Origin of the sequence: Saliphagus infecundisoli (assembly GCF_020177375.1) — an archaeon.
GTDB lineage: Archaea > Halobacteriota > Halobacteria > Halobacteriales > Natrialbaceae > Saliphagus > Saliphagus infecundisoli.
The window spans coordinates 54,164-99,243 of the sequence record NZ_JAIWHV010000010.1; the positions used below are offsets into that span (position 1 = coordinate 54,164).

Annotated in this window: 45 protein-coding genes, 1 tRNA gene and 2 pseudogenes; 29 read left to right on the plus strand and 19 right to left on the minus strand. The window is 62.3% G+C overall.

What is annotated here, in order from left to right; genetic code table 11:
• Positions 1 to 112: 112 nt before the first annotated feature.
• Complete coding sequence (locus tag LCF40_RS13125) at positions 113 to 2,761, plus strand: valine--tRNA ligase (protein ID WP_380684026.1); 2,649 nt, start codon at positions 113 to 115, stop codon at positions 2,759 to 2,761.
• Here LCF40_RS13125 and LCF40_RS13130 read toward each other — a convergent pair whose 3' ends face one another.
• A complete protein-coding gene (locus tag LCF40_RS13130) occupies positions 2,762 to 3,697 on the minus strand; it encodes a metallophosphoesterase family protein (RefSeq protein WP_224828775.1) in 936 nt (311 codons plus the stop codon). It abuts the gene before it with no gap.
• Positions 3,698 to 3,839: 142 nt separating this feature from the next.
• On the opposite strand from LCF40_RS13130, the gene LCF40_RS13135 reads away from it, so the two are divergent.
• From LCF40_RS13135 to LCF40_RS13160, 6 genes are all read left to right on the plus strand, one after another.
• Positions 3,840 to 4,841, plus strand: a complete 1,002-nt coding sequence (locus LCF40_RS13135) for a 5-methyltetrahydropteroyltriglutamate--homocysteine methyltransferase (protein WP_224828776.1) — start codon at positions 3,840 to 3,842, stop codon at positions 4,839 to 4,841.
• Positions 4,838 to 5,908, plus strand: coding sequence for a methionine synthase (locus LCF40_RS13140; protein ID WP_114577644.1), 1,071 nt, complete (start codon positions 4,838 to 4,840; stop codon positions 5,906 to 5,908). Before LCF40_RS13135 ends, LCF40_RS13140 begins: the two co-directional genes overlap by 4 nt.
• Before the next feature lie 88 nt (positions 5,909 to 5,996).
• Positions 5,997 to 6,683 (plus strand): PHP domain-containing protein, encoded by a 687-nt coding sequence (locus LCF40_RS13145; protein WP_224828777.1) that lies wholly within the window; start codon positions 5,997 to 5,999, stop codon positions 6,681 to 6,683.
• Positions 6,680 to 7,822 carry an asparagine synthase C-terminal domain-containing protein gene (locus tag LCF40_RS13150; protein WP_224828778.1) on the plus strand — a complete coding sequence of 381 codons (1,143 nt, stop codon included), beginning with the start codon at positions 6,680 to 6,682 and terminating at the stop codon, positions 7,820 to 7,822. Before LCF40_RS13145 ends, LCF40_RS13150 begins: the two co-directional genes overlap by 4 nt.
• Before the next feature lie 124 nt (positions 7,823 to 7,946).
• A complete protein-coding gene (locus tag LCF40_RS13155) occupies positions 7,947 to 8,240 on the plus strand; it encodes a hypothetical protein (protein ID WP_114577647.1) in 294 nt (97 codons plus the stop codon).
• A gap of 58 nt (positions 8,241 to 8,298) precedes the next feature.
• On the plus strand, positions 8,299 to 8,517 hold the full coding sequence (locus LCF40_RS13160; protein WP_092903388.1) for a ribbon-helix-helix domain-containing protein: 219 nt from the start codon (positions 8,299 to 8,301) through the stop codon (positions 8,515 to 8,517).
• 19 nt (positions 8,518 to 8,536) lie between these two features.
• On the opposite strand, the gene LCF40_RS13165 is transcribed toward LCF40_RS13160, so the two are convergent.
• From LCF40_RS13165 to LCF40_RS13175, 3 genes are all read right to left on the minus strand, one after another.
• The gene (locus LCF40_RS13165; RefSeq protein WP_224828779.1) at positions 8,537 to 10,060 is read right to left on the minus strand and encodes a stage II sporulation protein M; all 1,524 of its coding nucleotides are present in this window, start codon (positions 10,058 to 10,060) and stop codon (positions 8,537 to 8,539) included.
• 127 nt (positions 10,061 to 10,187) lie between these two features.
• The gene (locus tag LCF40_RS13170) at positions 10,188 to 10,661 is read right to left on the minus strand and encodes a VOC family protein (protein WP_224828780.1); all 474 of its coding nucleotides are present in this window, start codon (positions 10,659 to 10,661) and stop codon (positions 10,188 to 10,190) included.
• 30 nt (positions 10,662 to 10,691) lie between these two features.
• Complete coding sequence (locus LCF40_RS13175) at positions 10,692 to 10,862, minus strand: hypothetical protein (protein WP_198667917.1); 171 nt, start codon at positions 10,860 to 10,862, stop codon at positions 10,692 to 10,694.
• Between the two features lie 214 nt (positions 10,863 to 11,076).
• On the opposite strand from LCF40_RS13175, the gene LCF40_RS13180 reads away from it, so the two are divergent.
• Both LCF40_RS13180 and LCF40_RS13185 read left to right on the plus strand, forming a co-directional pair.
• Positions 11,077 to 11,385, plus strand: coding sequence for a transcription initiation factor IIB family protein (locus tag LCF40_RS13180; RefSeq protein WP_114577650.1), 309 nt, complete (start codon positions 11,077 to 11,079; stop codon positions 11,383 to 11,385).
• A 71-nt stretch (positions 11,386 to 11,456) separates the two neighbouring features.
• A complete protein-coding gene (locus LCF40_RS13185) occupies positions 11,457 to 11,729 on the plus strand; it encodes a hypothetical protein (RefSeq protein ID WP_114577651.1) in 273 nt (90 codons plus the stop codon).
• Positions 11,730 to 11,787: 58 nt separating this feature from the next.
• Here LCF40_RS13185 and LCF40_RS13190 read toward each other — a convergent pair whose 3' ends face one another.
• Positions 11,788 to 12,255, minus strand: a complete 468-nt coding sequence (locus tag LCF40_RS13190) for a phosphopantetheine adenylyltransferase (RefSeq protein WP_224828781.1) — start codon at positions 12,253 to 12,255, stop codon at positions 11,788 to 11,790.
• Positions 12,256 to 12,365: 110 nt separating this feature from the next.
• Between LCF40_RS13190 and LCF40_RS13195 the strand changes: the two genes are divergently transcribed.
• The 6 genes from LCF40_RS13195 (at position 12,366) to gcvPB (ending at position 20,482) form a co-directional block, all read left to right on the plus strand.
• Positions 12,366 to 14,615: an NADP-dependent malic enzyme gene (locus tag LCF40_RS13195; RefSeq protein WP_224828782.1), complete on the plus strand. Its 2,250-nt coding sequence runs from the start codon at positions 12,366 to 12,368 to the stop codon at positions 14,613 to 14,615.
• A gap of 63 nt (positions 14,616 to 14,678) precedes the next feature.
• Positions 14,679 to 15,326: a ferredoxin Fer gene (gene fer, locus LCF40_RS23440; protein ID WP_114577654.1), complete on the plus strand. Its 648-nt coding sequence runs from the start codon at positions 14,679 to 14,681 to the stop codon at positions 15,324 to 15,326.
• Positions 15,327 to 15,487: 161 nt separating this feature from the next.
• Positions 15,488 to 16,069, plus strand: a complete 582-nt coding sequence (locus tag LCF40_RS13205; protein WP_114577655.1) for a DUF2150 family protein — start codon at positions 15,488 to 15,490, stop codon at positions 16,067 to 16,069.
• Between the two features lie 108 nt (positions 16,070 to 16,177).
• Positions 16,178 to 17,515, plus strand: a complete 1,338-nt coding sequence (hmgB, locus tag LCF40_RS13210; protein WP_224828783.1) for a hydroxymethylglutaryl-CoA synthase — start codon at positions 16,178 to 16,180, stop codon at positions 17,513 to 17,515.
• Positions 17,516 to 17,648: 133 nt separating this feature from the next.
• Positions 17,649 to 18,986 (plus strand): aminomethyl-transferring glycine dehydrogenase subunit GcvPA, encoded by a 1,338-nt coding sequence (gcvPA, locus tag LCF40_RS13215; protein ID WP_224828784.1) that lies wholly within the window; start codon positions 17,649 to 17,651, stop codon positions 18,984 to 18,986.
• A complete protein-coding gene (gene gcvPB / locus LCF40_RS13220; protein WP_224828785.1) occupies positions 18,983 to 20,482 on the plus strand; it encodes an aminomethyl-transferring glycine dehydrogenase subunit GcvPB in 1,500 nt (499 codons plus the stop codon). The genes gcvPA and gcvPB overlap by 4 nt, the downstream gene beginning before the upstream one ends.
• Position 20,483: 1 nt before the next feature.
• Here gcvPB and LCF40_RS13225 read toward each other — a convergent pair whose 3' ends face one another.
• From LCF40_RS13225 to LCF40_RS13235, 3 genes are all read right to left on the minus strand, one after another.
• On the minus strand, positions 20,484 to 21,551 hold the full coding sequence (locus LCF40_RS13225; protein WP_224828786.1) for an Ldh family oxidoreductase: 1,068 nt from the start codon (positions 21,549 to 21,551) through the stop codon (positions 20,484 to 20,486).
• 60 nt (positions 21,552 to 21,611) lie between these two features.
• A complete protein-coding gene (locus tag LCF40_RS13230; RefSeq protein WP_224828787.1) occupies positions 21,612 to 21,776 on the minus strand; it encodes a DUF7838 family putative zinc beta-ribbon protein in 165 nt (54 codons plus the stop codon).
• A gap of 118 nt (positions 21,777 to 21,894) precedes the next feature.
• Positions 21,895 to 23,217, minus strand: a complete 1,323-nt coding sequence (locus tag LCF40_RS13235) for an RNA-guided endonuclease InsQ/TnpB family protein (RefSeq protein WP_224828803.1) — start codon at positions 23,215 to 23,217, stop codon at positions 21,895 to 21,897.
• Between the two features lie 183 nt (positions 23,218 to 23,400).
• Between LCF40_RS13235 and LCF40_RS13240 the strand changes: the two genes are divergently transcribed.
• On the plus strand, positions 23,401 to 23,934 hold the full coding sequence (locus LCF40_RS13240) for a cob(I)yrinic acid a,c-diamide adenosyltransferase (protein WP_114577658.1): 534 nt from the start codon (positions 23,401 to 23,403) through the stop codon (positions 23,932 to 23,934).
• Here the strand turns inward: LCF40_RS13240 and LCF40_RS13245 are convergent.
• Positions 23,926 to 25,404, minus strand: coding sequence for a flippase (locus LCF40_RS13245; RefSeq protein ID WP_224828788.1), 1,479 nt, complete (start codon positions 25,402 to 25,404; stop codon positions 23,926 to 23,928). The genes LCF40_RS13240 and LCF40_RS13245 overlap by 9 nt on opposite strands.
• A 242-nt stretch (positions 25,405 to 25,646) precedes the next feature.
• Entirely contained in the window at positions 25,647 to 26,402 is a 756-nt protein-coding gene (locus tag LCF40_RS13250; RefSeq protein WP_114577660.1) for a GNAT family N-acetyltransferase, read from the minus strand.
• 111 nt (positions 26,403 to 26,513) lie between these two features.
• Between LCF40_RS13250 and LCF40_RS13255 the strand changes: the two genes are divergently transcribed.
• The 6 genes from LCF40_RS13255 (at position 26,514) to LCF40_RS13280 (ending at position 31,699) form a co-directional block, all read left to right on the plus strand.
• Positions 26,514 to 27,596, plus strand: coding sequence for a succinylglutamate desuccinylase/aspartoacylase family protein (locus LCF40_RS13255; RefSeq protein WP_224828789.1), 1,083 nt, complete (start codon positions 26,514 to 26,516; stop codon positions 27,594 to 27,596).
• 92 nt (positions 27,597 to 27,688) lie between these two features.
• Complete coding sequence (sdhC, locus tag LCF40_RS13260) at positions 27,689 to 28,084, plus strand: succinate dehydrogenase, cytochrome b556 subunit (protein WP_114577662.1); 396 nt, start codon at positions 27,689 to 27,691, stop codon at positions 28,082 to 28,084.
• Positions 28,084 to 28,449 carry a succinate dehydrogenase hydrophobic membrane anchor subunit gene (locus tag LCF40_RS13265; RefSeq protein ID WP_224828790.1) on the plus strand — a complete coding sequence of 122 codons (366 nt, stop codon included), beginning with the start codon at positions 28,084 to 28,086 and terminating at the stop codon, positions 28,447 to 28,449. The genes sdhC and LCF40_RS13265 overlap by 1 nt, the downstream gene beginning before the upstream one ends.
• A gap of 1 nt (position 28,450) precedes the next feature.
• Positions 28,451 to 29,353 carry a succinate dehydrogenase/fumarate reductase iron-sulfur subunit gene (locus LCF40_RS13270; RefSeq protein WP_114577664.1) on the plus strand — a complete coding sequence of 301 codons (903 nt, stop codon included), beginning with the start codon at positions 28,451 to 28,453 and terminating at the stop codon, positions 29,351 to 29,353.
• Between the two features lie 15 nt (positions 29,354 to 29,368).
• On the plus strand, positions 29,369 to 31,213 hold the full coding sequence (locus tag LCF40_RS13275) for an FAD-binding protein (RefSeq protein WP_224828791.1): 1,845 nt from the start codon (positions 29,369 to 29,371) through the stop codon (positions 31,211 to 31,213).
• A gap of 267 nt (positions 31,214 to 31,480) precedes the next feature.
• Complete coding sequence (locus LCF40_RS13280) at positions 31,481 to 31,699, plus strand: helix-turn-helix domain-containing protein (RefSeq protein ID WP_114577666.1); 219 nt, start codon at positions 31,481 to 31,483, stop codon at positions 31,697 to 31,699.
• On the opposite strand, the gene LCF40_RS13285 is transcribed toward LCF40_RS13280, so the two are convergent.
• Genes LCF40_RS13285 through LCF40_RS13295 form a run of 3 tightly spaced genes read right to left on the minus strand, consistent with a single transcriptional unit; the run spans position 31,687 to position 33,349 of the window.
• On the minus strand, positions 31,687 to 32,007 hold the full coding sequence (locus LCF40_RS13285) for a hypothetical protein (protein ID WP_224828792.1): 321 nt from the start codon (positions 32,005 to 32,007) through the stop codon (positions 31,687 to 31,689). The genes LCF40_RS13280 and LCF40_RS13285 overlap by 13 nt on opposite strands.
• A 5-nt stretch (positions 32,008 to 32,012) precedes the next feature.
• Positions 32,013 to 32,828: an HD domain-containing protein gene (locus tag LCF40_RS13290; protein ID WP_114577668.1), complete on the minus strand. Its 816-nt coding sequence runs from the start codon at positions 32,826 to 32,828 to the stop codon at positions 32,013 to 32,015.
• A 44-nt stretch (positions 32,829 to 32,872) separates the two neighbouring features.
• On the minus strand, positions 32,873 to 33,349 hold the full coding sequence (locus LCF40_RS13295) for a redoxin domain-containing protein (RefSeq protein WP_114577669.1): 477 nt from the start codon (positions 33,347 to 33,349) through the stop codon (positions 32,873 to 32,875).
• 190 nt (positions 33,350 to 33,539) lie between these two features.
• Here LCF40_RS13295 and LCF40_RS13300 point away from each other — a divergent pair.
• The 5 genes and pseudogenes from LCF40_RS13300 to LCF40_RS13320 all read left to right on the plus strand — a co-directional run.
• Positions 33,540 to 33,836 (plus strand): annotated as a pseudogene (locus tag LCF40_RS13300) (Sec-independent protein translocase subunit TatA/TatB); the annotation flags it as partial.
• 131 nt (positions 33,837 to 33,967) lie between these two features.
• Positions 33,968 to 34,040: transfer RNA gene (locus LCF40_RS13305), tRNA-Arg, on the plus strand.
• Between the two features lie 662 nt (positions 34,041 to 34,702).
• A pseudogene (locus LCF40_RS13310) lies at positions 34,703 to 34,909 on the plus strand (hypothetical protein); the annotation flags it as partial.
• 51 nt (positions 34,910 to 34,960) lie between these two features.
• Complete coding sequence (locus LCF40_RS13315) at positions 34,961 to 35,527, plus strand: hypothetical protein (RefSeq protein ID WP_224828793.1); 567 nt, start codon at positions 34,961 to 34,963, stop codon at positions 35,525 to 35,527.
• Positions 35,524 to 36,609, plus strand: coding sequence for a tyrosine-type recombinase/integrase (locus LCF40_RS13320; protein WP_224828794.1), 1,086 nt, complete (start codon positions 35,524 to 35,526; stop codon positions 36,607 to 36,609). The genes LCF40_RS13315 and LCF40_RS13320 overlap by 4 nt, the downstream gene beginning before the upstream one ends.
• A gap of 625 nt (positions 36,610 to 37,234) precedes the next feature.
• On the opposite strand, the gene LCF40_RS13325 is transcribed toward LCF40_RS13320, so the two are convergent.
• From LCF40_RS13325 to LCF40_RS13335, 3 genes are all read right to left on the minus strand, one after another.
• Complete coding sequence (locus LCF40_RS13325; RefSeq protein ID WP_224828795.1) at positions 37,235 to 37,990, minus strand: hypothetical protein; 756 nt, start codon at positions 37,988 to 37,990, stop codon at positions 37,235 to 37,237.
• A gap of 181 nt (positions 37,991 to 38,171) precedes the next feature.
• Complete coding sequence (locus LCF40_RS13330; protein ID WP_224828796.1) at positions 38,172 to 39,281, minus strand: DNA-methyltransferase; 1,110 nt, start codon at positions 39,279 to 39,281, stop codon at positions 38,172 to 38,174.
• Positions 39,282 to 39,336: 55 nt separating this feature from the next.
• Entirely contained in the window at positions 39,337 to 39,990 is a 654-nt protein-coding gene (locus LCF40_RS13335) for an MjaI family restriction endonuclease (RefSeq protein WP_224828797.1), read from the minus strand.
• A 314-nt stretch (positions 39,991 to 40,304) separates the two neighbouring features.
• On the opposite strand from LCF40_RS13335, the gene LCF40_RS13340 reads away from it, so the two are divergent.
• Positions 40,305 to 41,156, plus strand: coding sequence for a trypsin-like peptidase domain-containing protein (locus tag LCF40_RS13340; RefSeq protein WP_224828798.1), 852 nt, complete (start codon positions 40,305 to 40,307; stop codon positions 41,154 to 41,156).
• Between the two features lie 584 nt (positions 41,157 to 41,740).
• Here the strand turns inward: LCF40_RS13340 and LCF40_RS13345 are convergent.
• The 3 genes from LCF40_RS13345 to LCF40_RS13355 all read right to left on the minus strand — a co-directional run bounded on the left by LCF40_RS13345 (position 41,741) and on the right by LCF40_RS13355 (position 44,165).
• A complete protein-coding gene (locus LCF40_RS13345) occupies positions 41,741 to 43,045 on the minus strand; it encodes a hypothetical protein (RefSeq protein ID WP_224828799.1) in 1,305 nt (434 codons plus the stop codon).
• A gap of 129 nt (positions 43,046 to 43,174) precedes the next feature.
• Entirely contained in the window at positions 43,175 to 43,615 is a 441-nt protein-coding gene (locus tag LCF40_RS13350; RefSeq protein ID WP_224828800.1) for a hypothetical protein, read from the minus strand.
• A gap of 268 nt (positions 43,616 to 43,883) precedes the next feature.
• Positions 43,884 to 44,165: a hypothetical protein gene (locus LCF40_RS13355; RefSeq protein ID WP_224828801.1), complete on the minus strand. Its 282-nt coding sequence runs from the start codon at positions 44,163 to 44,165 to the stop codon at positions 43,884 to 43,886.
• A 134-nt stretch (positions 44,166 to 44,299) separates the two neighbouring features.
• Here LCF40_RS13355 and LCF40_RS13360 point away from each other — a divergent pair, with 134 nt between their 5' ends.
• Complete coding sequence (locus tag LCF40_RS13360) at positions 44,300 to 44,608, plus strand: hypothetical protein (protein WP_224828802.1); 309 nt, start codon at positions 44,300 to 44,302, stop codon at positions 44,606 to 44,608.
• Positions 44,609 to 45,080 lie beyond the last annotated feature (472 nt).

The window sequence follows — 45,080 nt, forward strand, 5'->3', positions numbered from 1 at the left end:
ATTGTCGCCGACCGGAACCAGCCACACAACGACCAGTATCACCGATGTACGAGAAACCGTTCCCGACGACACGACAGAACCGACGCCCGCCGCGGGCGGTGAGAGCATGAGCATGGACGACCCCGAACACGAGGACGCTCGCGAAGCCGCTCTCGAGGGCGAGTACAACCCGACCGAAGTCGAGGCGAAGTGGCAAGAGCGGTGGGTCGAAGCCGAGACGTACGCCTACGAGGGCGCAGCCGACCCGAACACGGCGTACGCGATCGACACCCCGCCACCGACGGTCTCGGGGAGCCTGCACATGGGCCACCTCTACGGTCACACGCTCCAGGACTTCGCCGCCCGATTCCAGCGGATGGCAAACGGCGAGGTCCTCTTTCCGTTCGGCTACGACGACAACGGGATCGCCTCCGAGCGGCTGACCGAGGAGGACCTCGATATCCGCCACCAGGAGTACGAACGCCGGGAGTTCCAGCGGCTCTGCCGGGAGGTCTGCGCCGAGTACGAAGCGGAGTTCACCGAGCAGATGCAGGGACTGGGGACCTCGATCGACTGGAGCCACACCTACAAGACGATCGAGCCCCGCGTCCAGCGGATCTCACAGCTCTCCTTTCTGGACCTCTACGAGAAGGGCCGGGAGTACCGAAAGAACGCGCCTGCGATCTGGTGTCCAGAGTGCGAGACGGCGATCTCCCAGGTCGAGACCGAGGACGACGAGCGCGACGCCCATTTCAACGACATTGCGTTCGAACTCACGGGAAACGCGCCCCGCGAGGAGTTCGTCATCTCGACGACCCGACCGGAGCTGATTCCGGCCTGCGTCTCGGTTTTCATCCACCCCGACGACGACGCAAACCAGGATCTCATCGGCGAAACCGCACGGGTCCCGATCTTCGGCCACGAGGTCCCGATCATCGCCGATGACCGCGTGGACACGGAGAAAGGGTCGGGCGTCGTGATGTGCTGTACGTTCGGGGACCGAAACGACATCGAGTGGTACCATGCTCACGACCTCCCCTTGCGGGTGGCGATCGACGAGACCGCGACGATGACCGACCTCGCGGGCGACTACGAGGGTCTGAGTACGGCGGAGGCGAGAACGGAGATCGTCGAGGACCTCGAGAGCGAGGGCCACCTCCGCGACCGCCGCGAGATCGTCCACGCGGTCGGCGTCCACGAACGGTGTGACACACCCGTCGAGTACCGCGTCTCGAAGCAGTGGTACATCGAGATCCTCGATCACAAGCAGGAGTACCTCGATGCAGGTGCCGAAATGGAGTGGTACCCCGAGAAGATGTTCTCTCGGTACCGCCACTGGATCGAGGGCCTCGAGTGGGACTGGCTGATCTCGCGCCAGCGCGACTCGGGGATTCCGTTCCCGGTGTGGTACTGTACCGACTGCGACCATCCGGTGATGGCCGAGCGCGAGGACCTCCCGGTCGATCCGCTCTCGGACGAGCCGCCCGTCGATGCCTGTCCGAAGTGCGGGGGCGAGAGCTTCGAGCCCGAGGAGGACGTCTTCGACACTTGGGCGACCTCCTCGCTGACGCCGCTGATCAACGCGGGCTGGGACTGGGACGAGGAGAGTGGAGAGTTCCGAATGGAGCATCCTGAACTCTACCCGTTCGATCTCCGTCCGCAGGGCCACGACATCATTTCGTTCTGGCTCTTTCACACCATCGTCAAGTGCTACGAACACACCGGGGAGGTCCCCTTCGACGCGACGATGATCAACGGCCACGTCTTAGACGAGAATCGAGAGAAGATGTCGAAGTCGGAGGGCAACGTCGTCGATCCCGCCGAGGTCATGGACGAGTACCCCATCGACGCGATCCGCTTCTGGGCGGCGAGCGCCGCCGTCGGCGACGACTTCCCCTACCAGGACCAGGACATCGTCGCCGGCGAGAAGCTCATTCGGAAGCTCTGGAACGCCTCGAAACTGGTCGACGACTTAGCGCCCGCCGATCCCGACGAGCCCGAGGAACTGGAGGCGATCGACCGCTGGCTACTGGCCGAACTCGACGCCGCCGTCGCGGACCTGACCGACCACCTCGAGAGCTACGAGTTCGCGAAGGCCCGAAACCGTCTCAGAACGTTCTTCTGGAACACGTTCTGTGACGACTACCTCGAGATCGCCAAAACGCGCGAGGACAGTGCCTCGACGGGCTACGCGCTCCGGCGAGCCCACCGCACGTTCCTGACGCTGTGGGCGCCCTTCCTCCCCCACGTCACCGAGGAGATCTGGCAGGCGCTGTACGCCTCCGAGGGCGAGCTCGCGGAGACCAGCCTCCACACCGGAAAGTGGCCCAGCCCCCAGGGATACGACGCGGATCTCGCGGCCGGCGAGACGGCGATGGAGGTCGTCTCCGCGCTCCGGCGCTACAAGTCCGAGCGCCAGCTTCCACTGAACGCCGACCTCGAACGGGTCGCGGTCTACGGCCCGATCGAAGGCTTCGAGGGCGTGATCCGGGACGTGATGCACGTTAGCGAACTCGAGGCGCTCGAGGATCCACCGGAGATCACGACCGAGGTCGCCGCGATCGACCTCGACTACTCGAAGGTCGGCCCCGAGTACGGCTCGAAGGTCGGCGAGATCGACGCCGGGATCGAGAGCGGGGAGTACGAGGTTCGCGATGGGACCCTCCGGGTCGCCGGCGAGGAACTCGGTTCCGAACTGTTCGAGGTCGAACGCGAGCGGACCTACTCGGGCGACGGCGAGATGGTCGAGACCGAGTCGGCGGTCGTCGTCGTCTCGGAGTAGCTACGGGCCGTCACCGCGACAGCCGTCCGTGAGGGGGAGTCCGGCGAGTTGGGCGGCCGCGAGCAACACCCGCGCGTTCTCCAGGCCGCTCTCCAAGGCCTCAAGCCGGCGGCCGTGATCAGCGACCGGCACCAGCCGGGCGGTCGTTCCAGAGGGGTCGATCTCGAGGACGGTGTAGGAAGCGGGGTAGGGCCCGAGCGCGGGCAGGGTAAACTCCCGGACGCCGCGGGTCCGAGTCACGGACGGAAAGTGGACGTGGCCGGTACAGACGAGCGGGTCGCCTGGAGCGTCCCGGAGGACGGAGACGAGCGTGTCGGCGTTCTCGAACACCGGCGAGGCCGCATCGACGGGGAACGCCTCGGCGGCCTCGAAGAGAAACGACCGGCTCCCGGGGAGGTTGTGGTGGACGGCGACGAGCGGATCCTCGATATCCGAGAGGCGATCGGCGAGCCAGTCGAGGGTCGATTCCGAGAGCCGGCCCGAATAGGAGTCGGTCAGCGAGCCGGGCGTCGAGGCGTTCGAGCTCAGTCCGACGAGATCGACGCCGCCGATCCGCTCGTGGAAGGGGAGCGATCCGGGCGTGTACCGGCGTTCGAACTCGCCCAGCGAGAGCTTCGGCTCCGATTCCCCGGCAAAGAGGTCGTGGTTGCCGGGGACCGCGAGGAGGGGGGGCTCGATGTCGGCGAGCAGGCGATCCAGGGCCTCGTACTCCTCGCGGGCCCCGCTCTGGACGAGGTCGCCGACGAAGACGACGGCATCGAGGTCGGCGCCGTTTATCGACTCGACGGCGCGCTCGAGGCGCTCGGCGGTCCGGTGGGAGACCCGCCAGGTGCCGGTCGCCGACGTCGAGAGGTGGAGGTCGGCAAGCAGGGCGATGCGCGTTCTCGAGTCGGCGGTCGGACGGTCGAACCGCCCGAGCAGGGGACCGGAACCCATTACTGGAGACCGACCTGCCGCCGGAACGTAATACTGCCGGCCGTCCCCGTCCGAACGCCGACCGTTCCCCGTGTGTGTAATTACCGTGGCGTATTCGCGGACATGGTAAATATTAAGCGTCGGCATAGCCTACTCGACCGCGATGACCGACTACGTCTCGACCACGCCGGGGTTGTTCCCGCTCCCCGACTGGGCGAAAGAGGATCTCTCGGACCTGAAGGGCCACCAGAAGGGTGACCTGATCGGCGGCGACGAGGACGGTGAGATCGCCGCGGCCTACGAGGAGGCCCGCGGCGAGGTGATCGACCGCCAGCGCGAGGCCGGCATCGACCGGATCGCCGAAGGCCAACTGCGGTGGGACGACATGCTCGCCCATCCCCTCGCGGTCCACGACGCAGTCGAGACCCGCGGGATCGTCCGCTACTACGACAACAACAACTTCTACCGCGAGCCCGTCGTCTCCGGCGATCTCGACTTTTCGGGCGACGTCGCGAGCGAACTCGAGGCCGCGAGCGACCGCGTCGAGGAGGGCCTCCAGGCGGTGCTTCCGGGACCGTACTCGCTCGCGGACCTCGCGACCGACGAGCACTACGGCGACGAGGCGGAGTTCCTCGCCGCGATCGCCGACTTCCTCGCGGGCGAGGCCGAGGCGTTCCCCGACCACGAGACGCTGTTCCTGCTCGAGCCCTCGCTCGTCGAGTCCCCGCCGGAAGACGGCGAGGACGAGCGCGCCAGCGAGGCGATCGACGAGGTCGCCAGCGCGACGGATTCGGAGGTCGTCGTCCAGCCCTACTGGGGCGCCCTAGAGGAGAAGGTCTACGCCCACCTGCTCGATGCCGACGTCGACGCCGTCGGCTTCGACTTCGTCTCCGACCGGGAGGACAACGTCTACAACCTTCAGGAGTACGGCGCGCCCGGCTCGATCTCGCTCGGGCTCGCCGACGGCCAGAACACGCTCGTCGAGGAGCCCGAGACGATCCGCGAGCGCGTCGAGTGGATCGACGACCAGCTCCCCGTCTCGGCGTTCGAGACGGTCTATCTCACGACGAACACGGAGACGTTCTACCTGCCGTACGCGAAGTTCGAGGCGAAACTCGAGGCGCTCGGGGAGGCCGCGGAGCTCGCGGAGGTGAAAGCCGCATGACCAACGAGAACCGAGACCAGTTCCGACCCGAGGATCACCCGAACGACCACTTCCTGCTTACGACGGTCGTCGGGAGCTATCCCAAGCCCAAGTGGCTGAATCGTGCGAAGGAACTCTACGAGGACGACGACCACGAGTTCGACGACGAGGACTGGAACGAGGCCACTGACGACGCCGCACGCCTGATCACGGCCGAACACGAGCGGGCGGGCCTGGACGTCGTCGTCGACGGCGAGATGCGCCGGACGGAGATGGTCGAGTTCTTCGCCCACCGGATCGAGGGCTACGAGTTCAACGGCCCCGTGAAGGTCTGGGGACACAACTACTTCGACAAGCCGAGCGTGGTGTCGGAAGTCGAGTACGACGAGTCCTGGCTCGTAGACGAGTACGAGTTCACCGCCGGAGCCGCGACCCGCCCGGTGAAAGTACCCATTACCGGCCCGTACACGCTCGCGAACTGGTCCTTTAACGAGGCCTACAGCGACGAGGAGGCCCTCGCCTACGATCTGGCCGACCTCGTCAACGAGGAGATCGAGAAGTTGGTCGAGGCCGGCGCGCGCTACGTCCAGATCGACGAGCCCGCGCTCGCGACGACCCCCGACGACCACGCCATCGTCGGCGAGTGTCTCGAGCGGATCGTCGACGGCCTCCCCGAGGACGTTCGGGTCGGTCTGCACGTCTGTTATGGCGACTACTCCCGGATCTACCCCGAGATCCTCGAGTTTCCCGTCCAGGAGTTCGACCTCGAACTCGCCAACGGCGACTACGAGCAGTTGGACGTCTTCAAAGACCCCGAGTTCACGAAGGACCTCGCGCTCGGCGTCACCGACGCCCACGTCGCCGAGGTCGAGTCCGTCGAGGAGATCGAGGCAAACATCAGGAAGGGTCTCGAGGTCGTCCCGCCCGAACAGCTGGTGATCTCGCCGGACTGTGGCGTGAAGCTCCTCCCCCGAGAAGTGGCCTACGAGAAGATGGCGAACATGGTCGAAGCCGCCAGAAACGTCGAGGAAGACCTCGACGCGGGCGAGATCGATCTCGGCGAGCGGGCGACGCCGGCCGACGACTGATCTGTCCCGCCGGCGGTCGCGGACAACGGGACCGGCCGCGATGGACCGAGGCGCTTTTGACCGGTCCGGACCGAGGGGAGGAAGAACCGTGTTGTCGGTCGAACTCCACGTCCACTCGTCGCTCTCCTATGACGGCCGGGATCCCGTCAAGCTCATCCTCGAACAGGCCGAAGCCGTCGGGCTCGACGCGATCGCCGTCACCGACCACGACGAGATCGCGGCGAGTCGCGAGGCCGCCGCCCGCGCGCCCGACTACGGGCTGGTCGGGATCCCGGGGATGGAAATCTCGAGCAAGGCGGGCCACGTCCTCGGGCTCGGAATCGAGGAGCCGGTCCCCCCGGGGCTCTCGTATGCGACGACCGTAGAGCGGATCCACGAGGCCGGCGGGATCGCGGTCGTCCCCCATCCCTTCCAAGAGTCACGCCATGGCGTGATGGCCCGGATCACCCGCGACGAGCTGGCGGAGGCGGACGCGATCGAGGTCTACAACTCCAGGCTGCTGACCGGGCGGGCGAACCGCCAGGCCGAACGCTTCGCCCGCGAGTACGGCCTGCCGATGACCGCCGGCAGCGACGCCCACGTGAGCGAGATGGTCGGCCAGGCGGTGACCCGCGTCGGGAGCGACGACCGCGAGAGCGGTGCGATCCTCGAGGCGATCGCCGAGGGGAAGACCTCCGTCGAGGGCAAACGGACGCCCTGGCGGATCAGCTTCCGGCAGGCCGCCGGCGGCGTCAAACGCCGGGTGCGAAGCCGGCTGGCCGAGCTCTCGCGATGACCGCGGGCGGACCGACGGAGCTTCGCGGCGGCGTCCTTCCTCGTATCCCCGGCCCTGACAGCGTCCGGGAGGCCCTCGACCGGACGGACCCCCTTCCCGGCACCGGCGGCTTCGCCGGATCGTTCGACGGCCGTCTCGTCAGGGACGTCCTCGGCCGGCGCCCCCTCTACACCGACGGCGAGGACTGGGCGTTCTCGCCGGCCGACCTCGACGACCCAACCCTCTTTCCGGCCGGAACGATCGACGACGACGGGGGCCGGGAGCAGGTATGGGAGCTTCCCGTTCCCGACCCCGAGAGCGACCACGACCCGGCGCTCGAGGCCGTCGATCGTGCGCTCGCCGAAAGCGTCGCGGACGTCCCAGCGGAGGGGACTGCTGTGGCGTTCTCGGGCGGGGTGGATTCGGCCCTGCTCGCCGCCTTCCTGGACGTCCCTCTCTACGTCGCCGGCTTTCCGGGGAGCCACGACATCGAGGCGGCGCGCTCGGCCGCCGCTGCGATGGGCCGCGAGGGGGAGCTGACGGTCGTCGAACTCACACACGGAGCGGTCGAGCGCGCGCTCCCGAAACTCGTCCCCGCCATCGACCGGGCGAACGCGATGGATCTCGGGATCGCCCTTCCCCTCTATCTGACCGCAGAGCGCGCTCGAGAGGAGGGCCACGACCGGCTCGCTCTCGGCCAGGGCGCCGACGAACTGTTCGGGGGCTACGAGAAGGTCGCGACCCTCGATGGACGTGTGGAGGCGACGACCGTCCGAGGGGCCGTCCGCGAGCAGGTCCTGGGGCTTCCCGACGAGCTTCCCCGGGACGTCCTCGCCGTCGAGGCCGCCGGCGTCCGCCCCGTTGCCCCCTACCTCCACGATCGGGTGATCGGGGCGGCCCTCCGACTGCCCCCGGAACTGCTGGTCGAGGGTGGGGGGGACGGGCGACGGAAGATCGCCTTCCGGCGGGTCGCCTCCCGATACCTTCCTGGGGAGGTCGCCGACAGGCCGAAGAAGGCCCTCCAGTACGGCAGCGACGCCGACCGGGAGTTAGATCGGATCGCCCGACGAGCGGGGTACAAGCGCCGGATCGGGAACCACGTCGAGGCGTTTGTCCGGGCGCGACTCCGCGACGACGGGGCGACGGAGGCCGACGAGTAGCGAGGAAAGCCGACGTTCCGGGGACGGGAGGGCGGTCGAAACCGGGTGAAACGGTCGACTCTCCGGAACCGCGTTCGGATACGCCCACTATAACCAAGTCCGATTCGGTGGTCGGTCGCCCTGCATGGCGAGCAAACAACGGCTCCAGGAGGAATCCGAATCCAGGTATAGAGAGATGGGCGGCGAGGAGATGGTCGGTCCCGCGTTCCTCGCGTCGGTCGCATCGGTCGGGCTCTCGTGGTACTACTTCTTCGTTCGCGGCGACCGCGAGCGGGGGCTGTTCGTCGGGCTCTGGCCGCCGACGATCCTCGCCTTCGCGAGCTACATGAACCAGCGGCGGATGCGCCGCCAGCTCGAGGCGATCACGAACCCCGGAACGAAGATCAAAGACGCCATAGAGGGCGTAATGAAGAGCTGAGTCGGCCGATCACGGGCCCCGTCAGTCTTAAATACCCCCTCGCCGAAAGCCGAATCGGATGCCGAAAGTAGAGATCACGATACCGGAGCACCTCGAGATGCAGATCGCCCAGATGGTCGAACGCGGCGAGTTCGTCAACCGCGAGGAGGCGATCGAGGATCTCCTCTCGACCGGTATCAAGGCCTACAAGACAAGCGGGCCGATGGACGAGGATGAGACCGGCGGCGGGCTCGAGGACGACGGGATGATGGGCCACGACGACGAGTACGTCTTCTGACCGGTCGAAACTCGTCCTCTCAGAACAGGACCCGATAGTAGTACGGGCTGACGAGCCCTTCGATCAGCCCGGCGACCGCGAGCAGGAGTCCGACGCCGACGAGCACCCGGAACGCGCCCTCGAGTTCGTCGGCCAGCCCGTCCCGGCCGAGTCCGCCCCGCCAGGCCCGCCAGCCGACGACCCCGAGACGGATCCCGAGGGCGCCGGCGACGAAGATCGCGGGGATCTCGAGGACCCCGTGGGGCGCGACGAACGCGAGTAGCTCGGCGGGATCGGCCTCAAGGCGACCGTAGATTCCCAGCATCAGCCCGTTGAACCAGATCGAGACGACCGCGGGGACCGCGAGGACGACGCCGCCGAAGGCGGTCGTCAGCGCGACCGTCCAGTTGTTCGCGAAGAACTCGACTGCGGCCCCGAGCGGCCGGTGGCCCTCCAGGCGGGCCGCGATCGAGGCCTCGAGAGTACCCTCAAAGGGGGCGATGGCGACCCATCCCATTCCGAAGCCGGCGAGCCCGGTCGCGACAGCGAGGGCATGGAGTCCCGGACGGCCGCGGACGAAGGCCGCGAGTTCGGCCCATCCCCGGCGGAGCCCGCCGGCGAACTGGCTCGCGAGCGAGCGCTCTGCGGGCGCGGGAATCGCCAAGGGGTCGCGGTAGTCGGCGTACAACCCGGTCTTGATGAGGTCGAGGACGGGGAAGACGAGGAGGGTCCCGACGAGCGGGACGAGCGCCGTCACCGAGACCAGCGAGAGGACGCCGGCGGCGACCGCGGAGCCGACGGCGGCGGCGACCGCGAGGACGTAGTAGAAGACGGCCCCCGAGAGCCGGCGCCGGACGAACCCCGCCGCGTGTCGGACCGACCGGAACGCGCCGACGCCGTCGACGACGACTGCGACGGGGGCAAAGGCGAACAGCGCACGGACGACGAGGACGGCGACCAGCCACAGGAGCCCGCCCAGGAGACCGACGAAGGCCGCGACGATCGGGTCGCCGACACCCGCGACGGTGACCCCGGTGGCGAGCGAGGCGAGCACCCCGACCCCGATCGTGACGCCGATCCAGGCGAGGATCTCCAGCAGGTAGAGCCCGAGGATCGAGAGCCAGTACCGACGGACGCCGGCGATCCCGGCGACGAGCCCGCGCTCGCCCCGCAGCCGGGCGCGACAGGCCGCGAGCCGGCCCGCGGTCACGCCCGCGTACAGCACGACGATCACGGCGACCGTCAGGAGCACGGCGAGGATGAGCACGGCCGTCGTCCCCGGCGTGAAAAGCGGCTCCAGCGCCGAGAACAGGTTTTCGCTCCACTCGGCGACCGCATCGGGATCGTTCGCGGGGGGCTCGGACTCGAGGGCGGCGAGGTCCTCGCGGGCGGTCGCGAGCCGCCCCGAGGCCGCGAGCCGGAGGTATACGACGGCGAGTCCGAGAAAGGTCACCACCCGACCGATCGTCGGGACCGCCGCGCTGAGAACGTACAACGGGAGGAGATCGGTGGGGCGGTTCCGGAGCGTCCTAGCGGCCGCCGTCACCGACTCGGAGAGGCGCATGGCGGAATATCGCGGCGCTGGTCAGTTAAACGAACCGACCGCTTTCGCCCGGTCGGGGACGGCGGTGGACCGTTCGATCGCGGCGCAGTATGGCGATTGACGGCGCACTGACTCGTCTCCGACCGTATCAGTCGGGAGCCATCCCTTTCGCCCCCAATTCCTCGAGGGCCGCCTCCGACTTCTCGAGAGCGAGGTCCATCCCCGCGAGGACGCTCCCGGCCTTGGTGAACTGGATCTCCCCGTAGACGACGACCTGGATCCGGTTGCCCCAGGGATCGTGGAAGTCGATCCCGTCGGTGTCGAGCCGGGAGACGTCGAGCGCATCGAGGCGGTCCTCGACGGCCCTGCTGTCGTCTACGACGAGGCCGACGTGGCGATGGCCGTCGCGTCCGTCCGCTCCGTCGGTCTCCATCAGCGCCAGGAACTGATCGCCCATGTCGAGGAAGACGGCGGTCTCCGAGCGCCCCCGAAGCGGGAACTCGAAGATCGAGCCGTAGAACTCTATGGCTTCGTCGACGTCGCCGACCTCGAGGGCAGTGTGGTTGATGCCGACGAGTCTGGCGCGGTCCTCGGCGCTTCCGGTGTCGTCCTCGTCCGTCATACTTCCGGCTTCGGCCTTTGCTCCCAAATGCTAGTGGGTCACCGGCTCCTCGGGCGACCAGTCCGGGGCGACGATGAAGGTGACGTGTTCGTCGTCCCGGAGCTGGTGGCGCTCGGCGGCCTGCTCGGCGAGGCCGCGCTCGCGGTAGGCGATCTCGAGGCCACAGCCGGTACAGACGAGTTTACACGTCGGTGGGGTCATCGTGGGGCGTCGGACGGACGACGGCTCGCGCCCCCATTAGTACGTGTCACGTATACAACTATGTCCGGTCCGGAAGCGGATCGCCGGAGGCGGCGATTGGCCGTAGCCGATCGTTGCACCGAGTATCCGGTCGTTGATACGACCGTCACGCGCTCCCGACAGTTACGAGCCGCGGGGAGTGGGCTTATGATCCTCGGGCGAGTACCGGGTTTCAATGCATAGCGCGCGCGAACGCGTCGAACACGAGCGCTGGCTCGCCGAGATCGCACGGATCGGCGACGGCCTCGACCTCTCCCCCGAGGCGATATCGTGTGCCGAGGACCTCTTTCTCGCGGACGTGCCGGCGGCCGACCGGTCGAAGCGGGTCGCCGCCGCGGCCAGCCTCTACGCCGGCGGGTTGATCGCAGGCGACGGCCGCTCGCAGGGGGAGGTCGCCGACGCCGCTGACGTCTCCCGGCTCTCGATCCAGCAACGCTGGAAGGCGGTCGTCGAACGGGCGGGACTGGAGGCGCCGGGCTGGTAGGACCTCGCTGCCGGGTCGTGTCGGGCACGCCGACCGGCAGGTGTATGACGGGTTTCCAACAACAGTCACGTATGCACCCGGCCCGGTTCGTTTCGTACTGTTTCGTCTATAGCGGCGCGTTGCTGGTAGCGATGCATCTCCTGCTATTCAGCCCGGGTCGCTGGCTCGTCACGATCGGAAACGCCGCGACCGGTCTCATCATCGTGGCAACGGGGGGATACAGGATCGTGTCGGAACGGGGCGAGCAGAGCCCGGAGAAGTACAGTCTGATCACCTACGTCATGGGGGCGTTCGCGCTCCTAGTGACGGCGCTGTTTCTGGTCGCACTTTCGATAGCCTGGTAGGGTCCCGTCGTGTCCGGGAGAGGGTTTCCTCCGGACCGGGATCGAATCGGGAGCCGTGCTACCGCCGGTTCAGTACCCGGCCGTGCTCGTCGATCTCGCCGTTGACGATCCGGGTGCTCGAGATGATCTCGCCGTCGGCGGCGCGTTCGTGAGGGACGACGAGGAGTTCGAGGGGGTCGTGGCCCCGCTCGCGCCGGAGGTCGTTGATCCGCAGGCCGCCATCGACGGTTTCGGGGGAGACGATCAGCATGTCGAAGGCGGGTTCGGTCGCGATCCCCGTCGATTCCTCCAGCGGGCGGATCTCGAACTCCCGGCCGTGCTCGCGGGCGAGGGGCTCGAGTTCGGCCGCGAGGTCGCGTTCGCGCTCGTCGTAGGGACGGATCTCCCGGTCCTCGTGGCGGGTCTTCGGGGCGAGCTCGTCGCTGGTCAGCCCGACGGTCACGTCCCCGTGTTCGAACGCCCGTTCGAACAGCCGGCGGTGGCCGTCGTGGACGGGGTCGAACGTCCCTCCGAGCGCGACGTTCATACCCCTCCCACTGGCGGCGAGCCTATAAAGGGGTCGGCCGACGACTGACTTCGTCGATCGTCGAACACCCCGTTCACATCATTTTTGTACCTCGGTTCTGTGGGTCCAATATGGGACTCGACGAGGACGCCCTCGACTACCACCGAACCGAACCGCCAGGGAAGCTAGAGATTTCCACGACGAAACCGACGAACACCCAGCGGGACCTCTCGCTTGCGTACTCGCCGGGCGTCGCCGCGCCCTGTATGGAGATCCACGAGGACGAAACCGAAGCCTACAGCTACACCGCGAAGGGGAATTTAGTGGGCGTGGTCTCGAACGGCTCGGCGGTGCTGGGACTGGGCGACATCGGCGCCCAGGCCGGAAAGCCCGTCATGGAGGGCAAGGGAGTGCTGTTCAAACGGTTCGCCGACATCGACGTCTTCGACATCGAACTCGACGAGGCCGACCCCAACCGGTTCGCCGACGCCGTCAAGATGATGGAGCCGACGTTCGGCGGGATCAATCTCGAGGACATCAAGGCCCCCGAGTGTTTCACGATCGAGGAACGCCTGCGCGAGGAGATGGACATTCCCGTCTTCCACGACGACCAGCACGGCACCGCGATCATTAGCGGGGCCGCCCTCGTAAACGCCGCCGACGTCGCCGGCAAGGACCTGGCAGATCTCGAGATCGTCTTCTCGGGGGCGGGCGCGAGCGCGCTCGCGACGGCGCGCTTTTACGTCTCGCTGGGCGCCCGTCCCGAGAACATCCTCATGCTCGACTCCTCGGGGATCATCACCGAGGAGCGCGCCCGTCAGGGCGACGTCAACGAGTACAAACGGGAGTTCGCCCGCGACGTTCCCGGTGGAGATCTCGCGGACGCGATGCGGGGAGCGGACGTCTTCGTGGGGCTGTCGGTGGGCGGGATCGTCAGCAAGGAGATGATCCGATCGATGGCCGAGGACCCGATCGTCTTCGCGATGGCCAACCCCGACCCCGAGATCGGCTACGAGGAGGCCAAGGCCGCCCGCGAGGACACGGTCATCATGGCCACCGGCCGCTCGGACTACCCCAACCAGGTCAACAACGTCCTCGGATTCCCCTTCATTTTCCGGGGCGCACTCGACGTCCGAGCCAGCGAGATCAACGAGGCGATGAAGGTCGCCGCCGCACGCGCACTCGCCGACCTCGCCCGCCGGGACGTCCCCGACGCGGTCGTCAAAGCCTACGGCGACCAGCCGATCCAGTACGGCCCCGACTACATCATCCCGAAACCCGTCGACCCCCGGGTGCTGTTCGAGGTCGCCCCTGCGGTCGCAGAGGCGGCCATCGAGAGCGGCGCCGCCCGCGCCGACCTCGAGGCCGACGAGTACGAAGAACGGCTCGAGGCCCGCCTCGGGAAGTCCCGGGAGATGATGCGGGTCGTCCTCAACAAAGCGAAAAGCGAGCCAAAGCGGGTCGCGCTCGCGGAGGGCGACGACGAGAAGATGATTCGGGCGGCCTACCAGCTCGAAGAACAGGGGATCGCCGAGCCGGTACTGATCGGCGAGGAAGACGGGATCAAGCGGACCGCCGCCAACCTCGGGCTCGATTTCCAGCCCGCGGTCGCCGACCCGACGACCGGCGAGTACGACGCCTACACGGACCGACTCTACGAACTCCGCCGCCGCAAGGGGATCACCCGCTCCGAGGCCGAGGAGCTCGTCGCCCGCGACACCAACTACTTCGGGAGCGTGATGGTCGAGCAGGGCGACGCCGACGCCCTGCTGACGGGGCTGACCCATCACTATCCGTCGGCGCTCCGGCCACCCTTGCAGGTGATCGGGACGGCGCCCGACGTCGATTACGCCGCCGGCGTCTACATGCTCACCTTCAAGAACCAGGTGATCTTCGTCGCCGACGCGACGGTCAACCAGAGCCCCGACGAGGACGTCCTCACGGAGGTCACCAAACAAACCGGGAAGCTCGCCCGCCGGTTCAACGTCGAGCCACGGGCCGCGCTCCTCTCGTACTCGGACTTCGGTAGCGTCGACAACGAGGGCACCCGCAAACCCAGGAAGGCCGCGAAGGCCCTCCAGGACGACCCGGAGGTCGACTTCCCGGTCGACGGCGAGATGCAGGCCGACACCGCCGTCGTCGAGGACATTCTCAATGGAACGTACGAGTTCTCCGAACTCGAGGAGGCCGCGAACGTGCTCGTCTTTCCCAACTTGGAGGCGGGCAACATCGGCTACAAGCTCCTCCAGCGTCTCGGCGGTGCGGAGGCGATCGGCCCGATGCTCGTCGGGATGGACAGGCCGGTTCACGTCCTCCAGCGCGGCGACGAAGTAAAGGACATCGTCAACCTGGCGAGCGTTGCCGTCGTCGACGCCCAGTAGGGAGGATCCGGGAGGGACGGCCGCCCCCGGAGCACTTATTGCGTTCATCTCGCTACACACGATGTGGAGTCCCCGTTCGACGTCCTCCGAATCGCTCCCGACGCCGACGACGCCGAAATAGAGCGGGCCTACCGGGAGCGGGTCAAGGAGGCCCACCCCGACCACGGCGGCAGCGCCGATGAGTTCCAGCGGGTCAGGGCGGCCTACGAGGCCGCCGCCGCCGACGCGCTCGCCGATCCCGCGGACTACGCCTCCGAGGACGACCCCGATCCCGCCGAGCCCGACGAGGAAACGTACCGGATCGAGTATCTGAACTACGAACGCCTCGCCGACCGGGGGTGGGGTCTTACCGACGCGGACCTCTTCGAGAAGGCCTCGATGGCCGACTTCCCCGCGGGCGACTACGGCCGCTTCCTCGCCGATCCCCACGAAACGCTGCTGGAAGCCGCCGAGGACCGTGGCTTTTCCTGGCCGTATGCCTGTCGGGGTGGCGCCTGTGCGAACTGTGCGGTCGCGGTGATCGACGGCGAGATGACGACGCCCGTCGACCACATCCTCCCCGAGGAGATGACCGATCGGGGGATCCGGCTCTCGTGTGTCGGCGAGCCGATCACCGAGGACATGCGGGTCGTCTACAACGTTAAGCATCTGCCCGAACTCGACGACCTCCGCTTGCCGCCCCGCCCCTTCGAGGGGGCGGCCGTCGATTGATCCGGTCTCCCGGTGGCCCGTCCGCGCCTCGCGGTCCACGGTGGGTGCGCTTTCGGACGGAACCGGAGATCAGTCGGTAGCGCCCTCCTCGGCCCGGTTTTTCTTCTTCGGGACGGCGAGCCTAGAGAAAGGCCTTTCACGCGGCCGGTGTAGGTGGGCGTATGAGCAACCCCCCTACCGAGTTCTACTCGGAAGAACGCTGGCAGAACTGGATCGGCCGCATCGACGACGAGGAGATCGACCCCGAGGACGAGGACTCCGCGCGACTCCTCTTGAACCTCCAGGACGACACCGCGATCGCGATCGCGAAGATCGTCTCGGCGTACGACGACGGCGACCTGAGCGAGGAGGAGGCCTTAGAAGAGATCGGGGACGTCCGCGAGATCGTCCTCGCGGAGGTCGAGATCGACGACGAGGAGAAAGTGATGCTCGTCGACGGCGTCCAGACGAGCCTCGTCTGCGTCTTCATCGCCGCAGAGGAGTACGTCGCGGGCGGCCCCGCCGAGGAGGCGAGCGTCGAGGAGTACCTCCGGGCGGCCGCGAACGCCGAGGCCGAGGAGGATCTGGACTCGGCGCTTGGCTACGCCGCACAGGCCGGCACGCTCGTCATCGACGGCGAGAACCTGGACATCTCGGTCGCCGAGGATCTGGAGTACGGTCTCGTCACCGAGTGGATCAACGGACTCGACAGCCTCCAGAGCGCGATGAGCGATCCGGAACTGATCGAGGAAGACGAGGAGTAAGCCGGCAGGGGGACTCTCAGGAGATCGGGCCCACGAGAGCCGCTCGGATCGACACGCGTCGAAACGCGGAACGACACTACCTTGTAGCCACGCCCGCACGTAATGGGCATGAACACCGTCGGTATCGACGCCGTCGAGATCTGGACGGGGAACCTGCGTCTGGATCTCCCGGACACTTTCGCTCCCCAGAAGGGCGAGGACCCAGAGAAGTACACGAAGGGACTGGGGCTGAACGCCTCTTCGTTCCCGGACAGCTACGAGGACATCGTCACGATGGCCGCGAACGCCGCCTACCGGCTGATGGATCGCAAGGGACTCGAACCCGAGGACATCGGTCGGATCGACGTCGCCACCGAGAGCGCCTTCGACAACTCGAAGCCGGTCTCGACGTACGTCGCGGGCTGTCTCGAGCAGGTGTACGGCCAGGACTTCCACCACGCCAACAAGGGCGAGCGGAAGTTCGCCTGCATCGCGGGCACCCAGAGCCTCGACGACGCCTACAACTGGATCAAGGCGGGCCGGAATCGGGGCCGAGGTGCCCTGGTGATCGCGACCGACACCGCCCTCTACGCGCGGGGCGACGCCGGCGAGGCGACCCAGGGCGCGGGCGCGGTCGCGATGTACATCACCGAGGACCCCTCGCTGGTCGAACTCTCGACCGAACAGGGCTACGGGAGCGCCGACGAGACCGACTTCCTCAAGCCCAACCAGCAGTTCCCCTCAGTCGACGGCAAACGCTCGGTCCAGGTCTACCTCGCGCGGATGCGCGAGGCGCTGACCGACTACGAATCCGTCGCCGGCGACATCCACCCCGACGACATCGCCTACGTCCCCTTCCACACCCCGTTCCCGGGAATGGTCCGGAAGGCCGGCCTGCTGGCCTACCGCCACGTCACCCGCGACACCGAGATCGAGGAGGAACTCGCGGCCGAGATCGGCCGCCAGCCCCGCCGCGAGGCGTTCGACGACGAGGACGCGTATCGGGAGGCCGTCCGGGAGTACATGGACGCGCTGAAGGAGACCGACCGCTACCGGGGGTGGTACGCCGAGACCATCGACCCGACGCTAACCATCTCCCGGGAGGTCGGCAACTGGTACACCGGCTCGGTCCACGTCGCCCGTGCGAGCGCGCTCAAACACGCCCTCGAGGACGGCCGGGACCTCGCGGGCGAGTCGCTGTACGTCGGCTCCTACGGCAGCGGCGCCCAGGCCGAGATCCACGAGGAGACCGTCGTCGAGGGCTGGGAGGCAGAGATCGAGGCGCTGAACGTGGACGCCCAGCTCGCCGACCGCCACGACCTCACCTGGGAGGAGTACGAGCGGATCCACGACGCCCACAACCACGACGTCGACAGCGACGTCGAACCGCTGACGACCCCCGAGGACGAGTTCGCCTTCGACGGCTGGGGGCCGATGGGCGAGCGCCAGTACCGGTTCGTCGAGTAGCGCCGAGGGGCCCGCGAGCCAGAGAGGTGCGTTCTTAACCCCGCCCTCCCAACGGGAACCCAACGTGTCCCGGGAGACGCCCGCGTTCGGACGGGGATCGAGCGAAGACGGCCGGGACGGGAGTTTTGCTACCATGTACGGATCACACGAGACGGGGAGTCCGTACGCTCCCCACACGGACGAGAACGCCGCGGCGATGCTCGAGACCATCGGGGCGGAGTCGATCGGGGAGCTGTTCGACATTCCCGAGTCGGTCCGGTTCGACGGCGAGTTCGGCATCGACGCCCGCACGGAGCGCGAGACGCGCCGGCTCGTCGAGGGGATCCTCGCACGAAACGACGACCAGGTCGAACTGCTCGGGCGGGGCCACTACGGCTACTACGTCCCCTCGCTGGTCGACCACCTCGCCGACCGCTCGGAGTTTCTGACCTCCTACACCCAGTACCAGCCCGAGACCTCCCAGGGCTTCCTCCAGGCACTGTTCGAGTACCAGTCGCTGCTGGTCGAGTTGACGGGCCTGGGGGTCGCGAACTGCTCGATGTACGACGCCGCGACGGCCCTGGGCGAGGCCGCCACCCTCGCGGATCGGGCCCGGTCCGTCTCGGGAACCCGCGTGCTCGTTCCCGATATCCTTCGGGAGGGCCGGCGGGAGACGTTGCAAAACTACGTCGCCGGTACCGATCTGGCGATCGAGGAGTATCCCACCCGGGAATCGACGGTTGACCTCGCGGGGCTCGAAGAGCGGGTCGACGACGACTGCGTGATGGTGTACGCCGAGACGCCCACCGTTCGAGGCGCGGTCGAGGAACGGCTAGAGGAGGTCGGCGACCTCGCGAGCGGGGCGGGCGCGCTGTTCGTCCTCGGCTCGGATCCCGTCGCGCTCTCGCTTCTCCAGCGGCCCGCTGACGTCGGCGCCGACGTCGTCGTCGGCGACGCCTCGGTTCTGGGACTCGGAACGAGCTACGGGATGGGTCTGGGGCTCTTCGCCACTCGCGAGAAACACCTCCGGCAGGTGCCCGGCCGACTCGTCGGCGCGAGCGAGGATTCGCGCGACCGGCGGGCGTACACGCTGACGCTCCAGACACGCGAACAGCACATCCGCCGGGAGCGTGCGACGAGCAACATCTGTACGAACCAGGCGTGGGTCGCGCTCCGATCGGCGATCCACGCCGCCGGTTTGGGCCCCGACGGACTCGCCGAACTCGCCGCCCGCGGCGTCAGGCGCGCCGAGAGCGTCGCCGAGCGAGTGGACGGAATCGACGGGCTGACGGCGCCGGTCGACGACCGGCGGCTGTTCCGGGAGTTCGTCGTTCGGACGGAGCGGGACGCGGACGCTCTCCGGGCGGATCTCGGCGACCGAGGGTTCGCGGTCCACGCGCTCTCGGCCGACGAGATCCAGTGTTGTGTCGCGGGCGCGACCGACGGGGAGATCGACGGCTTTCTCGCGGCTCTGGAGGAGGTGACCCGATGAGATACGACCAGGCCCGGTGGACCCGAAACGGCGAGTACGAACCCCTCCTCGCCGAGAAGGACCTGACGCGGGTCGAGATCCGCGATACGGAGGGCGAAACGGGTGAGGAGAGCGGGAGCGCCGAGGGCGACGTGACGACTGTCGAGTCGCCGCTGCCCGACGAGTTGACCCGCGACGAGCTCGCTCTCCCGGGGCTCTCGGAACCGGAACTCGCACGCCACTACACCCGGCTCTCCCAGATGACCTACGCGATCACGACCGGCCCCTACCCCCTGGGGTCGTGTACGATGAAGTACAACCCGACGTTCACCGAGGACGTCGCCGCCCTGCCAGACGCGGCGGTCCACCCAGACCGGCCCGCGGAGTCCGTTCAGGGCACCCTCGAACTCTGCTACCGACTCCAGGACTACCTCGCGCGGATCGGCGGGATGGACGCGGTGACGCTCCAGCCGCCGGCAGGCGCGGCAGGCGAGTTCGTCGGGATCCGGGTCGCGTCGGCATACCACGAGGCAAACGGCGACGAGCGGTCGGAGGTCATCGTCCCCGAGAGCGCTCACGGGACGAACTTCGCGACCGCGGCTCTGGGGGGGTACGACGTCGTCTCGCTGCCGAGCGACGAGGCGGGCCGGGTGGATCTCGGCGCGCTCGAGGCCGCGCTCTCGGAGGAGACCGCCGCCCTGATGCTCACCAACCCGAACACGCTCGGCCTCTTCGAGCGCGACATCGAGGAGATCGCCCGTATGGTCCACGACGTCGGCGGTCTGCTCTACTACGACGGGGCGAACCTGAACGCCCTCCTCGGACGGGCGCGACCGGGCGACATGGGCTTCGACGTGATGCACTACAACGTCCACAAGACCTTTGCGACGCCCCACGGCGGCGGCGGCCCCGGCGCCGGTCCGGTCGGCGTGTCCGAGGAACTCGCGTCCTTCCTCCCGGCGCCGCGGGTTCGGGAGGCCGGGGGCGAGAGCGCGGACCCGGAGGGGGAGCCGACGTACGAGCGGTTCGATCCCCCCGAGACGATCGGGAAGGTCCACGGCTACGAGGGCAACTGGCTCGTGCTCCTGAAGGCCTTCGCCTACATCGCCCGGCTGGGCGACGAGGGGCTCGCGGACGCGAGCGCGAAGGCGGTCCTCAACGCGAACTACCTCGCCGAGCGAATCGAGTACGAGGTGCCCTACGGTCCGTTCCACCACGAGTTCGTCGCCAGCGCGGGCGACCAGGACGCCGCCGACGTCGCCAAACGGATGCTCGACTACGGCGTCCACCCGCCGACGACGAAGTGGCCCGAGATCGTCGGCGAGGCGCTGATGACCGAGCCGACGGAAGTCGAGAGCAAAGCCAGTCTGGATCAGCTCGCCGAGGCGTTCAATACGGTCGCGAGCGAGGCAACCGAGACGCTCGAGACCGCCCCCGAACGAACCGCGGCGGGGCGGATCGACCAGACCACGGCGGCGCGGACCCCTCGACTCTCCTGGCACGCATTGGGGGAGTAATCTACTCGAGTCCGGGCGGCAGCGCCGACTCGACGCCCTGCTCGGCGGCGAGTTCCCGAAGTCCGTCGACGACGGTGGGCTCGATCGGGATCCCCTCCTCGCGGCGCCGGTTCGTGGTTCGGTGTTCGGGCTCGCCCGGGAGGAGCACCTCCTCGTCGCCGATCGGCTCGGCCGAGCGGAGGTGGGCCGCGAGCCCCTCGACGCGGTCGGCGACCGCCTCCGCGGTCGTGAAGTGAGCGGGATCGATCGCGAGGAAGGCACCGCCGTTGCCGGTCCACTCCTGGCGCTCTTCGCTTGCGACGGGACCGTCGCCGACGATCCCCGCGAACAGCTCCGCCATCGTCGAGAGACCGAAGCCCTTGTACCCCGTCTCGCGCCCGCCGAGCGGGAGGAGCGCGCCGGTTCCGTCCTCGAACTCGGCGGCGCGGGTGACCGGATCACCCGAGGGGGTGGTCGTCCACGTCTCGGGGAGCTCCTCGCCGGAGCCGTCGCGTTCGATGATCTTGCCGTGGGCGACCTGGCTCGTCGCGGCGTCGAAGACGAGATCGAAGGGGAGCGCGCCGAACGTCGGCACGGCGAACGTGAGCGGGTTCGTCCCCAGGCGACGGTCGGCGCTTCCCGCCGGGGCGACCCGCTGGGAGCCCCCCTGGAGGTTGACCCAGGAGGCAAACAGCAGCCCCTCGCTCGCGACCCGCTCGGCCCACTCGCCGATCCGACCGAGGTGGCCCGAGTCGCGGATCCCGACGATGGCGACGCCCTCCGCGCGGGCGCCCTCGACGAGCAGGGAGACCGCCCGCTCGCCGGTGAGCTGCCCGAAGGCGGCGCCACCGACGAGCTGGTCGAACGGGCCGGCCGATCGGTGGGTCGGTTCCGCCTCGGGATCGACCGCGCCGTCGGCGACGATCCCCGCGTAGTAATCGAGTCTGACGACCCCGTGGGAGCCGTGGCCCGCGAGGTCGGCATCGACCAGGGAGTCGGCGACCGCCCGGGCGGTCCTCTCGGGCGCGCCGAGGGAACCGATCGACTCGCGGGCGAACTCCGTCAACGCGTCCGCGTCTACGGTTGGCATCGGGTCGCCGGAGGAAGCGGACGATAATAGATCCGGCGGCCCGGCACTCCGGCCGAGGCGCTACGCGGTACTCGAGTCGATGCCGTTGATCCGGACGAAACCGTACTCGCAGTCCGGACAGTGCCACTTGACTTTCTTGCCCAGGTGTAGCGTCGTGCTGGCTGCGCGGTAGAACGTCCGTTCTTCCCCACAGTCCGGGCAGGCGTGATCGAGTTCGAGGCTCATAGTCGTGATCGTTCGTGGAGGAGGTTTAACGTACTGGTTTGGCCGACCAGCCGGTTTGACATCCTCCCGCGCCTGAAGACGCGGGAATCCCACGGCACCACACCGCTAGATTGGGATATTAGGGTTTGCAGTCTACCACCTCTGTCCGAGGTTGGAATCCCCGGGAGAGGTCATGAAGGTAGACTCCGGGCTGTGCCAACCAGCCGGTACTCCTATCCCCACCCAAATCAGGTGCAGACTCGGAGTTACTTTCGTTGTTGATGTTGAGACGGATGTTCTCCGCCCCGTTCACGTCAGCGTTGACCGCCACACCACACGGTTCACAAACGTGTAGGCCACGTTCGACACGCTGACTGTCGTCTTCTCGACCGCAGACACAACACGTCCTACTCGTATTGCGTTCTGAAACTTCTACGACTTCGATTCCCTCGACTTTCGCCTTATATTCGAGAACCGAGGTGAATCGGTCGAACGCCCATCCGTGAAGGTCGAGGTTGCCGTGCTTGCCCCAATTCTTCGACTCACCGGTCTCGTCCTCGCGGACATCAGTGAGTTTCCCGACGTTGATTCGCCCTACGTTATTCTCGACACACCGTTCAACGATGTGTTTGGTGAGGCTATGGAAGAAGTGGGTGCGGCGCTCTGACCATTTGTGGTGAAGCCTTGTTGCCCGGTCACCATCCGACTCATCGCACTTGGCGATTTCTTTCGGGAAGTAATAGCCGTCCTGTTTCAGGCGGTTACCGGGGTACAAGTCGGCGGCTTCGGTGCTGTACGCAACCGCCGCGAAGTTACAGATACCGAGGTCAATACCAGCCGACTCGTTGCCGGGGGCGGTGGGCGTCTCGATCTCCTCTTTGCACACGAGGTGCAGTTCCCACCGCTCCTTCGTGTTATCGTAGACGGCGCGAACCTGTTGCAGATTTTCGACGGTGACGCCGGGTCGAGTTTCGTACCTGACAAGGATGTACTCCCACGCTTTCGGGTGTTCCTTGTGAGTCGCGCCCTTCGAGAGTCGGACGCGGTTGTTTTTCGAGTCGTGTTTGATGCCGTTTTGCTTCCACGTCACCGTGCTACGCGGGTGTTCTTCGTGGACGCGACGGCCCTGTTGGTCGTAGTAGTTTTTCTTGCGGTAGCCGGGCGGATTCGCTCGACTGTCTGACTCCCTTTTGTTGTACCATGAGTTGAAGGCTTCAGCGAGTTCCTCCAGAACGCGCTGACTGGACTGACTGTGCAGTCCTTTGTACTTGGTGTGACCTTTCAACTCGTCTTTGAGGTCGCCATGGTTGGGGATCTCGCCCGTGTCCTCCCAGGCTTGCCGGGAGTGGTAGTTGGCGACGTTCCAGAGTTTGCTGGCGCTCCACCCGTGCCGGTCAAGCGAGTCCGCTACTTGCGTGTGGTTGAGGATTTTCGCTCGATGGGTGCGGTGGACTTCCAGCAGTCTGAACGTCTGTATAACCACTTATACGCGCGTCTCTTGTAAATATTCGGTGTAGGATCGGTGGAATATCCGGCCCGGCCATCTACGGTGGATTGTGGAGGAGTTGTCGGATTCATCCCGCGCCTTAAAGACGCGGGTATTCTCCTTGCATTTTATAAGTGGAGCGCGCGCCTCGGTTCGTGCATGACGATCTACACCGGCCGCGGCGACGAGGGGGAGACCGATCTCCGTGACATGACCCGGGTCTCGAAGGCCAGCCCGCGGATCGAGACCTACGGGACGGTCGACGAACTCAACGCCCTAGTCGGTACCGTCCGCCCGACGGGCCACGACGCTATCGACGACTATCTCGAGCGGATCCAGAACCACCTCCACGTCGTCCAGGCGGAGTTCGCCAATCCCGATCCCGAAGAGGGCGACCCGACCATCGGCGAGGAGCGTGTCGAAACGCTCGAGGAGTGGATCGACGACTGCAACGAGGAGCTCGAGCCCCTCCAGTCCTTTATTCTGCCGACGGGAAGCGAGGCCGGGGCGGCGCTCCACCACGCCCGGACGGTCTGTCGGCGGGCCGAGCGCCGCGCGGTGGCGCTGGCCGACGAGGAGCCGGTTCGAGCGGAGCCGATCCGATACCTGAACCGGCTGTCGGACGCGCTCTTCACGTTCGCGCGTCTGGTCAACCGCCGCGAGGGCGAGCGCGAGGAGGAGCCCTCATACTGAGGCGAGCGTCCGGCGGACGACTCCGGGATCGACGAGCCCGCTCCCGACCGCGAGGACCGCCCAGACCGCTCCGCCGAGGGCGACGGCGCTCGCGAGCGTGATCGGCCCCGAGATCATCGGTGCCACGAGCGTCACCGCGATGGCCATCGCGAGCGTGATCGCGCCGATCGTGACGACTGAGTGGGCGATCTCCCTGACGGGGAGGGAGAGTTCGGCGTGGACGATCTGGAGGTTGATCGCGACGTAGATCGTGTGGGTCACGACGGTCGCGGCGGCGGCGCCGACGATCCCGACCGTCGGGATCAAGAGGAGGTTGAGAACGAAGTTCGCGACCGAGGTCGCCCCCTTCGCGATCGCGCGCGAGCGGGCCCGCCCGAGGTAGTCGAGCCCGTCGCTCGTGACGTTCGTAATCGCCTGGAGGACGACGAATGCGGCGAGCACCCGCAGGACGGGCACCGCGTCCGCGTAGTCGGCACCGACGACGAGGGAGACGAACGGGCCGGCGACGATCGCCAGTCCGGTCGCCGCCGGGACGTAGAGCAGGAGGGTGTGTTCCAAGGCCGTCCGGTACAGCGTCCGGATCTCGGTGACGTCGCCGGCGGCTTTCCCCTCACCGAAGTTCGGCGAGAGCGCGAACCCGAGCGAATCCGCGGGCGCGAGCGCGAAGTCGGTGATCTGCTTTGCGAGGGTGTAGAAGGCGACCGCGGCGGGATTGAGAATGGCGCCGACGAGGACGATGTCGATCTGTTTGTCGAGGACGTTCGCGCTCCGGGTCGCGGTCAGCGGGACGCTGTACTCCAGCAGGCGCCGGGGGAGCCCGGGCTCGAACCGGGGTGCGGCCTCGTGGGTCCGGTAGAACTTGACGTACAGGACCCCGAGGCCGATGGCCGCGCCGACCGCCGCGCCCGCGACGTAACCGAGGAAGGCCCCGAGCGCGCCCAGCCCCGCCGCGGCGAGCGCGATGGCGACCGCCGTCCGAACCACTGCCGTCCCCGACTGGACGGCTGCGCTGTACTCGAGGCGATTGAACCCTTGAAGGGCGACCTGGGAGAACCCCGCAAAGGAGTTCGCGACGACGTAGACGGCGCCGACGGCGAAGAAGGGCGCGACGGAGGGCTCTCCCAGCGCCGCCGCGAGGGGGTCGTGGGCCACAAGGAGCGCGCCGGCGACGACGGCGAGGACGACCAGCTTGTAGGAGACCGTCGCTCGAAGCAGGTGGGGGATCTGGCCCGGATCCCGGGTGCGATACTCCGCGAGGTAGCGCGCGGCGGCCTTCCCGATCCCGAGGTCGGCCGCGAGCTGGACGACGCTCAGAATTCCGATCACCCAGAAAAGCGAGCCGTAGGCGTCGGGCGAGAGGAGGTAGCGTGCGAGGACGAGCATGAGCACTGCCGTCGAGCCCATGTAGATCGCCCGGGCGAGAAGCGTCGCCGTGAACCCGCGGACGATGTGGCTCCGTGTTGCGGTCATGGATGGCGGTGTCGAGGCCGGCCGCCGCTGGGCGGACGTCGGCGCTCGACTCCGGAGTCGCCCGACCCGCGGTTCGTTATTGACCCCCTTCGCCGGGACACGGGGCGGTTACCCGATCACGGCTTCGGGAGCCCTGCGTCGGGGCTCTCCGAGTCCAGTCCACGTCGTACGGTTCCGTATCGTACGGCGCCGCGTCGTACCGGCGGCTCGCCGGCGGCGAACGGACGGGGAGTACGCCCGACCTACAGGTAGGACGCGTCCCAGCGGGTCGCCTTCCGGCGGTTGCCACACGCGTTACACTGGATCCGGCCCATCGCGTCCATCGCGTTGTCCAGCGAGTCGCAGTTGCCACAGAACCAGCCGTAGCGATCCTCGCCCTCTTCCTCCTCGTAGGCGGTGTAAAACGGCGCCTCCGAGCCCCGCGCGGGTTCGCCGTAGCTGACGTAGATCGTCTCGCCGTCGTCCTCGACGGCCTCCAGGGCGCGCCAGCCGCCCTCCTCGATGCCCGACTCGGCTTCGACGAAGACGTTCTCCGTGTAGCTCTCGCCGCCGATCTCGACCTCGAGGGTTCCCGCCCGCTCGAACCCGTTCTCGGCGTAGAACTCGTTGCCGAACTCGTTGTCCTCGAGGACGGTCGCCCGGATGCCTTCGGCGCCGTCCTCGATGAGGCGCTCTCTGGTCCGGGCGAGCAGCCGGACGCCGGTGCCGCCGCCCCGGGCCTCGGGATCGACGTGGATCCAGCGGATCCGGCCCTCCGTCTGGCCCTCGCCGACGAACTCGCTCTGGGAGAACGCGATCGGTTCGCCGTCCTCCTCGGCGACGAGCACGAGGAAGTCCTCGCTTTCGAGTTCGTCGCCGAACGCCTCGCCGTACCAGTTCTCGACGGCGTCGTCGATCGTCTCCGCCGCCAGGAAGTGGGTGTACGACTCCCGGAGGGAGTTGCCGGCGATCGATCTGATCCCTTCGACGTCCTCGTCGGTCGCTTCGCGAACGTTCATGGGGTCGAGTTGGACGGCCCCTTACAAAGAGTATGTGCATGGCCGGCGGTCGTCGTGCGATTCCGCGCCGCGGGTGGGCAAGTTTATCCCTCTGTCGGTGCAGGCTCGGCTATGAGCGACACGTCGGACTCGGCGGCCGCCGCCGACCCTGCTGGCGAGCCCGAGCCCTTCACCTACAACGGAGGGCGGGTCGATCCCGGCGAATCGGCGAACGTCCGTTACGGGATCAGCGAGACCTACCTCGGCGATCCCGTCCGAATTCCGGTCACCATCGTCAACGGCGCCCGGCCCGGTCCCACGGTGTTCCTGTCGGCGGCGAGCCACGGCGACGAGTTGAACGGGGTCGAGGTCGTCCGCGAGGTGGCCCACGACTGGGACCACTCCGTGCTCTGTGGCACGCTCGTCTGTCTGCCGGTGATGAACGTCCCCGGCTTTCTTGCCCAGCAACGGTACCTCCCGATCTACGACCGGGACCTGAACCGGTCTTTTCCCGGTCGGTCGGACTCGACGAGCGCCAACCGGATGGCCCACCGGATCTTCACCAACTTCATCGAACCCTGTGACGTCGGGCTCGACTTTCACACCTCGACACGCGGACGAACCAACATGCTCCACGTCCGGGCGGACATGGACGACCCGGAGGTCGCCCGCCTCGCGAAGGCGTTCAGTTCGAACGTCGTCATCGACGGCGAGGGCGCCGACGGCACCCTCCGCCGGGAGGCGACTGAGGAGGGGGTCCAGACGATCACGATCGAGATGGGCGAGGCCCATCGGTTCCAGCGCCGCCTGATCGAGCGCGCCCTGACCGGCGTCGCGAGCGTTCTCGCGGAGTTCGGCCTCCACCGCGAGTCGTCGGTCCACTGGCCCGGCTGGCGGACGGTAATCGACGACGAGAACGACAAGACCTGGCTCCGGGCCGACGCGGGCGGCATCGTCGACATGAAGTTCGAGAGCGGCGACCTCGTCTACGAGGGCGACGTCATCTGTGCGATCACCAACCCGTTCAAGGAAGACGAGGACGTCGAACGCGTCGAGGCCCCCTTCACCGGCCTCGTCGTCGGCATCTTAGAGAACCCCGTCGTCTATCCGGGGAACCCGCTGTGTCACCTCGTCGGACTGAGCGAGGACACCCGGAAGGCCTTCGAGCGCGACCTCGAGGCGGGCCGACGCTTCGTCGACCGTTTCGACCGATAGGGTCGACGGACCGTCACCCCACCGCCGGCAACTCCGGGAGGGCGACAAAAGTAACTTCTATACCTCCGGGGTCCAACGCTCGACACGAGAGTATGAGCCAGTCTTACAATCGCGGCCTCGTCGAGGACTTCGGCCGGTGGCGGGAGTTCTCCGCGGGGATGTGGGCGTGGATCTTTCATAAGTTCACCGGGTGGATGCTGATCGGCTACCTGTTTACCCACATCGCCGTCCTGAGTAGCGCGCTGACGGGGCCCGACGCCTACACCGGGACGATCCAGGGCCTGGAGAGCCTCTTTCTCATCCGGGTCCTTGAGGTCGGCCTCCTCGCCGTCGCCGTCTTTCACATCCTGAACGGGCTGCGGCTCCTGATGGTCGATCTGGGTATCGGGCTCGAGAGCCAGGACAGGAGCTTCTACGCCTCGCTGGTGATCACCGGCGCGATCACCGTCGCGAGCGTGCCGACGTTCCTCCAGGGGGTGGGGATCTGATGGCCGAGCGCTACTCCTCGTTTACGCCCGGTGGCACCGGCTGGCTCCTCCAGCGGATCACCGCGGCCTTCCTGGTCGTGGTGCTCGCGTTCCACTTCTTTCTCCTCCACTTCGTCAACCACGCCGCCGAGATCACGTTCGCCGGTACCCAGGCCCGTATGGAGACCGTCGGCTACTTCGTCACGATGGTCCTCTTCTTGATCACCGCGACCTTCCACGGCGTCAACGGGGTCTACAACGCCCTCGTCAACCAGGGCCTCGAAGGAACGCCGAAGAAGGTCGTCCTCGCGGTGCTTACGATAGCAGGGCTAGCGCTCGTCGCACAGGGAATCTACGTCGCGGTCGCCATGGCCGGGTGGATCTAACATGAGTACACAACAGGAATCCGTCGAGAGCGAGCCGGAGGAACCGGAGAGCCAGGAGGTCCCCGAGGACCAGGAGATGAGCGGGCTGGCCTCGCCCCAGCAGGAACGCCTGCAGCGAAAGCAGGCGGCCTTAGAGGAGCGCGAACGGGCCGAGTCAGACCACGACATGGACGACGACCGGGTTCACCTCAAGGTGTTCCGGTACGACCCCGAGGTCGAAGGAAAGCAGGAACCGCGCTTCGACGACTTCCACGTCCCCTTCGAGCGCGGGATGACCGTCCTCGACGCCCTGATCTACGCCAGAGACGAGTTCGACTCCTCGCTTACGTTCCGACACTCCTGTCGACAGGCGATCTGTGGCTCGGACGCCTTCTTCATCAACGGCCGCCAGCGTCTGGGCTGTAAGACCCAGATCGCCGATCTCGACCAGCCGGTCCGCGTCGAACCGCTTCCCCACCAGGAGGCGGTCAAGGATCTTGTCGTCGAGATGGAACACTTCTACGACCAGATGCACGCCGTCGAGCCCTACTTCCAGGACGAGGAGACGCCCGACGCGAGCGAACTCGACGAACAGCGCCAGTCCCGGGAGAACCGGGAGAAGGTCAAGATGTCCACACGGTGTATCTGGTGTGGCGCCTGTATGTCCTCGTGTAACATCGCTGCGGGGGACAACGAGTACCTCGGGCCGGCGGCGATCAACAAGGCCTACCGCTTCGCGATGGACGACCGCGAGGACGAGGAGATCAAGGAACACCGGCTCCGAATCTTAGAGCAGGAACACGGCGTCTGGCGGTGTCAGACCCAGTTCTCCTGTACGGAGGTCTGCCCGAAGGACATCCCGCTGACCGAGCACATCCAGGAACTCAAGCGGGAGGCAGTGAAGAAGAACCTGAAGTTCTGGTAACGAGGTATCCACACAATGTACGAACACGACGTCATCGTGGTCGGCGCCGGCGGCGCCGGCCTCAGAGCCGCGATCGGTGCCCACGAGGCGGGCGCGGACGTGGCGATGGTATCGAAGCTCCACCCGGTGCGCAGCCACACCGGCGCCGCGGAGGGCGGGATCAACGCGGCCCTCCGAGAGGGCGACGACTGGGAACTCCACGCCTACGACACGATGAAGGGCTCGGACTACCTGGGCGACGCCCCCGCGATCGAGACCCTGGCCCAGGACGCCCCCGAGGACACGATCCGGCTCGAACACTGGGGGATGCCGTTCTCGCGGGAGGACGACGGCCGGGTCTCCCAGCGGCCCTTCGGCGGCCTCTCCTTCCCGCGGACGACCTACGCGGGCGCGGAGACGGGCCACCACCTGTTGCACACGCTGTACGAACAGGTCGTCAAACGGGGCATCCAGGTGTACGACGAGTGGTACGTGATGAACCTCGCGGTCTCGGGCGAGGCCGACCCCAACGACCGGAGCTGTCACGGCGTCGTCGCCTACGACGTCCAGTCGGGCGGCGTCGAGGGCTTTCGCGCCCGCGACGGCGTCATCCTCGCCACCGGCGGACCGGGACAGGCGTTCGATCACACCACCAACGCCGTCTCCTGTACGGGCGACGGCAACGCGATGGCCTATCGCGCGGGCGTCCCGATGGAGGACATGGAGTTCGTCCAGTTTCACCCGACGACGCTCCCCTCGACGGGCGTCCTCATCAGCGAGGGGGTCCGCGGCGAGGGCGGAATTCTGTACAACGAGGGCGGCGAGCGGTTCATGTTCGAACGCGGCTACGCGAACAACGACGGCGAACTCGCCTCCCGTGACGTCGTCTCGCGGGCGGAGCTGACGGAGGTAAACGAGGGCCGGGGAATCGAGGACGAGTACGTCCACCTCGACATGCGCCACCTCGGCTCCGAGCGCATCCTCGACCGCCTCGAGAACATCCTCCACCTCGCCGAGGACTTCGAGGGCGTCGACGGCCTCGTCGAGCCGATGCCGGTCAAACCCGGCCAGCACTACGAGATGGGCGGGATTGAAACCGACGAGAACGGCCAGACCTGTATCGACGGCCTCTACGCGGCCGGCGAGTGTGCCTGCGTCTCGGTCCACGGCGCGAACCGACTGGGCGGCAATGCCCTGCCCGAACTCGTCGTCTTCGGCAAGCGCGCGGGTCGCCACGCCGCCGGCGAGGATCTCGGGGCTCCCGAGATCGAGACGGGCTACGGCGACGACGTCGAGGACGAGGGGATGGAGCTCCCCGTCACCCCCGGCGAGGCCGGCCTGCCCGAGCGAGGGTCCGGCGAGGCCGTCGCCGACGGCGCCGGCGCGGTCGCGGACGCCGAAGGACTCGTCGAACGAGCCGTCGATCGCGAGCGCGAGCGCGTCGAGCGCCTGATGGGGAGAGACGACGGGGTTCAACACGCCGAGATCCGCGCGAAACTCCAGCAGGCGATGACCGCCGACGTCAACGTCTTCCGGAACCGCGAGGGGGTAGAGCGTGCCTTGGAGACCATCCGGGAGTGTCGGGAGGAGTACCGGGACGTCTACGTGGACGACCCCTCCCGCACCTTCAACACCGACCTCCAGCAGACCATCGAGACGCGGAACCTGATCGACGTCGCCGAGACGATCGCGCTCGGCGCGCTCGTCCGTAACGAGTTCCGGGGCGCTCACTGGCGCCAGGAGAACCAGGAGCGCGACGACGACGAGTGGCTCAAACACACGCTGATCTCCTGGAACGGCGGCAAACCCTCGATCTGGTACCGTCCGGTCATCCTCGAGGGTCAGGACAAGACCTACGAGCCCAAGACCCGCAGCTACTGAGACGCCCGTTTTCCCGTTCTTTCGCTGGCCTCGTCCGCGGGGACCTCCGGGACTCGTCGTTCGGACTCCGGTTTCGGTGTCGCGAACCGGCCCCTCAGTGACTGGAACGATCATGATACACGACGATCGCCGGACGCGACGGTGGGGAAAACTCCGTCCGTGAGCCAGGAACGCGGCGAAACCGACTGTGAGACCCGATTCCCGTGGCCGTTATTACGTCGATTGTCGATGGTAGGTTTTAATATCGTCGAAGAAATTGGTGGGTGTATGGCCTCAGTCACGACGCGGATGGATCTGACCGTGCCCGACGACTTGGAGTCGGCGCGAGCGAAGCTCATCTACCAGTATCTGGCGGTCACCGGCGGGGCGACGGCGGACGACGTCTGTGAGACCCTTCACGTCGACAAGGGGTCCGTGCTCTCGATCGTCTCGACGCTGCGCGAGCGGGGGTACGTCCGGAACGAGAACGGCTTCTACTCGGTCTGATTTTCGAGGAATCGCTCGAGGACGAGGTCGGCCAGCAGGGAGCCGACCATCAGCGGGACGACGAGGTAGCCGAAGGCGTGTAAGGTGACCAGCGTCGCCCACTGGGAGGTGGGGTCGGTCGGCGGCCAGAGGCGCGGAACGACCTCCACCAAGAACCCCCGCGTCAGCCAGACGAGAACGAGGAGGGCGGCGACCGAACACGCGAGCCGGAGCCCCAGGCCGTAGCGGTTCCAGTCGGCGTCGGAACTCGCGGACCCCCTGCCGGGCTCGGGCCACTCCCGTTCGTCCTCGTCCTTGCGGTCGGCCACGCTCCTCAGAGCTCGATGCGCTCGACGAGCTGGTCGCGCTCCTCGTTCGTGTTGACCGCGACGATTCGGATCGCCTCCTCCAGCCCCGAGTCCCGGAGCTTCGCCTTCAGGAGGTTGTCGACCTGGTAGACGCCGGCGGCGTTGGTCATCGCGATCTCGACCATCACGGGCCGACCCTCGCCCTCGTGCAGGGAGACGGACTCGATCGCCTGGCTCGAGAGGGTGTTGATCCCGCGCCCGCCCTGTTCGTAGGGGATCCGCGAGCGCCCCCGTTCCATGTCGAGGGCGTCGGCGATCCGGATGACGCCCGCCTCCGTGGTGAGCGGCGTCTCCTCGGTGTGGTGACAGAGGATCGCGTGGAGGGTCTCGCCTTTCATCCGGACGGTCTCGGCGACGTCGTAGAACTCGGGGAGGATTCGGTCCAGAACGTCCGCCGCGAGCGGGATCGAGTAGTAGGCGTGGCTGTCGCGGTGGACGACGTGGCCGATGTCGTGGAGGGTCGCCGCGAGGGCGACGATGACGGCCTCGTCTTCCTCCGCTAGCCCCTGCTCGCGGGCGCCGTTGAAGTCGACGTTGCCGGCCTTCAGAAGGTCGTAGAGACACAGCGCCCGGTTGCGAACGATGGAGATGTGTTTGGCGCCGTGGTCGTTGTAGCGCATCCGGTCGACGGCGTTTACGTTCTGGGCCTCGAGATAGGTCCGGATCTCCTCGTCGGCGTCGAGGAAGTCGAGGACGTCGTTCAGTTTCTCGTCGGGAAAGTTGTGGTCCTCGTTGGGGTTGTAGACGGTGTCCGGTGACTCAGTGGCTTCTGTCTCACTCATGGGTTCTTCGTCCTTGGAGCGTCGTACAAAAAAGGACTCCGCCGCTACGCCGTGTTCGCGACCGCGTCCTCGACCTCGTCGTAGTCGGGTTCGACACCCGGATCGTCGCTGACCCACGAGTAGGTGATCTCGCCGTCGCCGTCGATGACGAACACCGAGCGCTTGGCGACGCCGTGGACCCCGAGGTCCTCGAAGTCCATCCGGACGTCGTAGTCGTCGATGATCTCCCGGTCGAAGTCGCTCACGATGTCGAAGGTGAGCCCGTTTCGCTCCCGAAAGGCGTTCTGTGCGAACGGGGAGTCGACGCTGACGCCGTAGACCGTCGCGTCGAACTCCGAAAACGCCGAGAGTCGGTCCTGGAACGTACACATCTCGTCGGTACAGACGCTCGAGAATGCCCCGGGGAAAAAGGCGAGGACGATCGGTGCCTCGTCCAGCCGGTCCGAGAGGGTGATCGACTCGATGTCGCCGGTTGAAAGCGGAGCCGTGAAGTCGGGGGCGGTGTCGCCTTGTCGTACCATCGGTCACGGCTTACTATCACGAGAAAAAGACGGTTTCGCTTGTGGCCGGATAGACGATCGTACCACCACATTGAAGGGGTAGTCGGCGACGTTCGCCCGAAGAGGTGTGAGCGGACCCCTGGCGGGCGAACGCGGTTGACCCGATGGAGCAAAAAGGTTATAATTGCCACCGGACAACGGCCGTATAGAGATGGTAACCGAAATCGCACCGCTGTTCGTCCCCATGCCTGGGGGACCGGAACTGGTAATCATCCTCTTCATCGCCATCCTGCTCTTCGGGGCGAACAAGATCCCGAAGCTTGCACGGTCGACCGGCGAGGCCATGGGCGAGTTCCAGAAGGGGAGAGAAAAGGTCGAAACCGAACTCGAGGAGATGCGCGAGATGGGCTCTCTGGAGACCGACGACGACGAGTTCGGAACCTCGAGTACGGGTACCGACACCACCACCGCTGACACGACCACCGATACCACGACGACCACGACGGAAACCGGCGGTGCCGGCGCCGACCCGAACGCGGGGACCGGAACCGACTCCGGACCTGGCGAGACCGACAGCGGGTTCGAGCGCGAGACCGAAACGGACACCGACCGCCGATAGATCGACGACTCGTTTTGACGGGGCGTGTGGCCTAGCGGAGAGGGCAGAAGGTTCCTAACCTTCTGATCGCGGGTTCGAATCCCGTCACGCCCGCTTGCCGGCGAGCGACAGCGAGCCGTGCAAGCGACACGAGAGATTCGAATCAGGGAGGTCGCGCGCAGCGACGCGAGCACGTCCGACCGTGGTTCGAATCCCGTCACGCCCGTTCGACTTCGCTACGCTCGTCTCACGGGCGCGATGCGTCCGCTCACTCCCGTCACGCCCGCTTGTTCGCGAGCGACACAGTGAACACCGACTGGCGAGTTCGAGGCGGACGAAGGTTCGACGGGTTCTACAAGAGTCCGCGAGCGCCGTAGTCGACGATCACTAACCGGAGGGACGCCGTCGCCAACGGATCTCCGGCGGTATCGAACCTCTCCGGTCGGTGTTAACTCGACTTCCGAGACAGTAATTAACACTGACAACGGCAGGCCATAAACTAAAAGAAGGATGACGACGGATAACCGTCGAGCGAGTTCGAATTGGTGTTGGTTATGGCTATTCGACCGGCGGTTGACAGATCGGGCGGAGAGCATCGGCGGTGGAGCAACGGCACGGACGGGTGGTGGAGATGACCGGGCCGAACGGGGAGGGAGGTTCGGATGGCGACTGAGGGTACCGGCGAGGCGTTCGCCCTTGAGGAGTCACCCGACTTCGAGGACGGCATCGGGGAAGCCCTCGAGTGGGCCGGCAGGGCGGGGTCGGCGGCCTCGCGGGTCGTCGACGAGCGCACCGTAAACGTCCGGGAGGACTTCGAGGAGGACGAGTTCTTCTCGACGTCGGCGGGGACGACGACGGTCGCCAACCGGTACGACCTCGAGCGGGCAGTTCCCTTCGAGAAGAAACGTCACTTCCGGGAGGTCGAGCGCTACTGGGTGAACAAACCCTACGCCTTCATCGTCGTCTTCCATTCCGAGAAGGAGCCAATCCCTGCTTGAGTAACCTATATACATGAGGGCTCCAATGGGTGAGGCATGGGAGAAGATAAATCCCGGATCAATCTGGTAGTGAATGACGAAAGAAAAGCTGAATGGCAAGAATACCAATCAGAGAACCCCGAGTTCTCCTCGTTAACCGATCTTATCCGGTCTTCGGTCACAAGGCAGATAGAAGGGCAATACGGAGCCTCACAGTCCGGAGAGTCGGAGCTAAAGGTATCTGAGGCCATCGACAAGATTGACCGACTCTCGGAGCAACTGAACAGTGTAGAAGGCCGTCTACAGAACCTTGAAAATCAGGCTAACACGAACCCCGAAGTTGATCGGCTCAAGGGAGAAATATACGATATACTCCCCGATGAGGAGCCTGGAAGTGTACCGTGGCAGGATAAGGATCGGGGGCTTGGACAACGAGCGTCTAACCCATCGGTGTCCGATCCTGAAGCCGAATCAAAACACTCAGCATGGCAAGGGACGCCCGAAGAGATTGCTGACGCTCTTGATGAGCCCCATTATCTCGTAGTTGAAGCCCTCGAAAAGCTCTGTGATGACCTTATATCGGTACGTAAGGCGGGTAACGGAGGCTATTACATAGACCGATGAGCGAACTCTGTGGGGTGACTCTGAAACACCGAGAAGGCGATTGTACGAACAAAGCGAAGCATCCCGATGGAAAATGCGGAATCCATAGCGAGCATACTGATTTTCAATCTCACGGTCCCGATATCCAAGATGAGGATATCGAACGCTTCCTTACTCGGGAACGTCGTAGAATAGCCTCGGCGACTTATGGAACTCGGATTTCCGGACTTCGCGCTTTCGAGGAGTGGAGAGAGTTGGAAGGCCCCAGCGACGTGAGAGATATTGGTGAGATTGAAATTGAGAATTTCTGTATCTGGGCTACCTCTTCTGAGGGTCGGGGGGCAGCCGAATCAACAGTAGATAAATACGCTCAACAGGTCTCCAAGTTCTACCAGTACCTCAAGAAACGAGGAGATGTTATTGATAACCCTGTTCCTGATGCCGATCTTGGTCTGAATCCCGAGTCGGAAATGTCGAAACAACTTAAAGAAGACGACGGGTATGTAGCCATGAGCGCGGAGGAGTATGACCGATTCAAGGAGCATCTGCCTGCTCCGACGGTCCGAAATCAACTAATCTTCCAAGTTCTTTGGGATTGTGGACTCAGACCCATTGAGGCCACAGAGATCGAGTATACGGAAGATATTGATCGAGAGCACAGAGAGATTCGGGTTCGGTCCTCGAAGACGGGATCTAACAGAGTCGTGTTCTACGGGGAGACGGTCGATACTCTTCTCAAAATCTGGCTGGATAGAGGGGAGCGAAAGCGATGCATTACAGCGAATTCGTCTCCTTACCTCTTTATTTCCCCGCAATCAGAGCAACTCAATCGAAATTCGATCAATGAAATATTCCGGGAAGCCGCTACAGAAGCGGATATTCTTGAAGAACCAGTTTACACCGATGGCAACGGGAACCCAAGGCATCGCTTGAGTCCGTACTCCCTCCGACATGGCTTTGCGGAGAGGATGATAGAGCAGGAGGTTGACCTCGAAACTCTCCGGGACGTAATGGGGCATACCAACATCGAGACTACGAAGCAGTATGTCAATCCCGACAAAGAGACCCGACGGAACAAGGTTCAAACTGCATTAGATGATTAGTCTTTCTCCCTGAAATCAGCCCCATCAAGGATATAGCCGTCATCGAAACCTGCCATAGTGATACTCTCGCCGGAGTCTATCATTTCGACTGCTCGCCATTCTCGATCCCCACAAATGGGACAGCCTCTAAGGATTGGTCTCCATATCAGCCTGTATCTCCATCTTATCACGGCTCTACACTCCTTACATTGGAAGAGATTGGACTTCTCTGATAGCATTACTTGGGAACGATTTACCCATCCTACTTTAGCCCTCGCCTCAGAAGTTCCACGACGTTACTGAGGAGAGCTAATCATGCCAGAACGAATCACTTGCCAAAACCAAGGTTGTGAGAGTAAGAGTTTCGCTGTCTTCAAATTCTACTCAGATAGGGAGATTGCTTGCGACGACTGTGGGACTGTGCTTACCGACGAAGCGATTCAGAGAAATAAGATTCAGGACGCTTCAGACTCGGAATAGCCTTTTCTGGCCTCTCTGTTGCCTTCTGAGAGCGTTTCCTCTCTTTGTGAGTAGCAGGACGGATTCGAGAAGGAGCGGCTTAGAACGGGGCTCAAGCTTTCACAAGAGAAGGTTGACTCGGGAAGATTGAGGAGGACCAAGAGTGTTTTCCCGTTTCCGAATTCCTCTACGAGAGAAGATGAGTGAGCCAGGAGACCAAGATAGCTAACGCATACCAAAGCAAGATATATGCCACATCTACCATTCCTTCAGTCACATATTTGCGGTTTTCAAGATTAGACAATAATCTACCAAACTGAGAAGACCGAACAAGTAATTTCAAAACACCAAATGATAGCATTAGAGATACGAGAGTGAAAACCAGATCTGGAACAAAATAGATGGCAAGTCCGAGGGGGATCGCGTAGCTGATATCAAAGGCCATCCACCTCATCTTGAAATATATATCCGACAAGTCTCTATTCTGGCTGTTGATCAGCTCTTGATTATGCTCTATCCAGCCTTTGTACTGGTCTCCCCCAATATTAGGGGTCTCGATTATGTTTATATCAACTTGTTTTATGGAGAAAGGTTTCAGGTCCGGTGCCGATAACAAGCTGACAGCTCCCTTAAGAGACCTATGCATTTGTCTGATTGCCCGGACAAGTCCAACAAGAGTCCCTGCAAGAGCTATATAAAAAGCGAATATCTCATAGGGAGAACTAAACCTGTCTACACTATGCAAAAACGGATTCTCCACAGAGAGTCCATATTCAGCGATGAAAATTGAGAGGGCAGCTATTGCTACACCGATGAATGCTAAGAGAATCCGAACTACGGACAGAGCTTGATCTTGGATGTGCTGATAAATCTCGATTTGCCCGGAGAGAACGTTAGCGGCTTCCTCTTGAGAGATATATGCCGTCTCCTCAGAGTCGCTCATTGCTCGCTCAACTCTGCCGTTATCAGATAGAACTTCCGCCGGAGCGTACTTTCATTCTCTAAGGCCCCTCTCGCCCTCTCTCAGACGATACTCTCCGATCCGAATGGTTTCCATAGTCTCTATCCCGGAATTGCTTAGAGACGCTTACAAGCTTCAAGAGAAAAGGGCGAATAACCAGAAATTAGTCAAATTGGTTTCCGAGAGTTGCTTGTTCTTGTTGATTGTCTTGGCCAATTGAATCTGAGGCATTATACTCTGAGTGTGCTACAGTGTAGCCATTTTTGGACTTTACTATATTCTCAGTAGTATAGAACTGAAGCGGCTTTTCTTGCTTCGTAGTTACAGGAAAGTCGTAATTCTCAGCTTCGTATTTGAAGTCTTTTCCCTGCTCCATTCGTTCTTTCACGAACTCTTCATGTCGGCTAATCCGCTTCGAGACGACCTCGTAAGCAAGTTGGTCAGCATTTGAAACTTTGGAGTTGAAGACTTTAACAAATTCATCATCAATTTCATATCCTACAGAATTTCGGCCCGCAATCATCGCCGCGAGACTTGTTGTACCAGTCCCCCAAAATGGGTCAAGAACAGTATCACCATATACACTATACATATTGATAAGACGGTATGGGATCTCCAGGGGATACGCCGCAGAACGATCGCGTAGATCGCTGTTACCGTTATCCAATTCTTGGAATGTTCCCTTAATCCCTTCCCAAATATCAGAGAACCACTCGTTTCTTTCCTCCCAAAAATAGGCAGAATTATATCTCACTTCGGAACCAGATTCGAATTTTCGGCTGTCCTTCCCGTTTCTAAAAATGAGCAAGTACTCATGCTCAAGCGTAGCGTAGGCATTTGGGGGGAGCATACCGCTCCCCATGAACTTTGCCGCTGAATTAGTCGGTTTTCGCCAAAGGATATCGGGGAGTGGCTCAAAGTTCAGGCTTTCAAAATAGTCAGTGATACGAACGTGGTTTGGATAAACGCGAAAACTATCGTCAACTTTTCGGGTAGCATCTCCAATATTGATACAGGCAATTCCTCCATCTACAAGGACTCGATTCACTTCATCCCATGTCTTATTCAATTGTTCATGCATCAAATCAAACGCCTTCTGACCGTTCCCTGTTTCAAGAGCATGGTCAATATCTCGATCAAGGGTAGAGAAAAGGTCATCCCACATCTCAATCATGGGATATGGAGGCGACGTGACGATTAATTCAACTTCGTTATCGTCTATCTGAGACAAGTCGTTTGAATTTCCGACAAATACCTCGTGTTCCGTCTTCATACAGACAAGCTATCTTCGGAGGATTTAGTAGTTATTGATGTACGCCAATCCAGAGTTATTCCCACCTATCACCCTCTAATTCCTCAGTCAACTCTGATATATCGACCATCATTCCCTTGTTTGTCTTGTTCTCATCATAGTACACGATTGGAACACGGATATTGTCTTGGAGATTATCCTTATAGGTTTCTGCCTTCACCTGCACAGGCTGGTTACCAATGAACCCGTCAATCCCTTTCCGCTCCTCTATAATAGTCGCTCTTCGCGTCTCTTCATCAAACTTCTCTCCCAGCTTGCGGAGAATAGCTTCTTGAATATCGAACCCTTCGTACGTTTTGAAAAGGACTAAATCACGGACAAAATCCTGAGTCATCTCTCTATCAACCTCTTCAAATGCATCTTTCATCTTCCGAACCATTGGATACATCTTCTCAGTTGCGTCATTAATCCGTTTTTGACCGTCATAATTTTCAAAATAGAAATCTACCCAATCTTCGAAGGTTCCCTCTGGATGCTCTTCCCGGAATTTTTCAATAAGCTCATTCATGTTTCCTACAACATCGTCCCGTGTAGATTGAGCGAATCGGTTAGCAGGGTTAAGAAGCTGAGTCGTGTATTTTGGGAACTCAACCGGGAATTCTTCAATCCCCTCAGCAACCAAACGTTCTCGCTCTTCTTCAGATATCATGAATTCGCTCTCATCAACCATACTCTCTGCATTCGTATCATATTGTAAAATACTTGTGAATGTATATTATCCTGAAAGACTTCTCGCCCCTCTCGCTCCCGTGAGCGCCTTCCAGTGGTCCTTTTGTAGTCTTGGCCTCGACAATGGTCAGAGACTACAAGAGAGCCTTAGAGAGACGACCAGTAATCGACGGGAGGGGGAGATCTACAGAGTTTGGAGACCGTTGCTCTGGATATGTCCAGAGAGGAAAGACTCGACCAAAAAGAAGGCAGTAATCTAAGAAGTGCGGAAAGACTGCCGCTACCTTTACCTCAGAATGAATGGAATTAGGTACTATGTCACCATCACTGACTGACGAAGCATTTCTCATAACGACGCCTGTTCATATTAACGGGCCAGAAAGTGGCGGAACTGGATTTTTCTTTAATTCTGGTGAAAGTACCTACATCGTCACTGCAGGCCATGTACTTTCTGAGATCGGAGGCCACCACGAACATATGGCATTGAGAGAGGAGATACGACAAGATCCTCCGAAAGTAACCTATTTCGTGAGAGTCGAGACGATCAGCGATACAGATAGGAGGTCTGTTGATTTATCCAGTGAAGGAAGATTATGGGGATTTGATCCCAATGGTTCCGATATCGCGGCCATACAAATTGATGAAAAGATACCCTCTATTACAGACCGCTATCTTTCTACCGAAGAATCAGAGAATTCAGGGTTGGAATTTAAATCCTGTTCATTTATAGAGGATCTTTTTATCGGAGATAGGCGTCTGAATACTGATCGAGTGTACAGCCTTGCTTATCCAGGGGAGATATATGATCGCACTACAAGATTTCCTATTAGAAGAAATGCATTGATTGCGTTTCCTCATAAGTTGGATTTCGAGGAAGAACCAAAGTTCCTTACAGATGCCCGGATGGACCCTGGAACCAGTGGAAGCCCCATTGTGGTCGGACCATCTGAGGTTAGATCACCCTGGGGCGGGCATCAATCTAAATCCAACCCTATATTTTTACTTGGTATCCATTCTGGAAATTACCTCCATGATGAAGGAAGTGATGGATCTAATGGCGAACATGATGAGGGGAGCACTTGTAGAAATAGTCACTATTCAGACTTAAATGAGACATGGCGGCCTGAAGCTATTATTCGTGCCGTGCAAGCTGCTGAAGAAATATAGGTTAGAGAGGAGGGTTAGAGGAGTAAATTAAGAGAACGGGAATTACTCTGGATAGCCCGACCCGTCCCAAGTCCTCAACTATCAGATAATCCACTACGGACTTGTCCTCAGATTCCCGTGAGGGGCGCGAGGTTTGCTTGTGAGGAGATTCCGAGGTAGTCGAGACCCATTCTACATTCTGCCTCAGAAATCCGGTCTGAGAATGAATAAGAAGCTTTCCGCTTTACATAGCGTGTCATAGAATAGTTCTCAACCCCTATCTTTCAAATCCACTCCCTATGAACGAAGCTGAAAGGTGGTACATTCACCCCGGGGAGCGGCAAAATGAGTGCTGTGAAATCGGTGAGTAGCGGGTATGAGACGTATTCTATGACACGCTCCTTTACAGAACGCTCTTGCGAAGGAGATTGTTGATACGGCTCTCCCCGGTGGAATCAGAATAGAAACTGCTTGTCTGATCGCTCAACGACCGGGTTCCCGTCTCAACCAACTGAGCAGAGAATCGCAGGACAGCTCTCCATCAACAATGTGCTACGCAAGAGCGTTACAGAAAGAAGGTTGAAATCACACCAATACCGTCTTCATCAATCTTGCAAATCTTCGGGAAGTGATAGGAGTGTCTCGTCTTGGTCAAATATCTTCTCGATATCCTCTTTCTCAACCCCCACCTCTAAATCCCGTTTCACAAGTTTATACAGGTCAAGGGTAGTGAGAACCTTGTAATCACCCCGTCGCTTCATGTAACTCTCTACGTTTGGTTCTATTCTGATATCCCGCTCCTCAGGCGCCATATCCATTTCCAGGTTTACAATCAAAAGCCCCGATATTTCTTTTTCGATAGATTCTGCAACCACGTTTTCCACCCACTCATCTAACTGTCTACCTTTACTGAGTTTGACTCCTCCGGTAGTTCCAGTAATCTCAAGAACGTACTTGGTTTCCTCAGTATGTAAAACCCCATCCCGCTTTCCGAGTTCCTCATCTTCTACGGTAAATCCGAGTTCTCGTAGGACTTTTCTCGTGATTTCTTCAAGCCTTGTACTGGTCTCGTAGAGAAGACCTTTGTAATCTGTTAGAGCATCTAACTCTTCCTCCAGGTCCTCTATTTCTGCCTTTTTCGAATCTATACTTTCCTCGATACTCTCTTCTTCGGGGAGGGTAAATTCTGAAAGCCATGAGGGTGGAGAGCGACCCTTTACTCCGCTCTCAATGTCAAACACCTGCTCAAGCGTACTTTTGACAAACTGGGAATAGGACCTTCCATAATGGGGTGGGATTAGAGCAATGTACCCATTATTGCTCACTTTGCCTGCTATCTTCTTACCATATGAATTTTCAGCTATGCTTTCTGAGTAATACCTTTTACCAACCTCTAATTGAATTATTTTGTCCCATTTGAACGTATTCCCAAAGTACCATTCCCAGTCCCCATTTACCACTCCTACTGACTCTCCCTCTTCGTCAGTCTTTAACGTCGTTGAGCAAGGAAGCCAATCCATTAGGTCGTATTCATCGGATAGGTCACTCGGACTTTCTTGCGGTTGATTGATCTCGCCCTCCCTCCCTTCCGCTACTCCGGTTTCGGGAATTTGGTGTAATGTGGTAGGACTGGTGTCAGTAGTATTGCCCATATTGACAATGGGTTCATCTGGAAGGTAGACTACCATATAGCCGAATTCATTAAGAAATGTAGCCACGTCTGAAGAGTCAAAAATACACGGCGAATCTTCTGACTTATTGTAGGGATGGTCGTAGTCTTCGGAATTCTCTTCTAACGTTCTCAGATTAACGAATACAATATCGTAATCCTTGAAATTAGCACTTTCATTCCATCCTACAGATTCATGTACGAAGGGTAAATCACTCCCTTTAGAGAGTATCCTCTTCATAGACAGTACTGGAGACTACTATGACATATTTCTATGGTACCAGTACTACGTCCATGACTCTCCCTTTTCACAGATTTTCCCTTCTCGTTTCTCACACTTTCCTGAGTGGCTTCCAGTTGAATCCACTTTCTACACAATCGGAATCCCCGACGATTTGATAAATGGGGGGAGCATCACTACCGCTTGAATCAGGAATCCGCTTAGGATTAGAATGGCACCCCAAAACCCGTCTATAGCATCTTGGATCATCAAATCTCGCAGGTCTGAATTATATCCACCATATCCACCCAAAGTCGTTTCTGCAATGGCTACCGGTCCCATGAACAATCCGCGAGCAAGGACCAATGCTCCAAGTACATTGACTGCAATACCGATTATCTGGGGATTTAGAGTCTTCGGGGCAAGAGCCAGATATCCGCCAATCAATAGCGCAGTGAGAAGGGTATACTCTGCCGTTTTCACGCCAAACTGCTCCCTGAAGACCTCAATACCCTCCTCGGAATACTCCGCTAACGTTTCCGATTCCCTGTATTCAATATCAGAGGGGTAGGGACCGTTGAGATAGCGCATTAGCAACTCCGCAAATGGGTCCGTGATTTTTCGAACTACGGGAAGAATCCGGTCCCACATCAAATATCGTTGGGAGAATGCTAATCCGGTTAGAATTTGAGTCTTCCGAACCGTCCGGAGTCTCCGACTATCCGATAATCTCACTACGGAGTGATCGTCACAATCTCCTGTATGGGCTCAGATTGGCTTGTGAGGCGATTCCGAAGCAATCGAGACCCAATCATTCTGGCTCAGAAACCCGCTTAGAGACGATGCTACGGATTCGAGATTACCCGTCGCTCACTGCATCCCGTCCGTCTTTGCTCGGACTCCACCCATTTCCGGGGCCATTACCCTCTATGAACCCCTTGTCGTTCAGCCGGTCCAGAGATGCCAGAATGTCTCTCCGTTCCTGATTATATCCACTTCCCCATTCAGGAAAAACTTCAAACCGAGTATCGTCTCGGTCAATGAGGGTTCTGTGTATGTCTCTGGCTCTTGGTTCGGACTCTTCGACTACTGTCTCCAGAGTGTGCTTCTCGTCTTCTGTTAGTTCTTCTTCCATCTTCATCCTAATCTCCCGAGTCATGGCTCATAATGCTTGGCTTTGGGTTTTCAGGTATTTAGATCTGGAATCCTATAGGACAGTAAACTCCGATAGCGGATATCCGGAACTTTCAACCGTATACGGCATGTATACGGACTATGGGAGGAACTAAGGTCGTCTCCTTTCGACTTGACCAAGAGAAGTACGAGGAGTTCTCCGATGCTGTTGAAGAGGTAGAAGCCACGGAATCAGAGAAGCTCCAATCCTTCGTGGACCTGTATCTCGAAGCCCGGAAGATCAACGGGGACGATACCGATGTAGCTAATCAACTAATAGAGGATATCCACTCGAATACGGAGCGTATACAAGGCGATATCGAAGGATTAGAGGAAAGACTCAAAGAAACAGAGCAATCGCTTCAACGACTCCGCAATCTCGGTATTCAAGCGGGAGGCCAAGAAGAGTAGCCTACCATTTCAATTCTGAGAGCCAAGAGTGGGGTTAGAATCTGTTTTCTATCGAGACGAAGGGGAACGGTCATTCAGGAGAGAAAATCGCTTAGAAGTCGAATACGGAGCTTCCATCCCACTCGGGGACTACTTCCCCATCGTCATTCAGGATTTTGAAGTAGTGAGCGTCATCGTCACTGTGCCGGATATGGTTCTTCAATGCTCCAGAGCCTGTCGGGAAGACTCGGCTACAGATTGGGCAACGAACTAAAGGGCCTTCCTCCGAGTCGGATCTACTCATCGGCTACCCCCCTTTATCATCCCTTCTAGTTTAACGACCCGAACCACCGCCATCTGATGATCACATATCGCTGGTGCTACCAGTTTGAGGAACCCGGTGGAGAGTATGACTTACACCCCACCGGATTCCGTAGTTGTTGACCGGATTCAAAGAGCGTTTCCCTCCGATAAGTTGCGCGAGCGTGCTCGC

Excerpts from the sequence above, each read along its gene's own strand:
- LCF40_RS13125 (WP_380684026.1), top strand. The coding sequence starts at position 113 with ATGGACGACCCCGAACACGAGGACGCTCGCGAAGCCGCTCTCGAGGGC.
- LCF40_RS13130 (WP_224828775.1), bottom strand. The coding sequence starts at position 3,697 with ATGGGTTCCGGTCCCCTGCTCGGGCGGTTCGACCGTCCGACCGCCGAC.
- LCF40_RS13135 (WP_224828776.1), top strand. The coding sequence starts at position 3,840 with ATGACCGACTACGTCTCGACCACGCCGGGGTTGTTCCCGCTCCCCGAC.
- LCF40_RS13140 (WP_114577644.1), top strand. The coding sequence starts at position 4,838 with ATGACCAACGAGAACCGAGACCAGTTCCGACCCGAGGATCACCCGAAC.
- LCF40_RS13150 (WP_224828778.1), top strand. The coding sequence starts at position 6,680 with ATGACCGCGGGCGGACCGACGGAGCTTCGCGGCGGCGTCCTTCCTCGT.
- LCF40_RS13155 (WP_114577647.1), top strand. The coding sequence starts at position 7,947 with ATGGCGAGCAAACAACGGCTCCAGGAGGAATCCGAATCCAGGTATAGA.
- LCF40_RS13160 (WP_092903388.1), top strand. The coding sequence starts at position 8,299 with ATGCCGAAAGTAGAGATCACGATACCGGAGCACCTCGAGATGCAGATC.
- LCF40_RS13165 (WP_224828779.1), bottom strand. The coding sequence starts at position 10,060 with ATGCGCCTCTCCGAGTCGGTGACGGCGGCCGCTAGGACGCTCCGGAAC.
- LCF40_RS13170 (WP_224828780.1), bottom strand. The coding sequence starts at position 10,661 with ATGACGGACGAGGACGACACCGGAAGCGCCGAGGACCGCGCCAGACTC.
- LCF40_RS13175 (WP_198667917.1), bottom strand. The coding sequence starts at position 10,862 with ATGACCCCACCGACGTGTAAACTCGTCTGTACCGGCTGTGGCCTCGAG.
- LCF40_RS13180 (WP_114577650.1), top strand. The coding sequence starts at position 11,077 with ATGCATAGCGCGCGCGAACGCGTCGAACACGAGCGCTGGCTCGCCGAG.
- LCF40_RS13185 (WP_114577651.1), top strand. The coding sequence starts at position 11,457 with ATGCACCCGGCCCGGTTCGTTTCGTACTGTTTCGTCTATAGCGGCGCG.
- LCF40_RS13190 (WP_224828781.1), bottom strand. The coding sequence starts at position 12,255 with ATGAACGTCGCGCTCGGAGGGACGTTCGACCCCGTCCACGACGGCCAC.
- LCF40_RS13195 (WP_224828782.1), top strand. The coding sequence starts at position 12,366 with ATGGGACTCGACGAGGACGCCCTCGACTACCACCGAACCGAACCGCCA.
- LCF40_RS13205 (WP_114577655.1), top strand. The coding sequence starts at position 15,488 with ATGAGCAACCCCCCTACCGAGTTCTACTCGGAAGAACGCTGGCAGAAC.
- hmgB (WP_224828783.1), top strand. The coding sequence starts at position 16,178 with ATGAACACCGTCGGTATCGACGCCGTCGAGATCTGGACGGGGAACCTG.
- gcvPA (WP_224828784.1), top strand. The coding sequence starts at position 17,649 with ATGTACGGATCACACGAGACGGGGAGTCCGTACGCTCCCCACACGGAC.
- gcvPB (WP_224828785.1), top strand. The coding sequence starts at position 18,983 with ATGAGATACGACCAGGCCCGGTGGACCCGAAACGGCGAGTACGAACCC.
- LCF40_RS13225 (WP_224828786.1), bottom strand. The coding sequence starts at position 21,551 with ATGCCAACCGTAGACGCGGACGCGTTGACGGAGTTCGCCCGCGAGTCG.
- LCF40_RS13230 (WP_224828787.1), bottom strand. The coding sequence starts at position 21,776 with ATGAGCCTCGAACTCGATCACGCCTGCCCGGACTGTGGGGAAGAACGG.
- LCF40_RS13240 (WP_114577658.1), top strand. The coding sequence starts at position 23,401 with ATGACGATCTACACCGGCCGCGGCGACGAGGGGGAGACCGATCTCCGT.
- LCF40_RS13245 (WP_224828788.1), bottom strand. The coding sequence starts at position 25,404 with ATGACCGCAACACGGAGCCACATCGTCCGCGGGTTCACGGCGACGCTT.
- LCF40_RS13250 (WP_114577660.1), bottom strand. The coding sequence starts at position 26,402 with ATGAACGTTCGCGAAGCGACCGACGAGGACGTCGAAGGGATCAGATCG.
- LCF40_RS13255 (WP_224828789.1), top strand. The coding sequence starts at position 26,514 with ATGAGCGACACGTCGGACTCGGCGGCCGCCGCCGACCCTGCTGGCGAG.
- sdhC (WP_114577662.1), top strand. The coding sequence starts at position 27,689 with ATGAGCCAGTCTTACAATCGCGGCCTCGTCGAGGACTTCGGCCGGTGG.
- LCF40_RS13265 (WP_224828790.1), top strand. The coding sequence starts at position 28,084 with ATGGCCGAGCGCTACTCCTCGTTTACGCCCGGTGGCACCGGCTGGCTC.
- LCF40_RS13270 (WP_114577664.1), top strand. The coding sequence starts at position 28,451 with ATGAGTACACAACAGGAATCCGTCGAGAGCGAGCCGGAGGAACCGGAG.
- LCF40_RS13275 (WP_224828791.1), top strand. The coding sequence starts at position 29,369 with ATGTACGAACACGACGTCATCGTGGTCGGCGCCGGCGGCGCCGGCCTC.
- LCF40_RS13280 (WP_114577666.1), top strand. The coding sequence starts at position 31,481 with ATGGCCTCAGTCACGACGCGGATGGATCTGACCGTGCCCGACGACTTG.
- LCF40_RS13290 (WP_114577668.1), bottom strand. The coding sequence starts at position 32,828 with ATGAGTGAGACAGAAGCCACTGAGTCACCGGACACCGTCTACAACCCC.
- LCF40_RS13295 (WP_114577669.1), bottom strand. The coding sequence starts at position 33,349 with ATGGTACGACAAGGCGACACCGCCCCCGACTTCACGGCTCCGCTTTCA.
- LCF40_RS13315 (WP_224828793.1), top strand. The coding sequence starts at position 34,961 with ATGGGAGAAGATAAATCCCGGATCAATCTGGTAGTGAATGACGAAAGA.
- LCF40_RS13320 (WP_224828794.1), top strand. The coding sequence starts at position 35,524 with ATGAGCGAACTCTGTGGGGTGACTCTGAAACACCGAGAAGGCGATTGT.
- LCF40_RS13325 (WP_224828795.1), bottom strand. The coding sequence starts at position 37,990 with ATGAGCGACTCTGAGGAGACGGCATATATCTCTCAAGAGGAAGCCGCT.
- LCF40_RS13330 (WP_224828796.1), bottom strand. The coding sequence starts at position 39,281 with ATGAAGACGGAACACGAGGTATTTGTCGGAAATTCAAACGACTTGTCT.
- LCF40_RS13335 (WP_224828797.1), bottom strand. The coding sequence starts at position 39,990 with ATGGTTGATGAGAGCGAATTCATGATATCTGAAGAAGAGCGAGAACGT.
- LCF40_RS13340 (WP_224828798.1), top strand. The coding sequence starts at position 40,305 with ATGTCACCATCACTGACTGACGAAGCATTTCTCATAACGACGCCTGTT.
- LCF40_RS13345 (WP_224828799.1), bottom strand. The coding sequence starts at position 43,045 with ATGAAGAGGATACTCTCTAAAGGGAGTGATTTACCCTTCGTACATGAA.
- LCF40_RS13350 (WP_224828800.1), bottom strand. The coding sequence starts at position 43,615 with ATGCGCTATCTCAACGGTCCCTACCCCTCTGATATTGAATACAGGGAA.
- LCF40_RS13355 (WP_224828801.1), bottom strand. The coding sequence starts at position 44,165 with ATGAAGATGGAAGAAGAACTAACAGAAGACGAGAAGCACACTCTGGAG.
- LCF40_RS13360 (WP_224828802.1), top strand. The coding sequence starts at position 44,300 with ATGGGAGGAACTAAGGTCGTCTCCTTTCGACTTGACCAAGAGAAGTAC.